This is a genomic window from Sunxiuqinia sp. sy24 (assembly GCF_052677165.1).
The window spans coordinates 1-57,671 of record NZ_JBQYLH010000024.1 but is presented as its reverse complement, the minus strand read 5'-3'; the positions used below and the strand labels follow the sequence as shown (position 1 = coordinate 57,671).

At 42.9% G+C, this 57,671-nt stretch carries 42 protein-coding genes, 1 tRNA gene and 1 riboswitch (1 of these 44 running past the window's edge); of the genes, 17 read left to right on the top strand and 26 right to left on the bottom strand.

Translation table 11 applies throughout. The features are described 5' to 3' along the window. From ACUNWA_RS17645 to ACUNWA_RS17635, 3 genes are all read left to right on the top strand, one after another. On the top strand, nucleotides 1-651 hold part of the coding region annotated (locus tag ACUNWA_RS17645) for an HYR domain-containing protein (RefSeq protein WP_445593245.1) (this coding region is incomplete at its 5' end). The annotated region extends 598 nt beyond the left edge of the window; 651 of 1,249 annotated nt are visible. Nucleotides 652-1,165: 514 nt separating this feature from the next. Then, a complete protein-coding gene (locus ACUNWA_RS17640; RefSeq protein ID WP_445593244.1) occupies nucleotides 1,166-1,288 on the top strand; it encodes a DUF4861 family protein in 123 nt (40 codons plus the stop codon). A 506-nt stretch (nucleotides 1,289-1,794) separates the two neighbouring features. Continuing rightward, complete coding sequence (locus tag ACUNWA_RS17635) at nucleotides 1,795-2,304, top strand: glutamine amidotransferase-related protein (protein ID WP_445593246.1); 510 nt, start codon at nucleotides 1,795-1,797, stop codon at nucleotides 2,302-2,304. 3 nt (nucleotides 2,305-2,307) lie between these two features. On the opposite strand, the gene ACUNWA_RS17630 is transcribed toward ACUNWA_RS17635, so the two are convergent. From ACUNWA_RS17630 to sucC, 6 genes are all read right to left on the bottom strand, one after another. Next, the gene (locus tag ACUNWA_RS17630) at nucleotides 2,308-2,886 is read right to left on the bottom strand and encodes a chemotaxis protein CheB (RefSeq protein WP_445593243.1); all 579 of its coding nucleotides are present in this window, start codon (nucleotides 2,884-2,886) and stop codon (nucleotides 2,308-2,310) included. Beyond that, nucleotides 2,879-3,724 (bottom strand): CheR family methyltransferase, encoded by an 846-nt coding sequence (locus ACUNWA_RS17625; RefSeq protein WP_445593242.1) that lies wholly within the window; start codon nucleotides 3,722-3,724, stop codon nucleotides 2,879-2,881. Before ACUNWA_RS17625 ends, ACUNWA_RS17630 begins: the two co-directional genes overlap by 8 nt. Then, nucleotides 3,708-5,330 carry a response regulator gene (locus ACUNWA_RS17620; RefSeq protein ID WP_445593241.1) on the bottom strand — a complete coding sequence of 541 codons (1,623 nt, stop codon included), beginning with the start codon at nucleotides 5,328-5,330 and terminating at the stop codon, nucleotides 3,708-3,710. Before ACUNWA_RS17620 ends, ACUNWA_RS17625 begins: the two co-directional genes overlap by 17 nt. 85 nt (nucleotides 5,331-5,415) lie before the next feature. Next, nucleotides 5,416-9,213, bottom strand: coding sequence for a response regulator (locus ACUNWA_RS17615; protein WP_445593240.1), 3,798 nt, complete (start codon nucleotides 9,211-9,213; stop codon nucleotides 5,416-5,418). A 459-nt stretch (nucleotides 9,214-9,672) separates the two neighbouring features. Continuing rightward, nucleotides 9,673-10,554, bottom strand: a complete 882-nt coding sequence (sucD, locus tag ACUNWA_RS17610; RefSeq protein ID WP_445593239.1) for a succinate--CoA ligase subunit alpha — start codon at nucleotides 10,552-10,554, stop codon at nucleotides 9,673-9,675. 11 nt (nucleotides 10,555-10,565) lie between these two features. After that, on the bottom strand, nucleotides 10,566-11,708 hold the full coding sequence (gene sucC, locus ACUNWA_RS17605; RefSeq protein ID WP_445593238.1) for an ADP-forming succinate--CoA ligase subunit beta: 1,143 nt from the start codon (nucleotides 11,706-11,708) through the stop codon (nucleotides 10,566-10,568). Between the two features lie 469 nt (nucleotides 11,709-12,177). On the opposite strand from sucC, the gene ACUNWA_RS17600 reads away from it, so the two are divergent. The 4 genes from ACUNWA_RS17600 (at nucleotide 12,178) to ACUNWA_RS17585 (ending at nucleotide 15,151) form a co-directional block, all read left to right on the top strand. Next, on the top strand, nucleotides 12,178-12,798 hold the full coding sequence (locus ACUNWA_RS17600) for an SIS domain-containing protein (protein ID WP_445593237.1): 621 nt from the start codon (nucleotides 12,178-12,180) through the stop codon (nucleotides 12,796-12,798). Nucleotides 12,799-12,801: 3 nt separating this feature from the next. After that, on the top strand, nucleotides 12,802-13,344 hold the full coding sequence (locus tag ACUNWA_RS17595) for a hydrolase (RefSeq protein ID WP_445593236.1): 543 nt from the start codon (nucleotides 12,802-12,804) through the stop codon (nucleotides 13,342-13,344). 123 nt (nucleotides 13,345-13,467) lie between these two features. Then, nucleotides 13,468-14,595: a glycosyltransferase family 4 protein gene (locus tag ACUNWA_RS17590; RefSeq protein ID WP_445593235.1), complete on the top strand. Its 1,128-nt coding sequence runs from the start codon at nucleotides 13,468-13,470 to the stop codon at nucleotides 14,593-14,595. After that, a complete protein-coding gene (locus ACUNWA_RS17585; RefSeq protein WP_445593234.1) occupies nucleotides 14,588-15,151 on the top strand; it encodes an L-threonylcarbamoyladenylate synthase in 564 nt (187 codons plus the stop codon). The genes ACUNWA_RS17590 and ACUNWA_RS17585 overlap by 8 nt, the downstream gene beginning before the upstream one ends. A gap of 49 nt (nucleotides 15,152-15,200) precedes the next feature. On the opposite strand, the gene ACUNWA_RS17580 is transcribed toward ACUNWA_RS17585, so the two are convergent. Next, complete coding sequence (locus ACUNWA_RS17580) at nucleotides 15,201-15,338, bottom strand: hypothetical protein (protein WP_445593233.1); 138 nt, start codon at nucleotides 15,336-15,338, stop codon at nucleotides 15,201-15,203. A 180-nt stretch (nucleotides 15,339-15,518) separates the two neighbouring features. Between ACUNWA_RS17580 and ACUNWA_RS17575 the strand changes: the two genes are divergently transcribed. The 3 genes from ACUNWA_RS17575 to ACUNWA_RS17565 all read left to right on the top strand — a co-directional run bounded on the left by ACUNWA_RS17575 (nucleotide 15,519) and on the right by ACUNWA_RS17565 (nucleotide 20,475). Further along, entirely contained in the window at nucleotides 15,519-17,912 is a 2,394-nt protein-coding gene (locus ACUNWA_RS17575) for a family 20 glycosylhydrolase (RefSeq protein ID WP_445593232.1), read from the top strand. Nucleotides 17,913-18,338: 426 nt separating this feature from the next. Then, entirely contained in the window at nucleotides 18,339-19,214 is an 876-nt protein-coding gene (locus ACUNWA_RS17570; protein WP_445593231.1) for an AraC family transcriptional regulator, read from the top strand. A 109-nt stretch (nucleotides 19,215-19,323) separates the two neighbouring features. Further along, the gene (locus ACUNWA_RS17565; protein ID WP_445593230.1) at nucleotides 19,324-20,475 is read left to right on the top strand and encodes an iron-containing alcohol dehydrogenase; all 1,152 of its coding nucleotides are present in this window, start codon (nucleotides 19,324-19,326) and stop codon (nucleotides 20,473-20,475) included. Nucleotides 20,476-20,619: 144 nt separating this feature from the next. On the opposite strand, the gene ACUNWA_RS17560 is transcribed toward ACUNWA_RS17565, so the two are convergent. From ACUNWA_RS17560 to ACUNWA_RS17550, 3 genes are all read right to left on the bottom strand, one after another. Then, nucleotides 20,620-22,938, bottom strand: a complete 2,319-nt coding sequence (locus tag ACUNWA_RS17560; RefSeq protein ID WP_445593229.1) for a glycoside hydrolase family 95 protein — start codon at nucleotides 22,936-22,938, stop codon at nucleotides 20,620-20,622. 528 nt (nucleotides 22,939-23,466) lie between these two features. Further along, entirely contained in the window at nucleotides 23,467-27,345 is a 3,879-nt protein-coding gene (locus ACUNWA_RS17555) for a translocation/assembly module TamB domain-containing protein (RefSeq protein WP_445593228.1), read from the bottom strand. Nucleotides 27,346-27,362: 17 nt separating this feature from the next. Next, on the bottom strand, nucleotides 27,363-29,195 hold the full coding sequence (locus tag ACUNWA_RS17550; RefSeq protein WP_445593227.1) for a BamA/OMP85 family outer membrane protein: 1,833 nt from the start codon (nucleotides 29,193-29,195) through the stop codon (nucleotides 27,363-27,365). Nucleotides 29,196-29,635: 440 nt separating this feature from the next. Here ACUNWA_RS17550 and ACUNWA_RS17545 point away from each other — a divergent pair, with 440 nt between their 5' ends. Continuing rightward, nucleotides 29,636-30,736, top strand: a complete 1,101-nt coding sequence (locus tag ACUNWA_RS17545; RefSeq protein ID WP_445593226.1) for an AI-2E family transporter — start codon at nucleotides 29,636-29,638, stop codon at nucleotides 30,734-30,736. 1 nt (nucleotide 30,737) lies between these two features. Beyond that, nucleotides 30,738-31,658 (top strand): YihY/virulence factor BrkB family protein, encoded by a 921-nt coding sequence (locus ACUNWA_RS17540; protein WP_445593225.1) that lies wholly within the window; start codon nucleotides 30,738-30,740, stop codon nucleotides 31,656-31,658. Nucleotides 31,659-31,827: 169 nt separating this feature from the next. On the opposite strand, the gene ACUNWA_RS17535 is transcribed toward ACUNWA_RS17540, so the two are convergent. Further along, nucleotides 31,828-32,034 (bottom strand): transglycosylase, encoded by a 207-nt coding sequence (locus tag ACUNWA_RS17535; protein WP_445593224.1) that lies wholly within the window; start codon nucleotides 32,032-32,034, stop codon nucleotides 31,828-31,830. 286 nt (nucleotides 32,035-32,320) lie between these two features. On the opposite strand from ACUNWA_RS17535, the gene ACUNWA_RS17530 reads away from it, so the two are divergent. Next, complete coding sequence (locus ACUNWA_RS17530) at nucleotides 32,321-33,871, top strand: GH3 family domain-containing protein (protein WP_445593223.1); 1,551 nt, start codon at nucleotides 32,321-32,323, stop codon at nucleotides 33,869-33,871. 217 nt (nucleotides 33,872-34,088) lie between these two features. Here the strand turns inward: ACUNWA_RS17530 and ACUNWA_RS17525 are convergent, their stop codons facing one another. Further along, nucleotides 34,089-34,433, bottom strand: coding sequence for a translation initiation factor (locus tag ACUNWA_RS17525; protein ID WP_445593222.1), 345 nt, complete (start codon nucleotides 34,431-34,433; stop codon nucleotides 34,089-34,091). Nucleotides 34,434-34,572: 139 nt separating this feature from the next. On the opposite strand from ACUNWA_RS17525, the gene ACUNWA_RS17520 reads away from it, so the two are divergent. Further along, nucleotides 34,573-35,109: a hypothetical protein gene (locus tag ACUNWA_RS17520; RefSeq protein WP_445593221.1), complete on the top strand. Its 537-nt coding sequence runs from the start codon at nucleotides 34,573-34,575 to the stop codon at nucleotides 35,107-35,109. A 69-nt stretch (nucleotides 35,110-35,178) separates the two neighbouring features. Here the strand turns inward: ACUNWA_RS17520 and ACUNWA_RS17515 are convergent, their stop codons facing one another. Continuing rightward, nucleotides 35,179-37,587 (bottom strand): TonB-dependent receptor, encoded by a 2,409-nt coding sequence (locus ACUNWA_RS17515; RefSeq protein WP_445593220.1) that lies wholly within the window; start codon nucleotides 37,585-37,587, stop codon nucleotides 35,179-35,181. A gap of 43 nt (nucleotides 37,588-37,630) precedes the next feature. Beyond that, a riboswitch (TPP riboswitch) is annotated at nucleotides 37,631-37,727 on the bottom strand. A gap of 247 nt (nucleotides 37,728-37,974) precedes the next feature. Between ACUNWA_RS17515 and ACUNWA_RS17510 the strand changes: the two genes are divergently transcribed. Further along, nucleotides 37,975-38,409 carry an Hsp20/alpha crystallin family protein gene (locus ACUNWA_RS17510; RefSeq protein WP_445593219.1) on the top strand — a complete coding sequence of 145 codons (435 nt, stop codon included), beginning with the start codon at nucleotides 37,975-37,977 and terminating at the stop codon, nucleotides 38,407-38,409. Nucleotides 38,410-38,466: 57 nt separating this feature from the next. Here the strand turns inward: ACUNWA_RS17510 and ACUNWA_RS17505 are convergent, their stop codons facing one another. The 7 genes from ACUNWA_RS17505 to ACUNWA_RS17475 all read right to left on the bottom strand — a co-directional run bounded on the left by ACUNWA_RS17505 (nucleotide 38,467) and on the right by ACUNWA_RS17475 (nucleotide 45,303). Continuing rightward, entirely contained in the window at nucleotides 38,467-39,123 is a 657-nt protein-coding gene (locus ACUNWA_RS17505) for a hypothetical protein (RefSeq protein WP_445593218.1), read from the bottom strand. A gap of 53 nt (nucleotides 39,124-39,176) precedes the next feature. Continuing rightward, on the bottom strand, nucleotides 39,177-40,142 hold the full coding sequence (locus ACUNWA_RS17500; RefSeq protein WP_445593217.1) for a zinc transporter ZntB: 966 nt from the start codon (nucleotides 40,140-40,142) through the stop codon (nucleotides 39,177-39,179). Between the two features lie 70 nt (nucleotides 40,143-40,212). After that, nucleotides 40,213-41,241, bottom strand: a complete 1,029-nt coding sequence (locus ACUNWA_RS17495; RefSeq protein WP_445593216.1) for a glycosyltransferase family 2 protein — start codon at nucleotides 41,239-41,241, stop codon at nucleotides 40,213-40,215. 13 nt (nucleotides 41,242-41,254) lie between these two features. Further along, on the bottom strand, nucleotides 41,255-41,728 hold the full coding sequence (locus tag ACUNWA_RS17490) for a hypothetical protein (protein ID WP_445593215.1): 474 nt from the start codon (nucleotides 41,726-41,728) through the stop codon (nucleotides 41,255-41,257). A 59-nt stretch (nucleotides 41,729-41,787) separates the two neighbouring features. Further along, nucleotides 41,788-42,579: an inositol monophosphatase family protein gene (locus tag ACUNWA_RS17485; RefSeq protein ID WP_445593214.1), complete on the bottom strand. Its 792-nt coding sequence runs from the start codon at nucleotides 42,577-42,579 to the stop codon at nucleotides 41,788-41,790. Nucleotides 42,580-42,604: 25 nt separating this feature from the next. Beyond that, nucleotides 42,605-43,906, bottom strand: a complete 1,302-nt coding sequence (mtaB, locus tag ACUNWA_RS17480) for a tRNA (N(6)-L-threonylcarbamoyladenosine(37)-C(2))-methylthiotransferase MtaB (RefSeq protein WP_445593213.1) — start codon at nucleotides 43,904-43,906, stop codon at nucleotides 42,605-42,607. A gap of 59 nt (nucleotides 43,907-43,965) precedes the next feature. Further along, on the bottom strand, nucleotides 43,966-45,303 hold the full coding sequence (locus ACUNWA_RS17475) for a PhoH family protein (protein WP_445593212.1): 1,338 nt from the start codon (nucleotides 45,301-45,303) through the stop codon (nucleotides 43,966-43,968). Between the two features lie 125 nt (nucleotides 45,304-45,428). Here ACUNWA_RS17475 and ACUNWA_RS17470 point away from each other — a divergent pair, with 125 nt between their 5' ends. Together ACUNWA_RS17470 and ACUNWA_RS17465 are read left to right on the top strand one after the other, a co-directional pair. After that, nucleotides 45,429-46,730, top strand: a complete 1,302-nt coding sequence (locus tag ACUNWA_RS17470) for a bifunctional folylpolyglutamate synthase/dihydrofolate synthase (RefSeq protein WP_445593211.1) — start codon at nucleotides 45,429-45,431, stop codon at nucleotides 46,728-46,730. Between the two features lie 88 nt (nucleotides 46,731-46,818). Then, nucleotides 46,819-46,893 (top strand) — tRNA-Val (locus ACUNWA_RS17465). Nucleotides 46,894-47,121: 228 nt separating this feature from the next. Here ACUNWA_RS17465 and ACUNWA_RS17460 read toward each other — a convergent pair. The 6 genes from ACUNWA_RS17460 to ACUNWA_RS17435 all read right to left on the bottom strand — a co-directional run bounded on the left by ACUNWA_RS17460 (nucleotide 47,122) and on the right by ACUNWA_RS17435 (nucleotide 57,474). Further along, a complete protein-coding gene (locus ACUNWA_RS17460; protein ID WP_445593210.1) occupies nucleotides 47,122-48,351 on the bottom strand; it encodes a DUF4998 domain-containing protein in 1,230 nt (409 codons plus the stop codon). Nucleotides 48,352-48,541: 190 nt separating this feature from the next. Then, on the bottom strand, nucleotides 48,542-49,909 hold the full coding sequence (locus ACUNWA_RS17455) for a DUF5126 domain-containing protein (RefSeq protein WP_445593209.1): 1,368 nt from the start codon (nucleotides 49,907-49,909) through the stop codon (nucleotides 48,542-48,544). A 94-nt stretch (nucleotides 49,910-50,003) separates the two neighbouring features. Then, the gene (locus ACUNWA_RS17450; RefSeq protein ID WP_445593208.1) at nucleotides 50,004-52,019 is read right to left on the bottom strand and encodes a RagB/SusD family nutrient uptake outer membrane protein; all 2,016 of its coding nucleotides are present in this window, start codon (nucleotides 52,017-52,019) and stop codon (nucleotides 50,004-50,006) included. 111 nt (nucleotides 52,020-52,130) lie between these two features. Beyond that, nucleotides 52,131-55,598: a TonB-dependent receptor gene (locus tag ACUNWA_RS17445; protein ID WP_445593207.1), complete on the bottom strand. Its 3,468-nt coding sequence runs from the start codon at nucleotides 55,596-55,598 to the stop codon at nucleotides 52,131-52,133. A gap of 230 nt (nucleotides 55,599-55,828) precedes the next feature. Continuing rightward, nucleotides 55,829-56,854: a FecR family protein gene (locus ACUNWA_RS17440; RefSeq protein WP_445593206.1), complete on the bottom strand. Its 1,026-nt coding sequence runs from the start codon at nucleotides 56,852-56,854 to the stop codon at nucleotides 55,829-55,831. A 59-nt stretch (nucleotides 56,855-56,913) separates the two neighbouring features. Further along, the gene (locus ACUNWA_RS17435; protein WP_445593205.1) at nucleotides 56,914-57,474 is read right to left on the bottom strand and encodes an RNA polymerase sigma-70 factor; all 561 of its coding nucleotides are present in this window, start codon (nucleotides 57,472-57,474) and stop codon (nucleotides 56,914-56,916) included. Nucleotides 57,475-57,671: the final 197 nt, after the last annotated feature.

The window sequence follows — 57,671 nt, the reverse complement described above, 5'->3', positions numbered from 1 at the left end:
GGATTGACTGCTTTCAATACCATAAGTCTGGATGTTAAACTTTATGATAGCAATTGTAACAGAGTGTCCGACGGGGTTTCAGCTTTAGAATCTGGTGGTGTCGTAACCATCAATGTGACCGGAGCTGCGGCTGGTGATTATGTACTGTATGTGAAGTACGATCCGAAGACGATCGTTGGTCAAACATTAGCGAACTGGACAAGTAGCTCGTCATGTGAATATGTGTTCACAACTGAAATTGATGGAAGCTACGCAATTGGCAGTTATGGTACGCTTGAACTTCGTTCTTGCAATAGTCCTGCAAGGTATACCATTGTGGATTGCCAAGCTCCTTCTATTGGATCTGTAGCAATTCAGGAATCAGAGTCTCTCACCACATTGAGCCTGAAGTCTACCAATTTGAAAGTCTACCCTAATCCATTCAGCGAGACGGTAACTTTCGAATTTACAACCCACAGCAACGCGCATGCTACTTTAGAAATCACCAATTTACTTGGCCAAAAGGTAGCAACATTGCTCGATGGCCCGGTTGAAGGAGGCGTGCAGAACAGGCTTGAATACACTCCTGTAAATGAAACACCCGAAATGTTAATTTACAGGTTGATTATCAACGAAAGCGTTCAAACAGGTCGCCTAATTTACCAAAAATAGAAAAGTAATGCACTGAAAACTTGTTTGAACACATGCTAATACGACCTGCTTTAAACCAGGTAGATTTGGGTAACATTAGTTAGACCAACCCAAAATGAAGGGGCTGAATTCGAATGGAATCAGCCCCTTCTATTTTTTTAGTGTCTGATTATAAGGTAGAAATCAAACTCCACCAAAAAGCTTATCCTTTTTCAAATAATGCAGCCCGGTTTCAAAGTCAACAAATTCCCTTCTTCATTCTCTTTTCAATAACTGCAAATCACGATCTTCTCATCTGTATGTAATTTCATCGGTGATATTTCTATTCTTGTTATTCGAAACAATAATCAGCAATTCGTTATGAAAGCATTATTCGCCTTATTTTTTATCGCACGAATTGGGTTGCAGGCAACTGTATAGAACAAAACAACTGCTAGTTTATATTGGGAAAATCAGCCCAGGAAAGTGACCACGATTGAGTCTGAGACTGGTGATTTATACCAAAACGTTGGCTATCACGGGCCAGTAGTAGAAAATGAATGGCTGGGCAGCCGATCAGTATAACGCCGGACAAACGGTTGGACTCGGAGGCGTTCGCTTATGGGACGGCCAGCAAGTTGTTTTCCTTAACCGGTCAGCAAACGAACCGCACGGGTAAAAAAAGAAGCCAATCAATCGTATATGGAGATGCTTTCAGAGAACGTACCATACAAAGGCTACAGCATTGATGTACTGGTCCGGTAACACTCTATTCAGACCTGTGCGAAGCCAAGGTTGAAACTTTCGCTTTTAACTCTGAATCCGTTCAATTTACCCCCGGCATCAACTATCAAGAAGGCCCCGCCACCAAAGAAGGCGATGACTATCTTACCACTTGGGGCTTGCATCCAGAGGATGTTGCTGCTTTCCAAGTGAACATCAGAGCGGCAATCTTGTATAATCCAAATGACTTCACGCAAACACAAAAGACCGATACGGAATATGCATGGATTCTCAAACCGACCAACTAGCTGTCAACTTGAATTACATCGGCCTGCGAAAAAGAAAAGGATTTTGACAACATGGAAGATTTCATCGATTACCTTGAAAAATTATAGCTTCCAAAATCCTGCTTCGAGCAAAATTTTTTGCATTGATAGCAACCAAACAACGCGTTATAATTGAATAAAAGCACAACGGATTCATTGCCCTCAGCATGTCCCTGTTCAAGGACTTGGCTCGATTGAAAACTGGATCAGAGACCAGGAGTATCAACTGACTTTTACCCGATTTTTCGAGAACGACTACCAACCCTCCCGGCTCAATCCGTTCGATTGGTTTATTGTGATGGGCAGCCCCTTGGGAGTTGATGATGGTACGTATCCCTGGTTTAAAGTCGAAAAGGACTTTCTGAAAGAAGCAATTACTGCTAACAAAGTCGGCCTGAGAATCTGTCTGGGCTCACAACTTATTGCCAGCGCCTTAGGATGCAAAACATTCAGAAACAGGCACAAGAGAATTACGCCCCACTCATTGCAAGGTATGCTGAAAGCAGGCGAAAGTGAATTAATAAAAAATACCTATATTCAAAACAAACAGGAAACTCTGACAGACCAAGATACCATGAAGAACAACAATCTCTTACTCATTCTATCGTTCAACAAACTCGAAGGACGTACATTTGCCAATGACTAAAGGTTAATTGTCGGTACCTTCTGAATAGGCCAGCTCAATAAGCTTATCGGCAATATCTTCAAGGTCGAGCCTGATTTCAGGCTTGGCAATTTTTAAAGCAAACCGAGGCATAATAGGCGAAATAGCATGGCAAGGGTTTTGAATTACGGTTTTACCTCCGAAACTTTTAATAGTCTTCATTCCATTAGCGCCATCCGAATTGGCTCCGGTAAGAATCACGGCGATAAGTTCACGTTTGTAAGCCCAGGCAGCCGATTCGAAAAGAATGTCGATAGAGGGTCGCGAGTAATTCAGCTTTTCGTCTGTTGACAACGAAAACATCAAATCATCCTCAATCAGCAAGTGATAATTGGGCGGAGCAAAATAAACCTGTCCCGGCAAAATAGGCTCATTACTTTCGGCTTCTTTTACATGTAGCGGACAAAGCTCATTCAAAAGCCGAATAAATACATCGTTGTTGTGATCGCCAATATGCAAGACTATAATTACTGGTAAGGGAAAACCCTTCTCCAATCGTGGAAGAATAACCTTCAGGGCCTCGAGTCCGCCATAGGAAGTACCAATAACGATTGCTTTATACATCCAACTTCTTTTTAAAAATCTTTTGTTTGTCATCAAGGGTACTAAACTGATTCTCAACCTTGGAAAATTTCAGACTCTCTTTAGTCCCCAAACATAAATAGCCTGAAGGAACCAGACTTTCAGACAAAAGATTCAACACTTTATCTTGAAGTATTTTATCAAAATAGATCAATACATTACGACACATGACCAGGTTCACTTCAGCAAATACGCCATCAGTCACCAGGTTATGATCGGCAAAAACAATCCGGCTCGAAAGCTCTTTATTAAGCATAACTGAACCATACATTGAATTGTAATAATCGGATAACTTTCCCTTTCCGCCGGAAAGCCGGTAATTGCGTTCGTACAGCTCCATGTCCGTTTTCTGATAAACCCCCTCTTTGGCTATTTCCAGCACTTTGCGGTTAAAATCGGTTGCATAAAACTGACATCGATCCAGCAATCCTTCCTCCTGCAACAAAATAGCAAGCGAATAAACTTCCTCACCTGTTGCACATCCGGCATGCCACACTTTAAAATAAGTGTAGGTTTTAAGTTTCGGAATAATGTTTTCGCGAAACGACCGGTAAAATTCCGGATCGCGAAACATCTCTGTCACATTGATCGATAAATCTTCCAGAAAATCTCTGAAAAAATCCGGATCCCGCAAAACTTTGCTCTGCAATTCAGACACCGTTTCCAAGCGACTTAAGCCCAACCTGTTTAAAACCCGCCGGCGAATATGAGCTTTGCTGTAATTTCGAAAATCATATCCATACTTCTGAAAAATACCCTCCAACAGCAGATTCAACTCAATCGTCAACAAATCAGCATTTGAATCATTGTATGCACTCATGTTCCGGTTGATTCTTTTTAATTTTCGTTTGAATAACTTCCTGCAATACCGTCAAAAGATCTTTTTCAGAAAAAGGCTTACTCAAAAAGTTATTCATCCCGGCCAAAAGACAATCCTTTTGCTCCTCAACCAACGAATTTGCCGTTACGGCTGTAATGTAAACCGGATGTTTAACCAGCTTGTCCTTATCCATCACCCGTATCATTCTTGTTGCCTGAATACCATTAAGTACTGGCATTTGCATATCCATAAGAATTAAATCATAAGCTGAATCCTGGTGCATAGCGACCGCTTCCTCTCCGTTGTTTGCAACATCGCACGCATAGCCTAATTGCCTCAGGGTAAGCTCACAAACCCGTTGATTAATGGCATTATCCTCTGCGAGTAGGATACGCAAATCGTGATGATGATGAATCTGTTGCGTTTTCTTCTCTTCCAATTGTTGGGAGGCCTCTTTTAACGGAAGGCGGAACCAAAACTCAGATCCCTGACCAATTTCACTATTCACATTAATTTCGCCATTCATCAAACACACTAAATTCTGAGAAATAGCCAAGCCCAGTCCTGTTCCTCCATATTTACGCGTAATGGATGTTTCGGATTGGGAAAATTCTTTAAACAACATCAATTTACCTTCCTCCGAAATTCCAATACCGGTATCAATTACCCGAAATAAAACACGAGTCATTGACTCATGCCGATCCACCAGCTCGATATGGATTTCAACTTTCCCTTGATGCGTAAACTTGATGGCGTTGTTGACCAGATTCATCAAAATTTGGTTGATGCGCAACGGATCGCCACAAAGAAATTCCGGAACATCTTCAGCAATTGAATAATTGAACTTGATCCCTTTTTCAATCGCTTTGAACTTCATCAATTGAAAGACGTTTTCAACTAATTCCTGTAATTTGAAATCGATGGTTTCAAACTGAATTTGACCAGATTCTATTTTTGAGAAATCGAGAATATCATTGATGATCATCAATAAGTTTTCACCCGAGTTGGTGACAATATTGAGTAGCTCTTTCTGATCATCGGTTAATTCTGATTTTTGCAGCAATTTCGAAATTCCAATCACCCCGTTAAGTGGCGTGCGTATTTCATGCGACATGTTGGCTAAAAACATGGACTTGGTGCGAGTCGCTTCTTCGGCTTTATCTTTAGCAATTTTCAGATTCAAATTGGCCTGCTCCATTTCGGCTAGCAAATAATCCAGTTTAGCACGCTGTAGGTATAAATCAAGAAAAACCCGGACTTTACCTTTTAAAATGTCCGGAATGATAGGTTTGGGAATAAAGTCCACCGCACCGGTTTCAATTCCTTTAATAATGTGCAAATCGCTTTGATGGATTGCCGAAACAAATATGACCGGAAGGTACTTGGTTTTCTTGCGCTGACGCATCATCTCCAATGTTTCATAGCCATTCATCCCTGGCATCTGCACATCGAGTATCACAAGGGCAAATTCTTCCTTGATACTTAATTTCAATGCCTCTTCACCCGAAAAAGCCCGAAATAACTCAATATCAAAGTCCTCAAGAACAGCCTCCAGGCTAATCAAATTCTCGACCAGATCGTCAACAATCAGTATTTTTGGTTTCATTTATTGCATTTACAATTTTTCTTCAATTCACTACGTCGCTTCAGCTGCAAACCCTTATTCATCATTAGCTTAACCGTTCACCAATTCAATTTTTATAGAGCCATATTTTGAGCATAGAAAATAATTTATTCTCATCCAATGGCTTTGATAAATAATCATTCGCTCCGTTTTTCAACGCATTCTCATGATCTTCTTTCATGGCTTTGGCTGTCAGACAAATGATTGGGATATCTTTTATTCCAGGTGTGCCACGGATGATGCGCATAGCTTCATAACCATCCATAACAGGCATCATGACATCCATTAAAATAAGATCAACCTGTGGGTTTTCGTTCAGTAAATCAAGAGCCGCTTGTCCGTTCTCGGCATCGACTACCTCAATCTCCCGCTCTTCAAGAATTTGCCCCAAAGCAAATACATTTCGGATATCGTCATCAACCACCATTATCTTTTTCCCTTTGAAAAGCGTTTCCTCATTAATTAGGGCCAGATTTACTTTTTTGCCAAGTATTCGTTTCGAAACCTGATGTAAAAACAGGGTGACTTCATCCATCAGTCGTTCGTCGGATTTAATACCTTTCAGAATAATGGTATCCGTGTATGCATTCAATTCCCTAATTTCATTTTGTGACATATCCTTTCCGGTATATACAATCACTTTAGGAATATCAATCTTGCTGTCTTTAAGCTTTTCAAGCAGCTCTTTCCCTGAGTAATCGGGTAATCCCAAATCCAGAATGATACAGTCAAACTTCTCGCGACATAGAATCTCAAAAGCTTCATTTGCCATCTCGGCCTCACGGATTTCAAGATTGAGATCAAACAACATCGTCTTGATAACACTACGCGTCAAAATGTTATCCTCAACAATCAGCATTTTTTTCACAGGCGTCGAGAAATGACTTTCCAGCGTTTTTAGCGCATCGGCAAACTCAATTGTTTCAAGAGTTTTTAGCTCTCCTTGCTCTTCCGATTCGTTGTAATCAATGGGGGTAATCACATGAACCGGCAGTTTCCCAATCATGCGGTGCTCTTTCAACTTTTGATAGTTGGAATCCATGCTGTTTGCAAATTCGACGGCCAGCATAATGGCTTTAGGATGAAATTTCTCGGCCAGAATAATTCCATCCGAAATGTTAGCCGCTGCAATGACATGGAAACCCTTTGTCCGGATTTGTTGCAAGAATTTCTCAGCTTGCGGCTTAGATGGATGAATAACCAGCACCGTCTGCCCGTTCAAGCTATTATTTCGATCATCATCAATAAAAGGAACAAGAACCGGATCGTGTTCAGCGCTTGCAAGCTGATCGTGTGTTTCTCGAGTCGTGTTACCTCTCAGCTCTTTGGTTTGAACGGAGGTCTCCTGCTCCGGAATCACTTCAGTGCCGGAGTTCTTCGGCAAATAAACGTAGAAAGCCGATCCCTTGCCAACCTGACTTTCAAGTTGAATTTCGCCATTCAGCATGTTGATTAATTCGCGGGAGATTGATAAGCCCAAACCCGTTCCTCCAAATTTTCGGGAAATACTGCCATCAGCCTGTTGGAAGGCTTCAAATATAGCTTCCAATTTCTCTGCTGGAATTCCGACTCCGGTATCCGAAACCTTGATACAGCAGGTATTTTCATGCTGAAGTTCGGGAGATCGGAAAACCGTTTCCTGAGGTGTTAACAAAAAGTCGACCGCTACAGTCCCTTGGCTGGTAAACTTAAAGGCATTGGACAACAGATTTTTCAAGACCTGCATTAGTCGATGCCTGTCTGTTTGTATTTGTTGCGGAAAGCCATTTTCAACCCCCACCTCAAAAGCCAATTTTTTATCTTCTGCTGTTGCTTTGAAACTCATCACAACCTCGTCCTTAAGATCGATTGTTTGAACAAAATCCATATCGATCGTCATCTTTCCAGCCTCGATTTTCGATAAATCAAGCACTTCATTGATCAGGTGCAATAAATCGGCCCCACTCTTATGAATGATTTTTGCTGATTGTATTTGATCCTCCGTCAGGTTACCCTTCTTGTTGGCTGACAACAGGCTTGATAAGATCAGTAAGCTGTTCAACGGGGTTCGTAATTCGTGCGACATATTAGCCAAGAACTCTGACTTATATTGACTTGCCAACTGCAACTCTTTTGCTTTGGTTTCCAGTCTATCGTGCGCATCAGTCAATTCGTCATTTTGAGTACTGATACTTTCTTTTTGAATCTCCAATTGACGAGTCCGCTCTTCGAGTTCCTCATTGGCTACCCGCAGCTCTTCCTGTTGAACTTGTAACTTTTTCTCATTCTCAGTCAACACCTCGGTATGCTCAAGCAACTCTTCGTTAGCCACCCGAAGTTCCTCCTGCTGAACCTGAAGCTCACTGGCCTGGTCCTGAGTCTTCTGCAACAGTTCGTTGGTTTTTAGCACATTCTCTGATAAATTGAGGTAGATGGCAAGAATTTCAGACGCTTCGTTCAGGAATTCCAGTTCGAATGTCGTAAACTCCGTCAGCGAGGATAATTCAAGAATCCCAATTAGTTTCTCATTAAAAAGTAGTGGCGTAACAATGATTTGTTTGGGTTTAAACTCTCCCGACGACGAATACGTAACATACGATTCATCCGAAATATCGTTTAAGCTTACCATTTGTTTGGAAGAGGCCACCTGCCCAATAATCCCTTCATCAAGTTTTATCCGGTTTTTCAGTTTACTGGGATCGAAGCCAGAAGAGCTCAACAATTTCAAAAACTTATAATCCGGGTCATACATATGAATACTCCCTAACTGAGAATGTAAAAATTCCATCATAAAAGCAAGAGCTTGTGACGAAATTTCAGTCGGGTTCAGGTTCCCCCGCAGCTTCTCATTGATGGAATTAATACCTGCCGTAAACCACGAATCTTTTTCTGTTCTTTCATGTGATTCTTTAAGTTCACCCACCATTTTATTTAGGGCAATACTTAACTCATCCTGGTCTGATCTCGGCACAATTTGGCTACTATAATCGCCATCAGCAACTTCTTTCGTGTAATTGATTACTTCCCTTAGTCCGTATTGAATTTCCCGGAATGAATTAGCCAGCTCTCCAATCTCATTATCGGTATCAATTGAAAGTTCAGCTGTCAGATTCCCTTTTGCAATGACAGCAAATTTATCAACCATTTCGTGTACAGGGGAGGTAATCGACCGGCTAATCAGTTCAGAAATCAGAAAGACTATAATAATCAGCATAAAGACAATTAAAACAATACCTACGAGTAGCAGGTTATTTGTCACCTTACTTAGGGAAGAAATGGCTCTGGCAAAATCGTCATAATAGACTTTCATCTGCTCTAATTCTTTAGCGATCTTCTCGTCAACTTTAGCGACAGAGCTGCTATTATAGGCTAAAACTTCATTTTTTATTTTCTCTCCTTGCTCATAAACGATATCCGTAATTTGCTGAGCCTCATCCATCTTCTCGAGATCCAGCAATAAGAGTAATTTAATCCGGCTAGCCATCAAAACAGCATTTGACCGATCACCACTATAAGCCTCTCTGTAGCTATTAAAAAGAGTATCAACAAATTCTTCATTGGGTAGTTGAGCTAACTGCTCAATGACAGCGAAGTTCAGTGCCATCTGGTTGGCAGCTTCCATTTTAGCGACTGCCTTATCCCGCCATTCTTCATCATTCGAAATCTGGTAGCGATAAAAATCCTCAATACCTTCATGAAACACATTGTTATGTACTCGCTCCGCATTAATCATCAGATTAAGTGTTTTACCCGTGTTGTAAAAGAAGTTGGATACAAAGCCTAAAACGATCAAACTAAGGATAGAAAAAAGACTTAAAATCCGGAGTTTATTCCGGAGCTTCAGCCCACTGAAGTTAACCATGGTGATTTGGATTATTTTTCCCAAAAATAGGAAATGATTGTTAAGTCAAATCATACTTTATGAAATTGTTTAAGTGAGTTATCAAATGTCAGTTTACTAAAGCGAATACCTAACTGGCAAGCTCAAAAAGCAACAATCCACATAAAACGCTATACATCAAGATATTTACTCTTAGCAAAACAATCAGCTTAAGCAAAAACACACCAAAACCAAGCATGAACTGCCCCCTCTTCTTTTCCCAAAAAATTTAGGGTCAATGATCACGTCATCAGCTTATTTAGTAAAAATAGGCTGCGATCCTACTTCTGTTGTCCTCCTGAAACTATACTTTAAACCTCCAAAGTCTGTTTAAAGTATAGTTTTCATTTCTGGTTATCTGACATCTTCTGGATACCTGGTTACCCTACTTACTTCGCCAACTTAGATACCGGCTATCCACTTTTTAGAAACAAAAGATCCTGCTTTGGAGCGGGATTTTTTGTTTTATGCATTGACCTTAGCCAACTTTTCTTGTAGCAATCCGGGAATCTCTGAGGGCTCTTTGGCTACCGGCACATTGGCTTTGGCAAAAGCCTTAATCTTTTCTTCCGCCGTTCCTGAGCCACTGGAAATTATAGCTCCGGCATGTCCCATTCGCTTTCCGGGCGGCGCCGTTTGTCCGGCAATAAACGACACCACCGGCTTAGTCATGTGCTTGGCGATGTACTCGGCAGCCTGCTCTTCGGCATCGCCACCAATTTCACCAATCAGCACCACAGCTTCGGTTTCCGGATCGTTTTCATACATTTCAAGCAAATCAATATAGTACAATCCAGCGACGGGATCTCCCCCAATGCCAACCACTGTGCTCTGTCCCATATCATTCATGGTCAACATATTCACCACCTCATAGGTTAAAGTACCACTACGCGACATCAATCCAATGTTTCCTTTTTTGAAAATCATCCCCGGCAAAATGCCAATTAGCGCTTCATCGGGTGTAATCAATCCCGGGCAGTTGGGCCCAATCAATTTGGTTCCGTTGCGTTCAATAACGGAAGTCACCCGAATCATATCCTGAATAGGCACCCCTTCAGAAATGGCCACCACCAATTCGACTCCTGCATAAGAAGCTTCCAGAATGGCATCGGCAGCAAAGGGAGCCGGTACAAATATAATCGAGGTATTAGCTCCTGTTTGTTTAACGGCCTCAGCAACGGTGTCAAAAACAGGAATCCCATCAACCACTTGTCCGCCTTTTCCGGGCGAAGTTCCGGCTACAATATTAGTTCCATATGCTTTCATCCGGCCGGCATGAAATTGTCCGTCACGGCCGGTAATTCCCTGCACCAGTAGTTTTGTATCTTTATTTACGAGAATACTCATTGCTTCAATTTTTATGATTCCTGAACTCGACTTAACTCAATAGCCTTCTTGGCTGCTTCGCTCATGGTTTGCACCGTTGGCAATCCTTTTTCTTTCAATAAGGCCAGCCCTTCCTTGGCATTAGTACCTGACAAACGCACCACGATCGGCATCTTCGACCCAATGGTGTCCAGCGCTTCAATCAAGCCACGGGCCACATCATCACAACGGGTAATTCCCCCAAAAATATTAATCATTACTGCCTTTACATTCTTATCCGAAATCAGGATATTCATGGCGTCCACCACTTTTTGCGGGTTAGAGCTTCCGCCAATATCCAAAAAGTTGGCAGGTTCGCCACCATACAGCTTAATCATGTCCATAGTAGCCATGGCCAGTCCGGCACCATTCACCATACAGCCAATGTTTCCATCGAGTTTCACATAGGACAAGCCTTTTTCATGCGCATCAATTTCTTTAAGTTCATCCTCATCGGCTTCGCGCATAGCTTCAATTTCAGGTTGACGATACAGCGCGTTATCATCAAAATTCATTTTACCATCAATCGCCCATATTTTATGATCGGGAGTCAGCACCAAGGGGTTAATTTCTGCAATTGTAGCATCCGTTTCGACAAATAAAGTATACAACTTCTGAAGAATGTCGGCTGCTTTTCGGGCCAATTTAACATCGCCAAACAACTGCATACCAATCGCACGGGCCTGGAAATCCAGCAAGCCAGTCAGTGGATCAATGGGAAACTTATGAATCAGTTCCGGCGTTTTTTTAGCCACTTCTTCAATTTCCACTCCTCCTTCGGCACTCGCCATGAGGGTCACCGACTTGGTATTTCGATCATTAATAAGACCAACGTAAAATTCCTTTTCAATGTCGACCGCATCAGCCAGCAAAATTTTCTCCACAATTAAGCCTTTGATGTCCATCCCCAGAATCTGAGAAGCTGCATCCACCGCCTCCTTTTTGTTGTTAGCCAGTTTCACTCCGCCGGCTTTTCCGCGTCCGCCAACGAGCACCTGCGCTTTTACGACAACCAGGCCGTCTTTCTTTGCCATTGCTTTTTCTACTTCCTCAACCGAATGGCAAAGCACATCGTTCGGTACCGGAAGGTCGTATTTCTTGAAGATTTCCCGGGCTTGATATTCGTGTATCTTCATAAAGTATTTATTAAAAAAGGTTAGAAAATTCTAGTCTGGTTTAAATGTATCAAAATATCCAGAGGCATGGAAGTATTTCACTCATAGTCCCAAGCTATTTTAAAACATATAAACACCCGCATTACTGAATTGTTTGTACCAAATTCCCAAAGCGACACAATCGGTTACTGGCTGCTCAATCCCTACGAAAACAGGACTGAGCCAGGAACCAGAAATGTGACTTATTTCATTCTTATAAATAATTTTTCGGATTAAAATGAAGATTAAAGAACCGGACAAAACACAGAAATACCGGCCTCCATACAAATTGATCGAACAAAAATTTCTCTTCAAAATTGGAGATGATCCTTAAAAGTGTCAGGGTCATTGGCAAAAGCTAAAAATAACTGTAATTTTGGGCGCACAGATTTTACGAGCTCAAAACCATGAGCTTTTCAGATTAATAAACGCCAACGGACAAGATAAAAAAATGAAAGAGGAAGTTATTCAACTTATCAAACAGGAAGCTGAAGCGATTGCAAAAATTCCTGTAACCGACCAATATGAGGAAGCAATCCGGATCATTGAGGAACGCGTTCATCAAAATAAAGGCAAGCTGGTAGCCAGCGGTATGGGCAAAGCAGGACAAATTGCTTTAAACATTGCTACGACCTTTAGTTCGACCGGTACACCGGCTGTTTTTTTGCATCCCAGCGATGCTCAACATGGCGACCTTGGCGTTGTTCAACCCAACGATGTCTTGTTGTTAATTTCCAACTCCGGAAAAACACGCGAAATCGTCGAGCTGGTCAACCTGGCTGATAACCTTTACGAAAACATTCCAATCCTGGTGATTACCGGAAACCCCGACAGCGAATTGGCTCAACTGGCCAATGCCGTTCTTGCCACAGGCAATCCGGATGAAGTATGCACGCTGGGATTGACACCCAGTACTTCCACCACGACCATGACCGTCATTGGCGATATTCTGGTGGTGCTGATGATGAAAAAAATTGGATTTACAAACGAAGATTACGCTAAGCGCCACCACGGTGGCTATTTGGGAGACAAATCCCGCACACAGGCTCGTCTTCTTCAAAATAAGAAATAAACCATGCGCATTACACGAGAAAATACTGTCGGTTTAGTAATCGACATTCAGGAGAAACTGGTACCCGCAATGGCTGAAAAGGAAACCTTAACGGCAAATTGCAAAATTTTGATCGAAGGTTTGCAAACCCTTCAAATTCCATTGCTGGTCACCCAGCAATACACCAAAGGACTGGGAGAAACCATCCCTGAAATCAGCACCCTCATTCCGGATTTTTCTCCGATTGAGAAACGCGATTTCAGCTGCTGCGACGAAATAGCAGTAAGCGAACAACTGAAGGCTCAAGCTGCCAAAAATGTAATCATTTGTGGAATTGAAAGTCATGTGTGCGTATTACAAACGGCCATCGACCTGAAAGAATCGGGCTACACTCCGGTAGTGGTGATGGATTGTGTCTCCTCACGTTCATTGGATGATATGGACTTAGCGGCTGAGCGTTTCCGCTACGAAGGCATTCTCATGACTTCGTATGAATCGATTTTGTTTGAACTAACCCGCTCGGCTGCTGCGGCTGAATTTCGGACGATTTCAAAATTGGTTAAATAAAACCATTCCGAAACAAACTCTAATTAACAGAGCAATAATACATAAGCCGGAGAGATTAACATTTCCGGCTTTTTTAATGCAAAAAAAACACCAACTCACAGGCGATTTTGTATTTTTAGGCACATGGATTACAGACTCAATATTGGCTTCGATGCGAAAAGGGCATTTCTGAATGATGCCGGACTTGGGCACTTCAGCCGAAACACCATCCTTTCCCTATCGGGGTTCTATCCAGAGAACAACTACTTTCTGTTTACTCCCAGCGAAGAGCCGGATCGATTTCTGGCTCCTGAAAACTCAACCATCATTCACCCCACCAATGCTTGGTGGCGAATGGTCAAACCTTGGTGGCGAACGTATAAAATTACCTCGCTCGCCCAAGCGGCTGAGCTGGATATTTACCATGGCCTGAGCAATGAGTTACCCCATGGAATAGAACAAACCGATATTAAACGTGTGGTCACCATACACGACCTCATTTTTATGCGATTTCCGGAATTTTATAAAACGGCCGACCGTAAAATCTACCTGCGAAAGGTGAAACACGCCTGCCAGGCAGCCGACAAAATCATTGCCATCAGTGAGCAAACCAAACAGGATTTGATCCAATTCATTGGGGCAAACCCAGCGAAAATAAAAGTCATCTACCAGGCTATTAACCCAATTTATTTCAAGAAAGCATCAGCGGAAGACTTGCAGGATACCCAAAAGCGATTAGCCCTTCCACCCCATTTCATGCTAACCGTGGGCACACTTGAAGCCCGAAAAAATCTAGGGTCCATACTAAAAGCTATCGACAAACTTAAGAGCAACACCCCACTGGTGGTCATCGGTAAGAAAACAAATTACCTGCACCACCTGAAGCCATTGATTCAGAAGTTGGGTGATCAACTTATTTTTCTTCATGAGGTGGATGATGCCGATCTGAGTAGACTTTACCAGTTGGCCAAATTGACGATCTACCCTTCGGTTTTTGAAGGTTTTGGCTTACCCATTGCCGAAGCGCAAGCCTGCGGCTGTCCGGTGATCACCTCCAATATCAGCAGTATGCCGGAAGCAGGAGGCGATGGCGCACACTATATTCAGCCCAAAAAACCCAAGGAAATCAGCCAGGCCATCCAACAAATCAGCGAAGATGTCAACTACCGTGACATCCTGATTTTAAAAGGCCAGCTAAACGCCGAACGCTTTACGACAAAAGCTTATGCCCAACAATTGATGACCCTTTACAATAAATTACACCATGCATAACGACTTAAAAAAAGCACTTGAAGTGCTACAAAACGGAGGAATTATTCTGTACCCCACCGACACTATTTGGGGAATAGGCTGCGACGCCACCAACGAACAAGCGGTTGCGCGTATCTACCAACTCAAAAAACGGGAAGACTCCAAAAGCATGCTAGTACTCATGGAAAATATTAATTTTTTGAGTCGCTATGTAGAAGAAGTACCCGAAATTGCCTATGATTTAATTGAAGTGAGCGACAAACCGCTGACCATCATCTATCCGGCCGCTAAAAATCTGGCTAAAAACCTGGTGGCTGAAGACGGCAGCATTGGCATACGAGTAACGACCGAAGATTTTACCCGCCAGTTGATTCAGCGTTTCAAAAAACCACTGGTTTCTACTTCAGCAAACATCAGCGGGCAAAGTTCGCCTGCCTTTTTTGATGAGATTAGCCCCGAGATTATCGATGCGGTCGATTATGTGGTGGAATACCGCCAGGATGACCTCACTCCCCAAAGCCCATCAGGCATCATTAAGCTTGGTATTGGCGGCGAGATTCAGATTTTAAGGAAATAGACTACGGACAGCCACTAAGGATTCGAGCCTTTTAAAATGCCTTGAATCCTTAGCCTGCGTCATCAGAACGGCAGAACAGGTAAATAACGACACCCAACCACACTTCGTCTATTCTCCCCAGGTTCAAGTCCGAATATTCCGGGTATCTTCTGCGTTGCTTCTGGGTATCTTCTGGGTATATAAACATTCAAAATACCCTGAATCAACATTGAAAATTCGCAGCATATCCGAAGATGGTCTTATTTTAAGAGCCGTCTACCTCAGCCCTAAGTTCCTTTGCAATTGTGGGTAGATAAAACTTAAGGAGCTCAATAGAATGCCTATCTTTGCCTGCTTACGAAATTTTACCCCAATAATTCATCAAATCATGATCAAACAAATTGCTCTCTATGCTCTGAGCTGTATCTTATTTTCAACAACAGCCTATGCAAACACAGTGTCAAGCACTGATTCAACATCAATTGCCCGACTACAAGAAGTCGCTTCAACCATCAAGGTTAACTCGCCCTCCAAAGGCGACCAGTCTATCGGCACACCGAATGTGCCTTCCGATGTTCAGCTCAAACTGGTTAGCTCCGATTGTCTTCCGGTTGTTGCAGCTGATGGCTCAATTGTTTCGCCCCTGGTCGATACCGAGGTGCATCTTTACTATGTATTAAGTGATCGGAATGGAAATAAAACGGACGTTCCCTCCATTTCGGTTCTTGTTCCGGGACGATACCAGAACACGAAGCAATCGAATCCGAAACCTTTTGTTGTTCCGGCACTTCGCGAATGGCTGGGTCAGGAAGGAGATTTCATTGTATCCGAAAAAATGGAGCTTGCCGTAGATCCGAAGTACAAGTCGGAATTGCAAGAGATAGCCGAAACATTGGCCCGCGATTATTCGGAACTGTTGGGCAAAAAAATGACAATCCGCTATAAACTTCCCAAGAAAGGCAACATCTTTCTTACCCTTAACAATGATGAAAAAACCGTAGGAAATGAAGGCTATGTACTGGAGATTAAGGACTGGATAAGCCTTAAAGCCAACACCAGCAAAGGCTGTTTCTGGGGAACCAGAACACTGCTGCAGCTGATGGAACAGTCTGACCGTATTCCAAAGGGGCTTGCCCGCGACTATCCGAAATACGAACGCCGGGGTTTTATGCTGGATGTAGCCCGCAAATTTTTCACCATCGATTTTCTTCGCGATTACGTCAAATTTATGTCGTACTACAAAATGAATGAATTCCAGATTCACCTGAACGACAACGGATTTAAACAGTTCTTCAACCACGATTGGGACAGCACTTATTCGGCTTTCCGCCTCGAAAGCACCACCTTCCCCGGGCTTACAGCCAAAGATGGTCATTACAGCAAAAATGAATTTATCGACCTCCAATTATTGGCTCAGCAATACGGGGTAAATATTGTTCCCGAGATTGACGCTCCCGCACACACCCTGGCCTTCTACCATTACGATAAGGAATTGGGAAGCAAGGAATATGGCTACGACCACCTCGATCTCGACAATCCCAAGACCTATCAATTTATGGATGCTCTTTTCAAAGAATACCTAGAGGGTCCAAATCCAGTTTTCATTGGAAAAGAAGTTCATATCGGAACCGATGAGTATTCGAATAAAGTAGCTGAGAAGTTCCGTGCCTTTACCGACCGGTACATTCGGTATATCGAATCATTTGGCAAACGAGCCCGTGTTTGGGGAGCTTTAACGCACGCCAAAGGAACCACGCCGGTAAAATCGGAAAATGTCATTATGGATGCCTGGTATAACGGTTACGCCAACCCAGCCGACATGATTGAGCTAGGTTACGACTTGGTTAGCATTCCGGACGGACTGGTTTACATTGTACCGGCTGCCGGCTATTACTACGACTACCTTAACGACCAATATTTATACGAAAACTGGGAGCCGGTTCAAATCGGCAAAGCGGTGTTTCCGTTTGGACACCCTCAGATTTTGGGTGGGAAATTTGCGGTTTGGAACGACCACGTTGGCAATGGCATCTCGGAGAAAGATGTGCATCGCCGCGTGTTGAACTCGATGAAAGTCCTGTCACAAAAAATGTGGATGGGCAATAGCATAGCACTTAGCTTCGATGAATTCCAATCGAAAGCTACCAAGCTGAGCGAAGCTCCCGGAGTCAACGTAGCAGGACGGGTAAAATCGAAAAGCGAGCTGGTGCTGCACTATACGTTCAACAAGACCAAAATTCAAGATCGGTCGGCCAATGAATATCATGCCCAAGCTGGTAAAAAGACAAAAGCCGTTTCCAGTAAGAACAGTCGGGCACTGCTGCTGCCCAAAGGGTCGGTTGTTCAATTACCTGTCGATGAAATCGGATACAATTATACGGTAAGCATCACCATTAAACGAGAAAAAGCACTGCCCGGAACTGTGCTTTTCGAATCGCCCAATGCCAAACTTTGGTTGAGTGATGTAGGAACCGGCAAACTGGCGTTCTCGCGTGATGGTTACACCTTTACCTTTGACTATACCGTCCCGGAGAACGAATGGACCACCATCGTCATTGAAGGCGACCACAAAGGAACATCTCTTTTTGTAAATGAAAAACAACTGGAGCGCCTGGAAGGGAAAAAGCAGGAATTTAACGAAGGGAAAGATAAAATCGCCTGCATTCAAACGCTTGTATTCCCACTCCGTCACTTAGGCTCGAAAACGAATAGCGAAACGTTCATGATTGATGAACTAAAGGTTTTCAATTGTAAGCTATCCGAAAAAGAAACCAAGAACTAATTCATTTGCTTATTGCATGCAGCGAGGGCTTACCGAAAGGTTAAGCCCTCATTTATTTTCGGTCAGTTCTCCACAAATCCCACCATAGGAACCCCTACCCCAGCCCCCCCAAATACAAGCATATTCCCTATTTAAATCCGTGTGTGGTTTGATTCATTTTTGATCCTATTTAACGAGATCCGCCTATCAATATTCATTATACGCTTCGAATGAGGTAATAAGGTTTGCCTTATGAGAAATCCATTTGTACGACTAAGGTTTTCAAAAGAATAAGGTTCTTTTAGTCCTAATCGCTTCTAGCACATGCAAACAATCCTTATCTTCACTTTTAACCTTCCCCAACTCAGTTGGGTGCAACAATTGCTTGAAATCGCTCGTTTTAATGGATGTCTAATCTAACTACTGAGGCTTTAACAATAACTTGCAATGGATACAACCCACACACTTGACGACTATTTTAAAGACGGTGCTCCCTGCTTATTATTCAATGTGGAGGAACTAAGCCATACCCCACCGTACGACAACCATTTGGCTCACCGGCACGAGTATTATGAAATTTACCTTTATCAGAAGGGACAAGGAAAACACACCATTGACTTTACAAGCTACGACTACCGACCCGGCTGTGTGTCGGTCGTATTTCCCCATCAGATTCATCAACTTAAATACACCCCCGACTCCCGGGGGCATGTCATCATGTTTAACGAAGAATTGTTTTGCTCCGAAATGCTTCGCAAAGAATTACGAGCCTATTGTGTTGACTTAAAAACAAGGCTCAACCTCCTGAAACTAAGCGAAGCTCAATTCTCCGAAATTCAAGTCCTTTTCCAACTCATCCAATCGGCTTTCAACGATCTGAATGTTCTGGGTAAAGAACAAATCAGGCATTTAATAAAAGTGATTCTACTTAAACTCATGGACTACAGCAAAACCAAAGAACTGTCGCAACAGGAAACATCAGAGTCTGATTTGTATTATTCATTTTCAAATTTGGTCGACCTTCATTTTAAAGAAAAAAGGTTGGTCAGCGAATTTGCCGACCTGCTGAGTACTACCCCAAAAAAACTAAATGCTATTTCCAAAAAGTATGGCGGAATCACCGCTTTGCAGGTTATTCACGAGCGCATTTTCCAGGAGGCCAAACATTTGTTAGCCTTCTCCGGATTGAGCCATAAGGAAATTGCCTACCAGCTCAAGTTTGACTCGCCATCGGCCCTGAACAAGTTTATTCAGAAAAAAGCAGGATGCAGCCCCTCCGACTTACAGAACCGACTAACCCAAATTTATATCAAACAGCACTAAATATATATCGCCTCCTCCTGACAGTCAGGCTACTTTTGCATTCGAAAAACAAGGGAATTCTTCGCCAACCAGAAGAAGCCCAAACGAATTGATTAAAGTAGAAAGTAAGATGGCAAAATTTATTGTTCCTAAAGAGATTTACCATGGACTTGGAAGTCTCGAAAATGTAAAAGAATTAAAAGGCAAAAAAGCTGTAATTGTAATCGGCGGAAGCTCAGTTAAAAAGAATGGTTCACTACAACGAACCCGGGACTTGTTGAAAGAGGTGAATATCGAATCAGTCGTATTCGAGGGTGTAGAAGCCGACCCTTCCATTGCAACGGTCTTAACAGGTGCTCAATTTTTCACTCAGGAACAGCCTGACGTGATCATCGGCTTGGGTGGATGCTCGGCCATTGATGCCGCCAAAGCCATGTGGGTGTACTACGAATATCCGGACTCGAAGCTGGAAGAACTGGCTCAACCCTTTGCCGTAAAACCGCTGCGTAACAAAGCAATCTTTGTCGCGATTCCAACCACCAGTGGCACCGGTACCGAAATTACTGGACTGGCAGTCATTACCGACACTGAAAAGGGGACCAAGTATCCCATCGTGTCGCATGAATTAACGCCCGATGTCGCCATTGTTGATGGTAAACTTTGCAAGTCAATGCCTGCGCATGTTACAGCCAATACTGGCTTAGACGCACTCAGTCACGCCGTGGAAGCATACGTTTCGAACATAGCTGACCGCTACAACGATGCCTTGGCCAAACATGCCACCGATTTGATCTTCAAATATCTTCCAACGGCAGTTAACGAGCCGGAGAATGAGGAAGCCCGCCAGTCCATGCATGATGCATCAAGTATGGCAGGCATGGCCTTCACCAACGTTTGGCTGGGCATTGTCCACTCCATGTCGCACCAACTGGGAGGTACCTTCGGTATTCCTCACGGCTGTGCCAATGCAATTCTGATGCCCAACGTCATTCGTTTCAACAGCCAGGTAACCGACAAGTACAACGAGTTGGCTGCGCTGTTTGGCAAAACAAACGCGGAAGAGCTGGCGCAGGAAATAGCAGTCTTGCGCAGCAAGGTAGGTACCATCTCAACGATCAAGGAATATGGCATCGACGAAAAAGGATGGGCTGAAAAAATTGACCTCTTGGCCGAAAACGCCCTAAAAGATCCCTGTACCTTATTTAATCCACGTAAACCAAAGCTGGAAGAAATAAAAGCTATTTACCAAGCTTGCTACGAAGGACTAAAGGTTAATTTTTAATCTAATCCACAGCGACTTCAACCAAATAATAGGCTATCCCCAAAAAGGATAGCCTATTTTATGATATCCATTCAAGATCTAATCTTGAAACTTATCCATTCATCGCTGTTCATCTTCTTGCCTCAAAAAATTAATCTTACCGAATCAAATCTCTAACAAATAAGTCTGTCCTTTCTCGGTTTCCATTTCAACCAGCTTTCCTTCGTAGCTGATGCGGGCATTATTCCCATTTTTTGAGAGCAGCGACGCTTCAATTAACTTTCCATTTTCCCATTTCATAGCGATTTCAAAGCCACCCCGGGCGCATAAACCACTTACTTCGCCTTCTTTCCAAGAGGAAGGCAAGGCGGGCAGCAACCGTATTTCATCGGTATGACTTTGCAGCAGCATCTCAGCAATTCCGGCTGTTGCCCCCAGGTTACCGTCAATCTGGAAAATATGAGGCGGATGTAAGTCAAACAGGTTTGGGCTTACTTGTTTTTCAATCAGTCGGGAAATGTGTTTATTACTCTCATCGCCATCAAACAAGCGGGCGTAAAAGTTAATCATCCAGGCCCGACTCCATCCGGTTTGTCCGCCACCGGCCGACAAGCGTTTGACCAAGGTTTTTTGGGCCGCTTCAAACAGCTCAGGCGTATTCTTATTGATCTGGTTCGAAGGGTATAAAGCATACAGATGCGAAATGTGCCGATGCCCAACTTCTACTTCTTCGTAATCTTCATACCATTCCTGAATGGTGCCATCCTTGCCAATTTTGATCGTGGGCAACTTTTGAAGCGCCTCGGTAATTAAAGGGGTCAGCCCGTTTGGCTGATTCAATATTTTTTCGGACTGCAAACAAGCGTTGAAAACATCCCGGATAAGCTGAATATCAATGGCGGCCGCCACCGTATTTCGAAGCTTCTTTCCGGTTTTCGGATCAATATAACTGTTTTCGGGAGAGTAAGACGGAGCCGTTACCAATTCCCCCTGTTCGTTCTCCTGTAAGAAATCGAGAATAAACCGCGCCGCACCACTTAACACGGGGTAAGCCTGGTCTTTTAAGTACACCTGATCATGCGTGAATTCATAATGACGCCAAAGGGTGATTGACATCCAGGCACCAGCCATAGGAAAACAATAGCCATTATTAACTTGTGATGCTTTGGTAGAGCCGCTGGCCGTTGTCCGTCCAAACGGATTGGATACATGATGAGCCATCCAACCATCGGTATCCAGAAATTTCGCTGCAGTTACCTGTCCTTTTTCCGACAAGTTTTGCATGAAACCCGATAAAGGGCGCATGGTTTCGCTTAAGTTACAAACGTGGGCCGGCCAGTAATTCATTTGCAGGTTAATGTTTAAATGAAAGTCAGAGTCCCAGGCAGCCCACATCTCTTTGTTCCATATTCCCTGCAAGTTGGCCGGAAGAACAGCCTTGCCGCCCGAACTGGTCAACAGCAGATAGCGCCCATATTCAAAAAACAATTCCGTAAGATGCTTGTCTTCCTTGGTTTCTTTCAGATTTGCCAAACGAATATCGGTCGGAATGGTATCGCCATCGCCAGGAGCAATATCAAAGCGAACACGATTCATAATTGCCGCATGGCTGGCGATATGTTCTGCTTTCGCCGTTTCGTAATCAATTGCCGAAGCCGTTTCAATCGATTGCTCACAAATCGCCAAAGGATCAATCGTCCGGTCAAAATTCATGAGGTCGGCATTATAGTCGGTTGCGGCAGTAACCAGCACCGTAAACTCATCGGCGTTTTCAACAATCAGGTTATTTCCTGCCGAAGTAAGTTCTCCGGTTTTGTTTTTCACCGATACTATTCCCGCAAACTTAAGATGGTAGCCTCCTTCACCCGAGCCTCCCGGATTATCATCATAGCCATTGGGATCATCAAAAATCTGCCCATCAATAATAAGGGAATTCCCCCTAATATATTGCTCGACATCCGTTTCTCGTTCAAAATTCAGCTCACTCGTTACACGTTCACCATTCAGGCTTTTAAAGTGATAGAAAATTGTATTGTACTTGGTTGAAATGAACGATTCGCGAATAAAACGCTTGCCCTGAATCAGATATTGAACCGTGCTAATGCCCATTTGCAGATTCAGCTCTCGCCTGTAGTCCTGTGTATTCTCGTGATTGTTGAATGATATGAACAAATCACCCAGTGTTTGATAAGACCTGATAGAAGTGGGAGAAATGGCCAAGTGTTGCATACCATACTCCAATGCCTGGTCATATTTGCCAGCCAAATTGAGTTCCTGAAATTTAGCGTAATGGACTTTCGCATCTTCGGGTATCGGATCTTCGGGGCAACCTCCCCAAAGCGTTTCTTCATTCAACTGAAGCTTCTCTCTTTCGGGGGCGCCATGTACCATCGCTCCTAATTTTCCATTCCCTAAGGGTAATGCTTCGAACCAATCAGCAGCAGGCTGTTGATACCACAACACACTGTCCGTGTCTCGTTGCATTTGATTGGTTTTACTGCAAGCTGACAATAAGAGTATGGCCAGTACTTGGGTCAATACTCTAAAAATTAGACTTCTTTTTATCATTTCTTTCTCTTTTTTCGGCAATAAATATCAAAAACGGTAACAATCTGTCGGTTAATTTTGCACCCCAAGTTATCAAAACATATTCCAAAGGCATTTGTATAGAAGCCTCTTCGAAATAATTCATTTTCATTCTAAATAATAAAAGTATGTTTCGGTTCTGTTCTGCCTTACGGACAATTGCCTGACTCCCCCACTTCACGGGCAGTTAAAAAGCACGGCCTACGGGGGTTTTGAAATAGAAAACCTAGAACTATCAACATTTTTCTTAACCGTAAAAAACGCCAAGGAAGCGCGAAGAAGTGAACATATGGATCCGTCAACATAGGGACTTATGTACTCAGGACCTGAGAACTAAAACTCCAAATCCCAAAATCCAAACAGTCAAACGCATAAAGTCGAAGAACTGAAAACAGCCAACTGACAACTGTCACAACCACACCGCAGCTATTCTGCATTAAACTTAAAAATCATATCAAACCCACTGTCGTTCGATGAGTTGTTCAGCTGAAAAAACAAGAAACGAAAAAGCTCATATTCGAGTTTCACCTCGTACTTGGCCATGTCTTTCTGGTTGGTTTCGCCAAACCGCTGCTCGTAACTCACAAATAAATCGTTGGTCAGATACTTGCCCACCACCACGGTTGCATTTTCAAAATTGCCTTCACTTTTCACTTCAATGTAATCTACATTCAGCTTATCGCCCAAAAAGTTGGTTAGTTGCGAAGAGAGGATGGAAGCGGCCGCCTGACCAGCCATATCACCCGCTCCGCTTACATTTTCCTGCTGATCCATGGTCAGCTCATTCATGCTTTTACCAAACAGGATGTATGATAAGGCATCTCCCTCACTTACGCTACTGCCATCAAGACTGAAATTCACACTGGGTTCTTCGGCAGTTCCACTGATCATCACACTTAGCTCCTGTTGAATTCGCTCCGCATTCCGGAAATTATAGTTGGCCGTAATGTTCATTTGCGGCATCAGCTTTTCGCCCCCCTGAAAGCTGATGGTTCCCGACTCAATCATAAAGGTACGACCAAATAAATCGTACTGCCCGCGCACCACGTCAACAGTTCCAAACAGCTCAAAGAATTCTTTATGCTTTATAAACTCTAGATCGCCCGACAGTTCGATGTGCATATCTTCATTCTTGATCCAGGTGTTTTTCGGAATTTTTAGCCGCACTTCCCCCGTCAAATTGTCAAAATAGTCGAAATTCAAGCTGTCGATCGCAATGGACTCAACAAGCGTTACAGACACCGAGTCCTCTCTGGCGTGTTCCATTCGTTCCAGCTCGCGGGCAAGAATCGATTGGGGCAATTCCGGTTCTATCATTTTTCCCATCAGGTTAAAAATGGCCGGCAGGTAAATCTCGCTCTTCGGAATATTCAAATCGCCATCAAATTGCACATCCTCTTTGTTTCCTTCGAGGCTGGCCTTCCCCGAGACCTGCATATTGAACTGCTTGTGATTAACCGGGTTGAATTGATCAAACAGCAGTTGAATGCGCGAATTGCTGACATCGCCCTTGTAAAAGTAGGAGCTAAAGCCAATTTGCCCGGAGCCGGTCAGAAGGCCATCCTCCGACCGAATCAACAAAGTATCCAGTAGCACTTCTTCCTCCTGAAAATCGATCCCAAACTTGATTTCGCGGTAATCGACTCCATACTCCGGCATACGCAACGAAGCTTCCTGTAACTGTAATCCTCCCTTCGGATTGGGCGATTCCACCGTACCACTCACATCAACACGCCCTTCAATATACCCCGAAACCTCCTGACCAAAATCCAGCGTTTGCAATACCGCCAGCGGAAACTTGTCGATACTCAACCAGCCCTCAATAGAATCCTTCGTGCTGAAATCAACCGCCATACTGTCCAGTTTCAGGCTGAAGGGGATGGCTCCCGAAAAAGCAATTTCCCCACTATCCTGCGGGACCAGCTGCACATCCATATCGAGCCGATCTTCCGCATAATCGAAGGTACCACCAAAGTTGGTGAACCGATAACCGTTCAGCACCGCATTTTGCAATCCAAAATCGCCTTGCAGCAGCGGAGCCTCCGAAGTTCCTGTTAGCTTCATCTTAGCCTGAATCTTTCCCGATGCCGGCACATCCTGATCCAACAGTTTCAGCAAGCGGGTTAAGTCAACATTACCGACATCAAGCGTAAAGTCCTCTTCACCCTGCCGGCTGATGAGCCCATGCGCCAAAACATACTGACTCGAATCCGTTGTTCCCGAAGCCAGCTTAAACGCATCAAGCCGGTAGTTGACTGAGTCCATCTCGAAAATAGCCGGAGGGTTTTGTAGTTCCCAATGCTCCTGCTCGAAATCAATCCACCAATCAGCCAAGCTGACGCGAAGTTGATCGCTCAAAGCAAGGCCGGCCTGCAAGCCACTAGTCAGCTTATCGGCTGCCAAACGGCCATCCAGCCAGACGGAATCTGGTGAGGCGTCCACTTGGAAAACCAAAGAATCTACCCTTAGTTGGTCCTGAACCAACTCATAAGCCCGAATACGAGCCTGAACCACTGTATCCAACTTGGCAAGCAGGCCGTGCGCTTCTACCTCCATGCGCTGCATGCTCAGGTTTTGATACAACGTATTATTCAATTCAAGGGTTGACTCCATATTCAGCGAATCCACCGTTCCCCAAAGATGGGCTCCTAGTACTCCGTTAGTCGTCAGGTCCTCCAATGGCAAGTAGTTTCTGAATTCATTCAGCCCATCAAACGAAACGGACAGCGTGAGATCTGACTGGGACTGCAAACTGTAGTTTCCTTTTGCTGTGAGCTGCATTTCCTTCGTTTGCATGCGCAGCGAATCAATCTGTAAATTCTCCTTCTCATAAGCCAGCGCAGCCATCATAGTATCCAACTGTAAAGACTGAAAGGTCGATTGCTGCATATAAAGATTTCCTTCAGCTTGCAGACTCTTTGGATCAAATCCCCGGCCTTCAAGATGGGCAGTAATATTCAGATTCGACTGCAGGCTGTCCCTCCCCGCGAGTTGCGACAGGTCTAGTTCTTCAGCTGTCAATTCAATGGAATAAGCTGGATCGTCCAACAGATTTTCAATATCCGGCTTTAGCTGAAAGCTTCCAAAAGCGCCCTCGCCCCGAGCCATTCCTGTTAACCGACCTCCATACAGATCAAACATCAGTATCAACTCATCAACCGGCCGTCCAACCAAAAGCAAATCCCTGAAGTCACCCTCCAGTCTAGCCTCCGCTGTTTTCAGGTCAGTTCCCCGGCCATCCAGCCGAAGCTTGCCATTCACCAAATAGTTTAAGGAAGGATCGCCCAGCCAATGCGCCAAATCAACTTGCTTCAGTTCGCCTTCCAGTTGATACTGAAGAGGGGCATCGATAGGCTCAACTAAAAAAGGCACCAAGTTTGCTGAGTTCAGCTTTAGATAAATTTGCTGATCCCCATCCGACACCTTAAACGTGGCCGAAACCGCGTCTTCCTCGAGCGAAGCGTCCAACGTAAAAACGGGGCTAGCCGGCAAGTTGAAGCCTGCGAGGAAAAACTCAAACTCCTGAAGCGCCAGCGGCTCACTACTCAGGCTGGCAGTTCCTTTCCGCTTAGGCAACTCGACGTAACGTCCCTTTCCATTCAGCTTGTTACGGGCTGTCTTGATATGAAAATCAGTCAACTGAATAGCCTGGGATGTTCGGCTGAATTGAAATGCCAGTTGCTGCAATTCGAACGCAGGTTGACGAGTTACAAACGCCAACTGACTCAACGTTACCTGCTGCTCTTCAGAAGAAAACTTCAAACTCAAGCGAATATTGAGCTGATCAATCCTGCGGGGAATGATGGTATCTACAGCATTAATCCGGATTCGACCGGTCACCAGATTGAAGCGGCCAATTTCAAGCCCAAAAGTACTCGGACTAGAAGTGGCATCGACGTCCTCCGTTGTGGGTTTAAGCAAGTGCTGTACATTCCAGCTGGAGTCCGCTTCCTGCTGGAAATTAAAATAGGGATGACTAATCCGTATCTGGTGTACCTGAAGCTGCCGACTCAACAAAGGCCATAGGCTGTAGTCCAGCGCTAGTTCATCGATGTACGCCAAGGTGTCCTGATCCTGCTTCAGTAAAACCCTTTTCAACTGTAGGTTGGTGAAATAATTCCCCTCCAGAGCGCCAATGGTCAACTGCCCATTGATGGCTGCCGAAATCTGCTCTCCCGCCTCTCGGGCCAGTTTCTGCTTCACGGGCCTGGTCTGAATCAGCAAACCCGCCAGCAGCAAAACCAGCAGGAGTATCAGGAAGAAATATCCCAGCAGTCGCAAACTATATCTGATCACTTTTTTCATGCTTCAGTTCGTTCAATTTAAAAGGCTTGTCCTACACTGATAAAAAACTGGGGACTTCGCTTTTCATTCCAAACCGGAAATCCCAAGTCCAGCCGCACCGGACCAATAGGCGTATCAATACGCAAACCACCACCAGCCGCATAGGCCAGTTCATTCAATTGGTAAGTGTAACCTTGTCGCCATACATTTCCTCCATCCAAAAAAACGACACCACTAAAGCGCCAGAATATTGGATAACGCAATTCAATATTACCCTCCAAAATACTTTTACCACCCAAAGGCGTTCCGCTGTCACGCTTAGGCCCCAGCTCCGAGCGGTTCCAGCCTCGTACCGAGTTACTTCCGCCTGAGTAAAACCGATCTTCAACCGGAATAAAACCGCTGCTGTCGGCCGAGCTGATTCCTCCTGCCATGAGTCGAGCAGCCAGCACCCAATCGCCCAATTCCTGATAATGACGCACATCACCCCAAAGTCGGGTGTAATTAAAATCGCTGCCAAACACATGTCCATTCACCTTATAGCCCATAGACAGCTTAAAGCCCTGCTCAGGTGAAAATTTGGGTTTGGAGTTATCAAAGATTGTACTCAACAATATCCCGGATTTATTATAAGCAAACTTCTCATTTTCCCGGTCAGGTAACTCCACATCTCCAGCCTCAACCTGTTGCTCTACTTTCTCAAAGTAATAGGTTGCTGTGCTGTTCAGCCTGTTGTTAAAACGGTAAGTAACCGGCACATTGATCCCGTAGGTTCGGGTTTCGTAGCCCGGCTCCGAGTTGCGACTGATAAATGGATTGAGCGAGATGGTGCTCCTTTTCCCGATAAACTGAGGTTGAATCCACTTTAAGCTTACATGGTAAGGCTCAAGGGCCGAATGCTTTGCATACAAGTTGATACGCCGGGCACTTCCAAGGAAGCCAAGGTAATTGAGATTCAGGAAAGTCCGAAACTTATCTTCCGTCCCATAACCAAGCCCCAGGCGAGTGCTCAAGCGGGGAGCTTCCTCAACGAAAAGTCGGACAGGAATGGGGCTCTTTTCTGTGGCGGCATCTTTTTGTGGCAACACCGACACGATGCGAAAGAGCTGCAAAAAATAAAGGTTTTCGCGAGTTTCAGACAAGAGTGATTTATTATACAGCTTACCCTCACTGAAAGCCAACTGCTTGCGGATAAATTCTTCATCAACATGCTTATACCCTTCTATTGTTGTTTCTCCAAAATGACTAACCGGTCCGGGATCGACCGAGTAGGAAATACTGGTCCTTGATTTCTCCGGCTTCAAACGCAGATTATAATCAACTTTAACGTATGCATAGCCCAGATTACGAAAGGCGTTTTCCAGCACCTGTAAATCCTGCTTAATCCATTCATCGCGAAAACGCTTCCCCTCCAGAAGCTTCATCTCGCGAAATACTTTTTTAGTCAATGAATCGAGGTTGACCTCCTGAGCCAAGTTATTTCTCTCAATCACCACGCTATCAACCAACACCGGGTCTCCCTCTTGAATTTGAACAGACACCTTAACCGTTTGCTTATTTTCATTGACCTCCAAAGGGTCTAAAAAAATATGGGCATTCAAGAATCCCTCACTTTGGTAAATACGCCGTAAACGCTCCATATCCAGATCGACCAGGCGCTGACTATACAGAAAAGGAGTTATTTTGGTTACCAGCTTTTCCACGTAAGACACTTCTTTTAAGGCCAGCTGATCGAGCAGAAAATCTTCATCCAATGTTTTATTACCATGAAAGCTCACCTTACGCACCTCATAATTCTCCTGCGCAGCCAAGGGCAAACCGCAGACCCAGAATGCGATGAATAGGCAAACAAGCCGAAAGGATTTTATCATATGCAAATACTTCATTCAAAAAATACGGTTTTCTATCAATGATTCGTTCGTTTCCCAAAAACAAGCTTGTTGCAGAATCGTTTAGTCAGCAACGTTCGTAGCCAATGAAAGGCATTATTCCATCCAACGCACAACAACTTCCTCGTTTTACCTGCCAATTTAAACTAATTCCCTGATCATTAAAAAAGATTCTTATGTTTTGGTTCACGCGATTCCGAATATCCTCAGCCCTTACCAATTTTGTTCCAGTATCTAATTCAATTCAGATTCAACTCTCAAGCCCTGACTGTTCGGGGATAAAACTCCACACCCTTCCCCATAAGCGGGAAGTTACAGGCCAGCATTCAATTGCATAAACAAGCGATTAGGAGCATTTTGGTCAGCAAAAAGTGATTGGCACAATTCTTTCAGGTTAAATTCTTCGTTAGAACAATCGAAGCATGAAAAATCAATCACTGATACGAGCTGCCGCAGGCTTATTTATCCTATCTTTTTTTTTCCTGGTCCTTATTTTGGCCAAAGATATCCTGATTCCCCTAGCCATCAGCACCTTCCTGGCTTACACCATCTATCCGTTGGTTTGGGCCATTGAACGCCGAGGTGTTCACCGTGGGCTGGCTATCATTATGGTCCTTTTGGTCACCCTGTTAATTTTGATGAGTGCGGGTCTGTTTATATCGGCTAAGCTTTCGAACATGACCATCGACTTGACCGAATTGAAAACACAGATGGACGCCAAGATTGATTCGGTACAACATATGCTGGAAGCCAAAGTAGGCATCAACCCGGTCACCATGGATCATTACCTCACCAAGGCCACCGATAGCTTATTTTCCTCTTGGCAATCGGCTATTGGCAGCTTGTTTGCCATGACAACCAACACGCTTTTCATGCTGGGACTACTTCCTTTCTACACGTTCTTTCTCCTGTTTTATCGAACCAAAACAGCTCATTTTATTTTCAGACTTGTTGGCCGAAAGAATAAGGCAAAGGCCTTACATATCATGCGTGAAGTATCTACAATAACGACAAAATACATGAGCGGACTGCTCATTGTGGTCTTAATTTTAGCCATTCTGAATTCTACCGGGCTACTAATCATCGGTATTCCAAACGCGATTGCCTTCGGTATTCTCGCAGCGATATTAAATTTGATTCCCTACATTGGTACCTTTATTGGCGGCTTAATCCCCATTTTGTATGTCTTGCTGACTTCGGCCAATCCGTTTGAAACCATTTTACAAATCTTCATCCTATTCAGTGTTGTTCAGTTTCTGGAAAACAACCTGATTACGCCAAACATTGTGGGCAACAACATCAAAATAAACCCACTAGCCATTATTTTAAGCCTCCTGTTGGCTAACCTGGTATGGGGAGTGGCAGGCATGCTGGTCGTTGTTCCTTGCCTGGCTATTATGAAAATCATCATGCGAAACATCGACAAACTCAAGCCCTTTGCCTTTTTGATCAGCGACCAAGGCGTATCCCAACACGAAATATCTTTTAAACGTATCTGGGAAAAACGAATCAAACGAAAGTGACATGAAACAAATTGTATTGAAAAAATTGAAATCAACCTGGGAAATTTTTCGCAATGCCTTTGTTCATTTCATTGCGAACAACCCGGTCAACCAAGCTGCAACAACAGCTTATTTCGCCATTTTTTCCATGGCCCCTATTTTAATAATCATCATATCTGTGTTTGGATACTTTACCGGCGACGAAACCATGCGCGCCAAACTTTTCGAAGAGTTGAATGTCCTCATCGGGGCAGAAAGTACTCAATTTCTTGAAAATGCCATTCAGAATTACCAGATTACGGAAAACAGCGGAATTGGAGCCATTATTGGAATCCTATTTTTCCTGATTTCGGCCACTACCCTGTTTAGTGTGATGCAAAACTCCATTAACTATATTTGGCGGGTAAAAGTCAGATCGAGCCTGAAACAGGGAGCATTAAAACTGGCAAAAGATCGCATTTTTTCTTTTGGCGTTATTTTAAGCCTGGGTTTTGTCGTATTGGTATCGTTGATTATTGACGCGTCAATCAGCTTTCTCAAAGAATTTTTGCGCACTTACTTCAGTCCTGACTTCGTTTTTCTGGCACAGTTTGCTAATATCGTTCTTTCGCTGGCCGTTATTACCGCTGTCTTTGCCCTCATCTACCGTTTTCTCCCCGATGTAAAAGTTAAGTGGAGTGCAGCCTGGCATGGCGCAATTTTTACTGCTTTCCTGTTCGTCATCGGAAAGTTTATTATCGGCTTAATCATTGGCAGCAGCAATATGGGAGCTGTTTACGGTGCTGCCAGTTCTTTCGTCATCATTTTACTCTGGATTTATTTCGTGTCGCTCATCTTTTACTTTGGTGTTGAACTAACCCATCAGTATTCTCGCTATTATAAGCACGACAACAGGCCGGTAAACTATGCCATTCCGTTCGAGATCAACCCGGTTGAACGCTGATTCTGCCGACACTCGTTTACGGAACACTCCTCCGCATAAAAAAAACCAAGGATACAGCTCGCCTCCCCTGCTTTTTATTGAAAAAGGATGAGTCTGCAAATCCGGGTACCTGCCTCGAATGATCGAAATCAAGATTGATATAACAGCCAGTCGGGTTAGTCAGTACACACTAGGCTTTTTTTCGCGATACTGTCAGTACGAAACCAACAAGCAACACTAACGCACTAACGATAACTGGAGTCCAATTGGCTTTACTTACCGCTACTTCGGCCCCTAAAACACTAAAGCTCTCCGAGTCATTAAAAGCCTGTATTCCAAACACAACAAGCCCAATCATGCCTATTACTAATAAAACGGCTCCAACTAATTTCATCATGATTCAATTTAAGATTAATAGGCTTTACTTATGATAAAACCATGCCACAGTTCCTATATTCGACACCAAACTACAGACCATCAACACTTTCCCTCAGCATACTCATCGAAGCAAAAATTAGAGCCAACCAACAGACCTTTCTGCTTGTTGGTTATGATCTTCCCCAACCTGAGGCAGGCATTCCTCACACAAAATCAAGAAATAGTGCTAAATCCAACCTTGTCAGGAAGTTCATTCTTTGGCTTTCAAATTGCTGGATCATTCCAGAAAACCAATTTTAACAGCAATGGCAATCATCGGAACGATTATAAAAAAGGCGATTAAGCTAGGCTATGCATTCAGCTCAAAAACCGAGTTTCATGAAAAACAACTTCAGGTTTTGCACGAATTAATTGTCAAAGCAAAACACACCAGCTTTGGTAAACATTATCGAATGGAAGACCTGCTTTACGCCACAAACCTGGCGGAAGCATTCGCCTCCCGCATCCCCTTTTTTGATTACCATAAAATGGAAGAAGAATGGTGGTGCCAACTCCAGCAAGGAGAAAAGGATGTTAGCTGGCCAGGTAAACCGGCTTACTTCGCACTTAGCTCAGGAACGACAGGAAAAAGAAGCAAACGACTACCCGTAAGCGAAGACATGCTAAATGCCATTCGACTAGCCGGTATAAAACAGGTGGGGGCTACTGCCAACTTCAATTTACCCGCGTCTTTTTTCGAAAAGGAAATTCTGATGCTGGGCAGCTCCACCCGATTAAATGAACGCAACGGCTACCTGGAAGGCGAAATTAGCGGGATAAGTACCAGCAATATTCCGACCTGGTTCAAAGGCTTTTACCGTCCGGGCGAGGAAATTTCAAAGATTAAAGACTGGGATGAACGTGTGCTGGAAATAGCCAAACGGGCCCGCGACTGGGATATTGGCGCCTTAAGTGGAATCCCTTCGTGGCTGGAGCTTATGATGAAAAAGCTGATTGAGTACCATGGGGTAAATACCATTCACGACATTTGGCCCAACCTGGAGGTTTACACCACCGGAGGCGTGGCCTTCGAGCCTTACGAAAAAAGTTTCAACGCCCTGCTGGCCCATCCCATCACCATCATTGACACCTATTTTGCTTCCGAAGGCTTTATCGCTTTTCAGGAACGCCCCGATACCCGATCGATGAAGCTTTTAGTTGACAATGGAATTTACTTTGAGTTTGTCCCCTTCACTCCTGAAAACATAACCAATAAAGGAACCCTGAGAGATGATGCTCCTGCGTTAAACCTTACTGAAGTGAAAGAAGGTGTAGAATATGTATTGGTCATAAGCACCGTATCGGGATTGTGGCGCTACATGATTGGCGACACCATCGAATTTACCAATACTGACCGGGCAGAAATAAGAATAACCGGACGAACCAAATTCTTTCTCAATGTGGTTGGGTCACAACTCTCGGTCGATAAAATGAACCAAGCTATTCTTGAACTGGAAGAACAGTTTTCGGTCAAGATTCCTGAGTTTACGTTGTCTGCCATTAAAATTGAGGATGAATTTTACCATGTTTGGTACTTGTCTTGCGAAAGCCAAACCGACACCAACGAGCTGGCTGCTACCTTGGATGAAAACTTAAAACAGGCCAATAAGAACTACCGCGTTGCCCGCTCAAAAGCGCTAAAAGGCGTACGGGTACATACCATTCCACAAGCTTGTTTTCATGATTGGAATACCCATCAAAAAGAGAAAGGCGGTCAAGTCAAAATGGAACGGGTAATGGATGAAAACCGTTTCCACAAGTGGGAAAATTTCGTTGAACAATGGCTCTCAACAAACAACTACAAACCAGCCACTTGAAAAAAAAGATACCAAGAGACACCATTTTTTGCTCCTAAAACGAAACAAACAAATTAAAAAACCTTAAAAGAACAAGTAACATGAAAACAAAATTGAGAAATAACCTTGGGTGAAGAACAGGTTAATTGAGTATTTAGTTGGTTTAGTTAGATCCGGTAACAGGCAAGGAGAAGTCTCCCTTGCCTGTTACTTTTTTATACCTTATATACTAATCCTACTAACCGCCAGAACGCTTAACCTTGTAACCTTCTTTCTGAAGCAATTGCATCACCTGATCGCGAAAATCGCCCTGCACCATGATTTCACCATCTTTGGCTGAACCACCTACGCCACATTTCGACTTCAGCAATTTGCCTAAAGCCTTCAAGTCATCATCTTGACCAACAAAACCGGAGACCAAGGTTACGGCCTTTCCTCTGCGGTTTTTCTTATCCAGGCTCACCCGTAAATCCTGCTTTGCCGGCGTTGGTGTTTCCTGCTCCGCCCCATCATCCTTACTATAATCAAAGTCTGGGTTGGTCGAATAAACCACCCCCAAACGTTCTTTCCAATCTTTTGCCATAATCTTTTGCCTTTATTCATTCAAAAGTAACAAGAAAAATTTGATGTCCGCCAACTGCTCTTTTTTCTTTTTATCTTGATTTTTTGAACCTTTAGGAGGTCGCGCGGTTGGTGTAGTAAAGAAATTGGAACGAAAAAAAATGGCGCGATTGTTAGAAGTAAATGACAGAGAGGATATTTTGTCCCAATACCAAAAAACCCCCATTGGGTTATTGCTGGAATACCAGAATTTAAACAAGACTTTTTGTTCGTATAAAAATCCGCAAATGCTCATTGGCATGTGCATGGATAATCGGAAAAACCTGTGGGTTCCGGATAACTTTGCCTACATTATCCGCTCAGGAGGTGCTAACTTGTTTTACCATGAATTTCAGGTCTCTTATGCTATTGGTGTTGGTCGTATTCAACACATTGCCCTCATCGGACACGACAACTGCGAGATGGTTCAACTGGAAGATCGTAAAGATAAATTTATCGAAGGAATGGCTGCCAACGCCGGCTGGGAAAAAGAAACTGCTCAGATGCACTTTGAGAATCTTTCGCCCTTTTTTGAAATTGGAAATTCCATCGATTTTCTGGTTGCTGAAACCCGGCGGCTAAGACGACGTTACCCTAAGGTAACCGTTGCTCCCCTTTTCTACAATGCTAAAACCAACAGCTTGTCGCAAATAGAATAACCCCTGAATCGTTGGCTCGATTCAAGGGTCATTGTTGATCTAAAAACTTAAATAAAATTCGGGCAACGACTAGAATGTCAGAGTCAAACCGGTCATTAAGTTGATTCCGGCCTGTGGGTAATAGTACTCCCAGGTTTTCTCAACCCCTTGCTCATACCAATTACCACCGTAGCCATTGTTTGAGTATTTATCATCCAATAAGTTATTCACCTGAACAAACAAGTTTATTTTACTGAAGAAGGATTCTTTCAGCGTTAAATCTGCACGCAGGTTGTTCACAAGATAAGCATCAATTTTACGATCTTCGCTAGATGTATTGTCAAAATATTGTTTTCCAACATACTTTGTAATCAGGCTGAACTTAAGAACTTGGCCCGGTTTGTAGGCCAGAATGCTGCTCCCCATGGTCTCCGGAGAATAGGCAATATTGGTTGTTCCTAAATACTTGGCCTCTTCACTCTCATTCCACTCTTCATCATAGTAGGTCGAATACTCCACGTAGTCTTTGATTTTATTACTGCTCAAGGTGAAATTAAAATCCCAGTTCAGGTTATTGAAGATTTTCACTCCTCCAACAAACTCAATTCCGGCACGATAACTTTTATCCACATTGGTCATAATGCTATTTCCTACATTGTTTTTCTCACCCGTTGGAACCAACTGGTCGCGGTAATACATGTAGTACAAGTTGACACCAAAAGCAACTTTGGTTGCGCTGTACTTATACCCCAATTCATAATCATATAATGTTTCAGATTTTGGCAATACGATAATATCCTTTTTTATTGCCTCTTTAAAATTAGTTCGAGTGGGTTCACGATGTCCTGTACCAAAGGAGAAATAGGTCTCCTGATTCTGCGCAAGCTCGTAGAACAATCCCATTTTAGGGTTAAAAAAATCATATTCATGCGTTTGATCCAACGTAATTAGATCATCGTCCTGCCCGCTCATCTCATAGTTGATTCTGCGATATTGCAGATCGCCGTAAACATTGAGTTTCTTAGTCAGCTGATAATTCAACTTTCCAAACACATTGAAGTCGGTCTTTTCGCCCACATTGGAATACCACTCATGATCTTTCTCAGTATTCCCGGCGTTGCGCATCCAAATGATCTCACCAAAGTGGTCACCATCATACTTATTCCAAGCTCCTCCAAAACTGGCATCAAGCTTATTTCTGTTATAATTCAACGAAAAAGTTGCACCATAAAAATCATTATCCAACCATTTCCGACGAATCAAATCCGTTTCTTCCAAGGTCTGATCTCCCAGGATCACCTTGTCCAAACCATAATCAGCATACGACTCATCTTCCTTGTATTGCTCATAGTAACCTTCACCCGCAGTATAATGCAAGCCCACATTCAGGTTGGTAAACGGATTTACCTGACTGGAATAAAATACCTGGTAGTGATCCTGAAAATAGTTATCCGTCTGATCTTTATAATATTGTTTATTCCCAAATTCATCGGTATATTCCCCCGCCGGGTTATATCTCCGATCTTCCTCCGGATTTGGATTTCCCCACCAGCTAATTCCAGTACGCTGATCGCCGCTAATGATGTTGGCCTTGATAATGCTCTTTTCGGTATAGTAAGCAGCACTAATAAAGTAAGACTCGTGATCCACAAAAGCATAGTCAACGTAACCATCCGAATTGAGTTTGGAATAGCGCGCATCAACAGTAAACTTGCCATCGATAAGTCCGGTACCAGCTTTTACACTATTTTTATTGGTTCCGAATGAACCGATCAAACTCTGAACCTCAGCATAAGGATCAGCATTAAAGGTTTCGGTCTGAAAATTGATGGTTGCTCCAAAAGCGGCAGCTCCGTTGGTGGAGGTTCCTACCCCACGCTGAATTTGGACATTATCGACCGAGCTGGCAAAATCGGGCATATTTACCCAGAACGTTCCTTGCGATTCCGAATCATTCAGCGGAACACCATTGACTGTTACATTGATTCGGGAGGGATCCGTTCCGCGGATCCGAAGGGCTGAATAGCCAATTCCCGTTCCTGCTTCTGACGAAGTTACCACCGATGGTGACAGTCCCAAAAGATAAGGAATATCCTGCCCTGAAGCCTGACTTTCAATATCCTCACGATTCAAATCGAAAACAGCAACCGGCGTTTTTGCTCCGGCCCTTGTGGCCGAAACAATCACCTCTTCGGCCAGAATATCCAGCGGTGCTAGAGTCACATCCCGGACAATATCCTTGGTCACCTTCAAACTTAGACTTTGAGCCTCGTAGCCCATGTAAGAAACCCGGAGCGTATAATCGCCGGCTTTCACTTTTTTAAACCGATAAGTTCCATCAACATCAGCTGATGTTCCCATATAAGTTCCGGACAACACCAAGCTGGCGCCAACCAATTCTTCTCCCGATTCACTCATCACTTTTCCGGAAATCGAAAACTGTGCGAATGAATGCACAAACAAACACTGCATAAGCAGTATTAATCCTAAACGTTTCATTTTGTGGTAATTTTGGTTAATAATATAACCAATGAGGTAGGAATCAAATTCCTTTCGCCCTCCCTACGCCGGTACTAACCGGATCAGGTTCATTGGGTATGATCTCAGTCCGTTTATTTTGGACACCCCATTGCGTAAATGTTGCCGCAAAGGTAGAAAAGAAAAACAAAACTCTTCACTCTAAATAAGGCATGCTGCTCAATAAAAGAATGAAATCATTTCAGCACCAGGACTTTAAACAATGAAAAAATGACTCCAAAAAAGACATTTTGGCAATAATTCTTATCATAATTCGAAGCTAAGCCTACTAAAATCGGCCTGGAACAGGCTTTGCTGGATAGAAAATGTAGAACTAGAAGTTAAACAAAATTAGAGGAGGATTTAGCCATGTTACCATTAACCAGAAACAAACGAAATGTTCCAAATTTCTTTGACGATTTCTTTGGAAGAAATTTTTGGAATGATGTTTTTGACAAGCCCGAGTGGAACTCAAATCCAGCCGTAAATGTTTATGAAAAAAAAGATGATTTCGAAATTGAAGTCGCTGCACCAGGACTGGATAAAAAAGATTTTCACATTGATCTGAAGGACAATGTCCTGACGGTTTCTTCGGAAAAACAAGAAACCAAAGAAGAGAAGGATGGAGAAAAAATCGTTTTCAGCGAGTTTAATTATTCTTCATTCAGCCGCTCATTCAGGCTCCCCGAAGGTGTTGATGCCAATAAGATTAAGGCCACACACAAAAATGGAGTATTAAAAATCGCACTACCCAAACGGGAAGAACTGAAAAAACAAGTATCCCGCATGATTGACATCACCTAATCTCGAAGGTCTAATTTAGTTAGTAATTCTGAAGCCTCGCTCCACTGCGGGGCTTTTTCATTGCAGTTGATCTGAAAGAATTTCAAAATTGCTATTGCGACATACGAAGCGCAAAGTCTTTAAGTCCGATTTGCCTCGCACACCAATAATTTCATAAACCGGTTTTCCTGGCATTAAAACCAGGTTTGCCAGTTGAAAATTCATGAACTCATCTCTTAGTGTTGAATTTTCTTTCACCCGAAACTCATCAACATCCTCCGCAATTGACATCGTGATTGACTCATGCTCAACTCCATTGTCGTATACATCATCATCACTTTCAAAAATTGCCTGTTCCATCAAGGCTATTGGAAAAAACAAGATCATCAATGGAGAAAAGCGCTGCCTGACTTTTTTAGCCAGCCATTCATTGTGTAGTAACTCCACCTGCTCATCGCCATTAAAAAAGGCAAGTTGTGTTCCATGGATTGGTTGCTTGCTGTTATTGATTAAACGAATACTGACAACATGAATATTCTTTCGGTTGGCCCAACGTGCCCCTCGCTTATTATTCGTTTTTTCAAGAATATTATCAACATAACTAAAGCTCAACTGGCTATCCATCTGCCCCACCGGATACGACCAGTTCTGAACACGGGTAAGCGTTCGATGTTTCACGGCACAAGAGCTGCAACACACCACAAAAAGAATCACCAATAATCTTCGTCCAATCATAAGTACAAACTAAAAGACGCATCTAAGTTAACAAAAAAACAAGATACCAAAGCTCACAAAAACTTCCGTTTTTTAAATAACCAAAACTGGAAACCAACGATTAGAAACAGAATCACCAAAAATCCGAGGAAGGCCAGTGGGTTTTCCGCTTTTGGAATACCTGCCAGGTTCACCCCCAGTAGGCCAGTAAAAAAACCCAGTGGCAGAAAAAAAGCAGCCACAATCGTCAACACATACATGCGCTTATTTAGCTGCTCATTTTGCCGGTTGTAAAGCGTTTCCTGACTTACAGTTCCCATATCGCGAGCGGCATCCAGCATTTCGAGGTAACGAATAAGCTGATCGGTAATTTCACGAAACCGGAGCTGTTGTTTTATCGATATCCAACTAGTCTTCTCCAACTGAATTTTCAGCAAAGCTTCACGTTCAGGCACTAAAAAACGTTTTAGCTGAATAATTTGGCGTCGAACATTATGAATCTCATTGTTGTAATCATTCTCCTCATCATCCAACACCAACTCTTCAATTTCAGCCGATCGATCTTCAATATCCTCCATCACATCGCTCATGCGGAAGATTAAACGCTCGCAAAGAAAAACCAAAAAATGACTGGTGGATTTCGGTGGATTGCCTGCCTCAATCTGTTGAACAACATCATCAACCGACATCATATTGCGCCGCTGACAACTGATAATCCGGTTCTTGGTAACTACCATCCGGATAGCCACCATGTCTTCCGGATCGGCACCTTCGGCCAGATTTACTCCGCGTAGTATCACCAGCAAATCATCATTGGCCATCGAAATTCGAGGACGGGTTTCTTCCTTCAACAGCGCATCAACAAATAATTCATCGGTTCCTTCCAACGAACGAAGCATCCGTGCAGTATCCGGATTATTTAAGTCAAACTGCAACCACTGGTATGCCTGCTCCGGAATAGGCTGATCAAGCTGGTTTTCGGCTACATATTCCGCCCTTTTTGTTCCGGGGAAAATATTAAATCCGTGAAATAATGCCATGATGAAATATTGTTAATTTCAATCAAGATACAAAGGATTTGCGATTAAGCATAAAGTCGATGAAAGGAATTTAGCGGTTCATCTCACGGAATGTCTTTTTGCCTTGCAAGTAAAATTTCCATATGATGCTTTTGCACAGCACTTCATCGTGCCACTTAGGAGTTGCTGCTTTTCTCAAGGCTTTTCGTTTTTCGCGAAGCTGCTTATGCGACGTGTAAAAGGCATAATGCGCTTTCAACACACTGAAAAAACCGCCTCCATTTCCTTCAGACAACAGCTTAAAAGCAGCTACACCATCCAGAATCATACGTATTACAAGTACCTTATAGAATTTACGCCGGGGCAGGTTTTTATACAGCAGCCATAGGCTGTTGCGAAAATTGAGGTACAACTTTTTGGGGTTGTCGTAAGCCAGCGTTCCACCTCCCAGGTGATAGACCCGGCTGTGCGGAGTAAATTGAATTTTGTAGCCTCTGTTTTTCAGGCGCCAACACAAATCAATTTCTTCCATGTGGGCCCAAAAATCAGCGTCGAAGCCACCAGCCTCGTGAAAATAGCGAGCGTTTACAGCCATGCAAGCACCGGTAGCCCAGAAGATATCAGTCACCTGGTCAAACTGCCCTTCATCTTTTTCGACTACGTTCAGAATTCGTCCACGACAAAACGGATAGCCCAGCTTATCGATATACCCACCAGCTGCTCCGGCGTACTCAAATTCATCTTTCCTTTTCCAACTCAACACTTTGGGTTGAACGGCAGCAACTGCCGGATCGTTTTCCATCAGGTCAATCAGCGGTTCTATCCAGCCAGCTGTCACTTCCACATCGGAGTTGAGCAGAATATAATAGTCAGCTTCAACTTGCTGAAGTGCCACATTATAGCCTTTGGCAAAGCCATGGTTCTGCTCCAATCGCAAAAGTTTAACCTGAGGGTAATTTCCCTGAAGAAAACTTAACGAATCATCATCGGAATAGTTATCGGCCACAACGACCGTGACCCCATCAAGCTGACTATACTGAATAACAGAGGGAAGATACTGGCCGAGCAGTTTCCGGCCGTTCCAGTTGAGAATGACAATAGCTACACGCGGTGAATTCATGCCGCAAATATAGTCAGGAAATCAGAATCCGGGAAAGAATACTGATCAGGTTTTCTTTTTCAAGGCTACTCAGCACTTCCTGCACTTTCGCCAATTTATTTTTTTTGCCCGATTCAATGATGGCTTTAATTTCTTTAAACTGTTTGCCGGTCAATTCTTCTTCCATCAACTCCCAGGCTTTTTCAGCAGAAGACTCCTGCTGAGGTAGTCCCAAGCTTTCCAGCTCCATGATGGCGGCCTCCAGAATTTCGTCCGCCTGCATCTTCACCGGATCATCCGTTTTCTCATTGCCAGTGGCATCGCGTAAAGTCCAGCTCGAATAGTCATACTTCAAGGCAGCAATCATCTTGACGATGTTGTGATCGGCACCAAATATGCGTTGTAAAAAAAGCATGGTCTGGTTTTTCCAGGCTTCCAGATCGAAACTTTTCTCAGCGAGCTTATCCTTTTGCTTTTTTAGTAAGGCGATTTCTTTTTCAGCCATCATTACTTTTTTATGCAATTTAGTCTATTGCCCGACTCTGTACAACACCTTGTGTTGAAAAACTATCCCAAAAATTCATTCACCTTCTGAAAAAAGGCCGGGAAATAATTTTCGTTCGATGCCACAATTTCCTTTCCATACAAGAAATCAGGGCCTCCCTTGAAGTCACAAACCTTGCCACCTGCTTCTTTCAGAATGATGATTCCCGCTGCAATATCCCAAACATGTAAAGCGTGCTCGAAAAAACCATCGAACCGACCACAAGCCACGTAAACCATATCGACAGCAGCCGATCCCATGCGGCGCATTCCGCGAGTTTCAATCATAAAAAACTCCAGCAACTTCAGGTAATCACCCAACATTTCGAAGTTATAGTAGGGAAAGCCAGTTGCAAGCAGCACATCTTCGTGCTTTTCGGTTTTAGACACCGAAATGGCTTGCCCGTTAAGCCAGGCACCTCCACCTTTCCAAGCCGAAAAGAGTTCATCCTGGCCAATTTCGTAGACCACCCCAACAATAGGTTCATCCCCATCAATCAGCGCAATAGACACCGAATGCGGAAAAATTCCATGAATAAAGTTCGTGGTTCCATCCAGCGGATCAATCACCCACTTCAACTGTTCGCCCGATTCCGAAGCGGTGCCTTCTTCCGTAATAAATCCGGCCTTAGGAAGCAGTTTTCGAAGTGCACTCACGATCATTTTCTCGGCATTTTTATCCACATAGGTTACCAGGCTGGCTTTATCTTTCAGCTCAATATCGTCGTTCGTAATCTTCAGTCGCTCCTGGCGAATAAACTGCCCAACTTGCTGGGCTATGATTTCAATAGACTGACAAATAGTTTGTAATTTCATGCGTCAATTTTTGATCGAAAGTCATTTAAAGCAGTTCTATTTCAAAATTCCCCATGCTATTTATTTCTGAAAGCTTAACCGATCGCACCTGATTGACCAGTTGAGAATCAAATTGAGTTTCCACCCGAATATAATTATCGGTAAAGCCATGCAGCAGTTCTCCGGTGGTCTCATTTTCGAAAAGCACCGAGCGGGTTTGCCCCCCATTTTTCTCGTAGAAAGCACGTAGTTTTTTCTCCGAAAGCTTGATTAAGCGGCGGGTGCGCTCTTTGCGCTCATCGACCGGAACAACAGGTTTCAGTTCCAATGCTTTGGTTCCCGGTCGCTCCGAATAAGGGAAAGCGTGCAGTTGATTCACATCCAAATCAATCAAGAAGTTATAACTATCCTGAAAGAATGCTTCCGTTTCGCCGTTAGAGCCGGCAATTACATCAACGCCAATAAAAGCATCGGGCAGCACGGAGCGTATTTTAGCCACCCGCTCAGCAAACAGTTCGCGTTTGTACCGTCGTTTCATCAGCTCTAACACTTCATTCGAGCCAGCTTGCAACGGCAAATGGAAATGCGGGGCTATGCGCTTGGAGCCAACCACAAAATCGATGATTTCATCAGTCAACAAATTGGGTTCAACCGATGAAATTCTCAAGCGCTCCAAGCCTTCCACTTCATCCAGTTGCTTCAACAGGTCAATAAAGGATTCATTCGTGCTTTTTCCAAAATCACCAATATTCACCCCTGTTAAAATAATTTCTTTAATGCCGTTGGCTACTGTTTCACGAGCTTTTTCAACGGTATTGATAATGGTATCGTTTCGACTTCGCCCACGCGCAAAAGGAATAGTACAGTAAGTACAAAAATAATCGCAGCCGTCCTGCACTTTCAGAAAGCTTCGAGTGCGGTCGCCCCATGATGCGGCATGGTAATAATCACGATTTTTCTCCTGGGCCTGAAGTAAGCGAAATGGCTCTTCCCGTTTCTGAAAATCATCAAAAAAATCAGTCATCCGAAATTTAGCATTGGTCCCCAAAATGAAGTCGACGCCTGGAATTTCGCCTATCACATCGGCCTGTAACTGCGCATAACAACCGGTGACCACCACCAACGCTTTGGGGTTTCGACGGATAGCCTGCCGAATCATGTTACGACTCTTTTTGTCGCTTTCGGCCGTTACCGAACAGGAGTTAACGACATACACATCTGCCTTCTCCTTAAATCCTACCCGATCAAAACCCTTCACCTCAAAATGACGTGCAATGGTTGATGTTTCTGAAAAATTGAGCTTACAGCCCAAGGTAAAAAACGCCGCTTTTTTGCCTGAAAACTCCATGAAATCCCTTTCGTTAAATAATCGGGCAAAAGTATAAAAATCTTGCGAAATAGCGTGATTTACAACAAATCGCTGGCCAACTCTGCTAAATAGCTTCGTTCGCCCTTAACCAGGTTAACATGCGAAAACAATTCCTGCTTCCTCATTTTATCCGTCATATAAGCCAATCCGTTCGACTTCATATCGAGATAAGGCGAATCGATTTGCTGCATATCGCCGGTAAACACCATTTTCGTCCCTTCTCCGGCACGGGTAATAATGGTTTTGATTTCGTGTGGCGTCAGGTTTTGAGCTTCGTCAACAATAAAAAAGGCGTTGGACAAACTACGTCCCCGAATATAGGCTAAAGGCGTAATCAACAAACGCTCTTCCTTCAGCAACTCCTCAATTTTCTGATACTCCTGGCTACGCGGATTAAACGCGTGTTTAATAACCGACAAGTTATCGAAAAGCGGCTGCATATAAGGGCTAATTTTTTCAGAGGCATCACCAGGCAAATAGCCCAAATCGCGGTTACTCAGCGCGACAATGGGGCGAGCCAGCAGGATTTGTTCATACTGTTTGTTTTGCTCCAGAGCCGCAGCCAAAGCCAGCAGCGTTTTTCCCGTTCCGGCTTTTCCGGTGAGCGATACCAGCTTGACCTCCGGATTCAAAAGAGAATTGATACTGAAGGTTTGCTCCGCATTGCGCGGTTTAATACCGTAAGCCACACGCTTTTCAATTCGAACAAGGCGTTGCGATACGCTATCGTAACGAGCCAGCACGCTCGATTTATTTCCTTTCAGAATAAAATACTCATTAGGAACCGGCTCTTTGTTGATCTCTGAGTCGGCAATGGTCATCGATCCTTCATTATACAAGCGATCGATCAGCAGGTCTTTGTAATTTTCAATTTCGCTGATACTTTTTTCAAACACCTGCGGATCCTTAATCTTATCGTTTTGATAATCTTCGGCCAGAATACCTAAAGACTTGGCCTTCATGCGCAGGTTAATATCTTTTGAAACCAGGATAGCTTGGCGGTTTGGATTTTCATTCTTTACAAATTCGGCAACAGCCAGAATCCGATGATCCGGAATATCCTCCTTAAAAGACTGCTTCATGGCTTCGGTAAATGGCTTACCGGTAGCAATGATCAGTTTCCCAAGACCTTCGCCCAGCTGAATTCCACCATTGAATAACTGTTCACCAACAATTCCATCCAAAATCCGCACAAATTCCCGCGCCTGAAAGTTGATCGGATCATTTCCTCGCTTAAATTTGTCGAGTTCTTCCAGTACCGTTAAGGGAAGGATGATATCATTATCTTTGAACTGGTAAATGCACGTGTGGTCGTGCAAAATGACATTTGTATCGAGTACAAATACTTTGGTGTCGATTTGCTTTTTTGCTGCCATAGTTCCAAGTTTAGCTTTTGCTAAATGTAACGAAAAAAAGCTGACATTTACTTGTTGACAGCCTTAAAACAAAGCAAATCTTATCAACACCCTAAACATATTTTTGACTAAACACATGATTAACAATGATAAGTTATAAACACACCCTCGATTTTTTATATACCCACTTACCTATGTACCAGCGGACTGGGCCGGCAGCCTACAAAAATACGCTGGATAACACATTGGCTTTAGATAAATTCTTTGGCTTCCCGCATCAGCAGTTTAAAACGATTCATATAGCCGGAACCAATGGCAAAGGATCAAGTTCGCATTTGTTGGCATCGGTTTTACAAGAAGCCGGTTACACCGTTGGCCTTTACACCTCGCCCCATTTAATCGACTTTCGCGAGCGAATCAAAATTAATGGGAAAATGATATCGGAAGATCAAGTAGTGGCCTTCATCAATCAATTCCGCCAATCGACGGAGCTACGCCAATTGGAGCCTTCCTTTTTTGAAATCACTGTTGCTATGGCTTTTGATCACTTCCGAAACCAACAAGTTGACGTTGCCATTGTGGAAGTGGGCTTGGGCGGCCGCTTGGATTCAACCAATATTATCCGCCCCGAAGTATCGCTCATTACCAACATTAGCTTCGACCATACGGCACTGCTAGGCAATAGCATTGAGAAAATTGCGACTGAAAAAGCCGGTATTATCAAACCGAATGTACCGATAGTCATTTCTGAAAGCAATGACTCATACAATGCCATATTTGAGTCGGCAGCCCACCAAAAGCAGAGCCCCATTTACTTTGCCGACCAAGAATTCCAAGCCGACTATTGCCTTTTCTTACCTGAAGGAAAACAGCTTTTCAATTTCAAGAAAACCGGAGAACTTACTTTCCCTGACCTAAAAATGGACCTACTGGGAAACTACCAGCGAAAAAATGCGGCCGGAGTACTTAAAATAATTGAACTGCTAACAGCACAAGGATGGATAATTGAAATGTCAGCAATTTATGAAGGTTTCTCTAAAGCAGCCAAAAACACGGGACTAAAAGGTCGGTGGGAAGTGGTTGGGAACAATCCGTTGATGGTTTGCGATACGGCACACAACGAAGCCGGATTAAAAGCAGTGGTTTCGCAAATCGAAGCCACCCCTTGGAAGAACTTACATGTTGTGTTGGGCATGGTGAACGACAAAAATCTGGACTTGGTTTTATCCATTCTGCCCCAAAAAGCAACTTATTTTTTCACCCAGGCAAAAATTCCCAGAGCACTCCCGGCAGCAGACTTAGCAAGCCAAGCAGCAGCCTTTGGACTGCATGGCCAAGTGATTCCATCTGTTCCTGAAGCAGTTGCAAAAGCACAGTCTATTGCCAATGCCCAAGACCTGATCTTTATCGGGGGCAGCACATTTGTGGTGGCTGATTATTTTTCTTGATTTTTTTATTTTTTTATTTTGGAAGGGCAAAAAAAGACTCTATATTTGCAACGCCTTTCTGAAAGGAGGGTAAGTTCAGAAAACATTCGGGCGATTAGCTCAGTTGGTTCAGAGCATCTGGTTTACACCCAGAGGGTCGGGGGTTCGAATCCCTCATCGCCCACAAAAAGAGAAATATCTTCACGATGTTTCTCTTTTTTTTATGCCCAATTTTTTGAGGGCAGAACGGATCAGAAGGGGTCACCCGTAAAAAAGAATATAAAGCAAAGATGATAATAATTTTTACTCCACCGGAAATTTATACTGATCCCAAAAGAGGCTGTCTCCTTAGTGATAGGAAACAGCCTCTTCTTTAGACTATGATTTTGAGATGCAAATTTTAAATTACTAATTAATCGACGATTCGCTCTGCATCAACCTTTATTTCAGATACTCGAATACCTCCATTTCCAGTATTATGAGAATCAGGCATGGTTAGCATTAGTAACCTAAATTCAGAAGGCGCTGTTAACTCAAGAGTCTGTGAGCTTTCTACACTTTCAAAAGTAAGCGTGCCAACTTTTGTCCAGTTGTTTTCATGCGGAACCTTCCAATAACTGACTGCTGTTCTATCCGTTCCTTTATCGGTGTTTGGGACATATTGCATATCATTGCTCACCCAAACATCAACGGTTTTCAAAAAGGCCACAGCGTCGTTGTTTATGGTAATTGAATTCATCATAAAATCATCTTTGTAGTCAATCACATAATAGTGAGCCAGAGTTGGGTCACTGTTGTTATTATGGAAACTTTGATGATCGCTATAGCTCCATCCTGTATGCCACATGTTTGTCCATGAGTTATGGTTCACAAACCCATCGAAGGCAAATTTGGCTTCCAGGTCTGCATTTTCAGCCTGACAATAATCAACAATTTGAGCCGGAGGATATGGGATAACAGTCTCTGAATATTTGATAGTCGTCAGCGTATCAAGGTCTGTTTCATTCAAATGATACCTGGTTTTATTACGAACAATTCCACCTACTTTATGATTTACCAACGGATAACTGCTTTCCGTAACATAAACCTCCTCCGTAAAATTTCCATCAATTTGCTCGTAACTAATATAATTTCCAACAGAACCAATTTTGCGCTCTATGATTATTTCACTAACATCTGGACTAAAGTTAATACCGTCATTCAATAAGGTTGACTCATAGATTGCCCCGTATACAAAAGCCCCTTTGTTACTTTTCAACGACTTGTTACCAAACACATCAATGTTTTGTGCCTCAATCAACAAGTTCCCCTGAATACCATCTCCTGAAACGTCAATGATGGTATAATAGCAATCCAAATCCGAATCGTAGTTACTCTCATTGTATTTTACCTGAACGGAATCCTGCTTTTCACTTGTTACGTTCCACGATAACAGACAGTAATCACGATTTACATCTTCTGCTGGATAAATGTTTACCCGTATCCGATAGTATCCTGATTGAAAGTCAAGTTCATTCACTTTGCCGGCATAAATAATGGGGCCATTTTCTGTATGCTCATCCAGAAAGTTACTTGCATCATCGCAAGCCACTATGCTAAAAAGAACAAACAAACTAACTATTCCTCTTTTTATATATTTCATTCGTTTATGATTTTAATCTTTAAGTTAACTCATGAAACTTGTAATCATCATGGTCAGATGTTCGTTTCATTTGTTTGAAATTTATTATTTGTTGTGGGCATAAGATGGAATTCAAAAACGATTTTTAGTCCTCTCAATCACTCTGATTTTCATCCTCTTGCCCTTATTGTCATACTAAATCAGTTGAAATCTATTCATAGTATTTCTTTCCAATCTGCCCCCAAAGGAATATCTCATTCCAGGCATAGACCATTTGGTCTGGCCCTGCATAGCTTTCCAGCATTTCAATACGCAAGTAGCGGAAATTAGCAGACGGATCAGCCTCCGGATTCACATTGTCATCCTGAATTGAAAACTCCATGCCTTTTGCGGCCTCAAGTTCATCAGGTGTTGGGTTATTGCTGTCTACAGCATCCGGAGCAACATACTCTCCTACCAGTGTCCACCCTTCGGGAAATTTAGTTTGTCGATTTGCATTCTCATCATTCGTTCCCCAGAACCGGAAACGTTTGACACCACCCCCGATGTATGGCTGACGCCAATGTATTTTCATCCGGCTTAAGCTTACATCAATATTTAAATCATAAGTAGCGAATACGGATTGTGCAAATTCATTTGTAGACTCATCTCCATCATTCAAATTTTTGGTGAATTTAGCAACCCAAAACGCGTTTGCTGTTGAACCATCAAACAGGGTGTGTGGCCCATAATAGGAACCATAATACAAACCATCTTTCTGAATACCTGTTACAGGATCAATGCCGTTAATCTCGTAATCCTGAGTTACTCCACTGGTGTATTGATAATCAAACCAGGACAAGGCTTTAATCTGCTTGTAGTCAACAACATCTTCTCGAAATGGAGTCCAAAGACCAACTAAGGTATCCGAGCGATTACCCCATTTGTCACTTACCACAAAACCAAATTTTTGCTCGTAATCGGGGTATTGACGCACATAGGCATAAGTCCTGTTGGCTGTAGTATCCCGCGTGTATATTCGCTTCGTTGGATCCTCTGAAAACTTGGTATCCCCTTTAACTTGTAGAGTGTCGTCTGTTAAAACATGAATCACCAACAAATCTCCTGAAACATTTTCCCAGTCGATTTTCACACCTCCAAAAGCAGCCTGAGCAGTCATTGTTTCTCGGGCCAGTTCTACCGGAGAAATTAACGGCGAACCTTTGGCTATAGTCACTTCTGACTCATTGCCACTATTATCCACGCACACGAGCTCGACTTCCCTTTCATCGGTTCCTGTAAAGCCCTCAGCCGTAATGGAAGAGGAGTAGCGTGACACTGTAAAATCCACTTTTTCTTGCCGATCGTTTATATACGATGCAACAACCTGTGCAATATCGTCATCGCCTTTGGGAAGAGAAAAATGAATCTCCAATGCCCCTGACTTGGGAACCACCTCGTTCACTGTTATTTTCCCCGGAGCAATTTCATCGGTCTGAATTTTATCCAGGCCTTGATAAGATTCAGCACATGCAGCTATTATTAAGGCACATACTAATCCCCACGAAAATATCCTTATATTTTTATTGATTCTTTTCATTTTAATTTAATTGCTAATTACTAATCTACTCGATAAAAAATTACATAAACTACATTGATGTTCTTTTTCATCACTATGTATAATTCACCCCTTGCTACCAGCCCGGATTTTGAACCAGGTTGGGATTCTGTAATAAGGTATTCGTTTTAATAGGCATGAGGTAGTCTTTCATGGAGAATCGCGGTTGAGCCAGCACAGTCACACTATAAAACTCTTCTTTCGTCTTACCATTTGTATTCCATCCCGTAACTGGCCGATTCAATAAATCTTCAGCCATAAGCCATCTTCTTACATCGTAATAGTAAGCACCTTCGAAAGCCAATTCATTGATTCGTTCCTGCCGAATAATATCTCTTAGTCCTTCCTGGCTGGCTGGCTTATTTTTGTATTCTGCCGTGGCATAATTACGCCAGCTTTCCACTACGCCTTCCATCCCTACGCGAGCTCTGATCTCATCCAGGTAAGCGTAAGCATTTTTCCCTTGTGAGTCGGTTTTGGTTGGTCCGCCAACTTCATTCAGACATTCGGCCAGCAACAGGTACAAATCAGCCAATCGAATGATCGGGAAAGAATACAATTCCTCAATCAAGTCAATGCGTGTTGCGGCATAAGTGGTTGATAAGTGGCTTAACTTTTTGACCAAGTACCCTGATGGAGGGAAACTTCCATACCCTCCATAGTTTTTCGGTCCACAGCCTTTTCCATTTTGAAAGTTCGGATAAGATGGATCATCTAAGCTTTTCTCTCGTCCTTCCCAAATTCCACCATCAAAACCTACCGAAGCATAAAAACGTAGCGACCGATTGAAATGGAGAACAGCCGATTTTTCACCTTCTTTAATCAGGTATCTGGCATTTTCATCCGTAGCAATTTGAGTTTGATACCGATTTAAATACCAGCCGTTGTTAGCCCAATCCTGATCTTCTTCAATAGGAATGCCGTTAGCCGAATAAAAACGCTCAACTACATCTAACACAGGGCCATGTCTTTGTCCCAACTCAGAGCCGGAAGCACCATTCGCATTATTCCATTCGCTGTTGCTTAACATGGTTGAATACATCTGTATCCGTTTAGTATTTTCATTGGTTGCCCATATAATTTCAGGGTTCCACGATTCAGTAATCGCCTGTCTAAGACTGATCATCGCCTTTGTGGTATCACTTATATTGGCAGAACTAACTCCTTTAATCGCATTGTTGCCGCCATCTGTTGATACAAATATCATGGCGCCATCAGCTTCGGCATGCCGACAAGCTGAATCGCAAGCGGCCAAGGCATTTTCCCACAATGCCTGACTATCTTCGGCGGGAAAAAGTTCGGTGCCTCGATTGTCTGTAATCCCAGCGTAGTAGTTGTTATTATTGAAGATCGGGCTGGCAGCCAACACCAAAGTTTTAGCCTTAATGCTCCAGGCAATTGTTTTGGTAATCCGGCCATATTCCGTAGCATTGTCCAATTCAAATAGCGTTGGCAAAAACGGAATCGCCTCATCCAATGTATTTACTATGTAAGCCACAACCTCATCAACCGGAGCGCGGTATACATTTACCTTATCCCCTTTATCCGAAATAGGGGTTACTTCATCCATGATTGGGATTGGTCCGTAAAGCTGGAAAAGATAGAAATGAAAGTAGGCCTTTAAAGCTTTTACTTCTGCGATCCAACGCTCCCGAGTAATTTCATCTAAATCTTTTGGACCACCGTTTTCTACAGGTATATTTTCCAGAAAAACATTACAGTGCCTGATGCCATCCCACAATGCTCGGGGAGCTCCATTGCTTCCGTCCCAAAAATTCATATACGGATTGGAAACAATATTCCCCTGAAAATGCGACCTCATGGGAGCGGGTTGTCCTGCAGACATCGATTCTCCTAGATCATCCGGCGAGTATAAAATATCGCCTCCGCCAGTTAAACCAAGTGTATTTAATGGATTGGCTACCGGAGGAAGATAACTATAGCAGGTAAACAAATACTTTTCACTATTGTAAGCATCGATAAAAGCGTCTTCCAGAACCGGTTTGTCATCTGGTAAAATGTCCAGAAATTTATTACACCCGGTAATCGAGAACAGGAATAATAACGCTAGGATATATTCTATTTTTTTCATTCGTTTATATTTTTTATTTTCAACGGTAACCCATGGAACTCGCACCATATAATCATCCTTCTTTGTGATAATTTTTACCATGCTCGTTTCATTTTATATTGTTACTCTTGATTAAAAATTAAGCTGTAGACCTAAGTTGAATACTCGTTGCAATGGATAACGAAGTCCGTTACCTCGCATTTCAGGATCCCACAATTTGAAATCAGAAAAAGTCAACAAGTTGGTTCCACTCGCGTAGATTCTGGTATTAATGCCTTTAACTTCCGGAAACTTGTAACCAAGCTCTACTGACTTCAGACGTAAATAGCTTGCCGTACGCATCCAGTAGTTGCTGTTTACAAAGTTGTTGTTATTTCCGATGGAAGAAACATTATTCCCTTCCTGATTGACAACTCTGTCGGGCGACAGACGCGGCCAGGCAGCATAAGGATTCCGGTTGGTCTCAGTCCAAACATCTTCAGCAATAAAGTTCAACATGGCCCGGTTCCCTTTTCTTCCTCCTGAATACACCTCTAAAAATGGGGCCATTTCACGGGCATTTAAGAAAAAAGAATAACGGGAAGAACCTTGAAAAAACATGGATATATCGAAGGTTTTATAGCCAAACGAACCACCAAAACCGTACTGAATTTCCGGTGTAGACGGATAGCCCATTGGAACTATGTCAAATTCGTTTATAATACCATCATCGTTAATATCGCGGTATTTAATATCACCGGCCTGATAACCACCTCCGGCACTGCTTACCTGCTGCAAGGGAGAATTTTTAACTTCCTCGTCGTCAATAAACAAACGTTCAGCCACGTAGCCTAAAGTCTGACCGACCTTCTGGCCTACTTTTGATTTCCAGGGAGCAATACCCGAGTAGTCCAACTCATCGTATTTAGTTATCTCTGCAGTACCATAGGTGAAATTCCCCCTGACGATATACCACATCGAGTTGTTAAGACTCCTGTTATAATCCAAAGTCAAGTCAACTCCCTTACCTACAGCTTCCCCATAGTTTGTTCTTACATCGGCTGTTAACCCAACCGTTGAAGGAATATCAGGCCTGAATTGAACAATATTGGTACGGCGCTCGTGATAGTATTCCGCCTGAAAAGTAAGGTCATTATCGAACAAACCTAATTCAATCGCAAAGTTTGTCTTATAAGATATTTCCCAGGTAATATTGCGGTTGGCATATCGCGAGATTGCGATTGTAGGCCGACTAAAGGTGTTATAAGGGTTGCTTCCAAAATATCCGGCCGAATAAGCATTCAGATCCACATTGGAAGTAAAGAAAAACCGATCTTTATTTGACACAATAACGTCATTTCCTACCAACCCATAAGTGGCTCTTAATTTTAATTTAGGAATCATTCTTTTCAATCCAGCCCAGAAATTTTCATCCGAGATTTGCCATCCGGCCCCAATAGAAGGGAAAAACCCCCAGCGGTGATCTTTGTCAAAACGCTCCGACCCATTTAGCCCGAAGTTAAATTCAGCAAAATATTTGTTGGCAAAACTGTATGTAAAACGTCCTGCAAAAGCCAGGTTTCTGGATGGCAATGAAGAGTCCAGGTTTTCAGGGCTTCCGCTCAGGCTCTCCTTAAACGAACCTACTAGTAGTCCGCCAACATCGTGTTTGTCTTCAAATGTCCGGTTGTAAAGCACAGCACCTTCTCCATAAGAACGGGTAGATACCGATTTTCCTCCTGAACTATAATCAATATAATCGGATCCTCCTTCCGGATTAAGGACAGCTAACTCATAGGGGAACGTAGTGTTGGTTGGATCGTATGTTCCCTGAATGTACTGATAGTAAAAAGGCTTGTAGTCTCGTTGGATGTTAAAGCCGGAATAGCGGGTTACGCTCCCAATAAAACGAGCTTTCAATCCTTTTGTCAGCATATTTAAATCCTGGTGCAATTCAAGTTGAGCAAGGAAGGTGCTTTTTCTCACATCTTCGTATCCGCGCATAATATCGGCATATGGATTGATGTAATCCGGTGTACCAATGCCGAATTCATTACCTGAATAGTTCCCAAACAAAATGCGGTCGACATACTGGGTGGCCTCATCAGTAGCATAGAAGGCTGGGTATAGTACAGGGTTGGCCATCAATGTTTTGTTGTATGTGTTTGATCCTCCACTTCCAAATTCTCCAATTGGACCGGTGTAGTCCTCAAAATTTCCATTTACTCTAACCTTCGCTTCCAGTGTCTTCGTTAAATTTAAGTTTACATTGGAACGAACTGAGTACCTCTTCATATCAATATTGGAATTGAATGGATTCACTTTATCCACTTGAAGAATACCGTTGTCTTGTGAGAAACTTCCAGCTAAATAATACCTGGCCGCATTTCCTCCTCCGGAAAGGTTGATATTTGCCCGGCTGTTAATGGCATGGTTCTGTGTCAACATATCTCTCCAATCCACGGCCGGGTAAACATATTTATTCCGGTTAGGGTCTTTTGTAATGTCAATCTTACTCTGAGAGTAGGTGAGTTGATCATGACGCGTTAAGCTGGCAATGTTTGTATACTCCATAAAAGAAACAGGATCAGCAATGTCAACTTCAGTTGTCGGAGTTGATAGTGACGTTTCGTATCGGAAAGATACTTTAACGGCCCCCTTCTCTCCCTCCTTGGTGGTTACCAAAACCACACCATTGGCACCTCTTGCTCCATACAAAGCGGTTGCTGCAGCATCCTTCAGAATAGAGAAACTTGCTAAGTCATCCGGACTTAATTTGGCTAAGTCGTTTGATGTCATTTCAATGTTATCAATTAAGATAAGGGGGGAAGTAATTCCACTACCAAAAGATGTTACACTGCGAACAAAGAATTGCGCATTGTCTTCACCAGGAGCACCTGTGGTTTGATAGGAAACCAATCCAGCCATTTTCCCTGAGAGTGCAGTGGTTAAGTTACTTGACGGAACTTTTAACTCCTTTGTATTGATTGTTGTAATAGAGGAAGTTACGCTCTCTTTCTTTTGTTTTCCAAAGGCAACAACCACGGTTTCTTCCAATAGTTCAGTACTTGCCGAAAGCCTTACATTAATGACCTTAACTTTATCAACTTTAATGGTTTGAGAATCGTATCCGATAAATGAAAATGTTAATTCGTCGCCTTCATTTACTGTCAATTCGTAAATTCCATCACCATTTGTTATTGTTCCGTTTGTTGTTCCGGCAATAACGACATTGACTCCTGGAATGGGAGAGTCATTAAAAGCGTCGGTAATCTGGCCTGTAATTCTTAAGCTTTTGGGTTGTTGTTGACTAAGAGGTTTGTTCCCTTGTTTTAGGGCGATGACACCATTTGTTATTTGATAGGCGATATTACTATCGTTAAATAACAGGGTTAAGATATCATCAATCTCTTTTCTCTTGACATCAATTGAAACATGTTGTTTCATATCAATTAGTTTGCTGTCATAGGCAAATACATACTCCGATTCCTGCTCAATCACCTTTATCACTTCCAGGATGGTCGTGTTTTTAAGATTCAGGGAGAACTCAGTTTCTTGAGCGAATATACTTGATGCACTTACCTGGCCAACCAGCAATAACGCAAACATTGTCATCTTCATCAGAAGGAATAATTTTGACTTCCACAAATTATGACATGTGAAAGCCATCAGTACATAGTTTTTTTTCATAGTTTTGTTAAAGATTAGAATACTCTACTTTTAATCTAGCATTTCACGTTTCGACCCGGAAATGCAAAAAATGAGGGGATGTGTCCAGCATCTCCTTTTTTCATTAAAATCGTTAGTTTTAGTTTCACATAGGCATCTTTTTGAAGTGATTAAAGAAAATTTTAGTTCGATTTGATTATAATGTGCTTTTTAGCTTTTGCATTTGTGTTTTTTACCTGATAGGATATAGAAGTCGTATATTTCAAGATATCAAGTATCTCTTCAATCGTTTTATCTTTAAAGCTTCCATTTATTTTACTGTCAATGTTTTTGGCTTCGGAAAAATCAATAAGAACATCATATTTTCTAATAAGTTTTCGAATGACATCCTCCATTGAGTCGTCGTTAAAAGTCAAGACACCATTTCTCCAACCTCCATAGCTATCAGCGTCCGCTTTTATCAGCTCGAGGAGTTGACCGTTGGTTGCTATTCTGGCTAGCTGGCTGGGACTCATTTTTAACTTATTGCTTGGGGAGTCGTGATTATCAAAACTTATCAATTCAATACTCCCTTCTTTTAGAAAAATTTCAGTTTTTGAGTCTTCCGAATAATTACTCACGTTGAAGATTGTTCCAAGAACTCGGATGTCAATCTTACCCAGATCAACTATAAATGGATGGTCCTTATCCTTTGCAACTTCAAACAAGGCTTCACCATCCAATGTAACTTCCCTTGTATCCAAATTATCAAAACTAAGTGGGTAAGAAATTTGTGAGCCTGCATTCAGAAAGACGAAACTACCATCTGGTAAATCAACTGTCATTGTTTCTCCAAGTGGACAGCTGATCGTATTTATGGCAGTCTGCTGGTTGATTTCATTCCGAAACAAATCGACTCCCCAATACAAGGACGCAAATAAGATTGGAAGAACGAATATTGCAGCAACTTTACGGAGGGTGCGGTATAAGTTGTGCCTGGATTGTGTTTGAGCGGCTATTTTTTGCTGAATTCGGGAATGTGCGGTAGTGAGGTCATACTTATGTTTGCTTTGAGCTGATTCCCATAAGCTTTTAATACGCTCATACTCTTTATTGTTTTCAGGATTCTGTTGTAGCCAGTCGTTAAAGAGCTTTTGCTCTTCCGTATTAGCCTCTTCTGACAGAATCTTAGCCAAAAGTAGATGTCCTATATCTTCAAAATTATCCATACTTAGTCGGTTTATACTCTTATAAAACGACTAAGTATTTAATTTCCGTGACAGGGTGCCTAATAAAGGTGATAAAAAAATGAGAAAAGAATGACCAGATGATGCTTGAGCTCATCACGCAAAAACTTTAAGGCTCTGCGTATTTGGGTGTCGACCGTATTTTCAGAAATATCCAATTGAGTAGCAATTTCTTTATATTTTAATCCATCGAAGCGACTGAGGCAAAAGATTTCTCTGCGTTTCTGTGGTAGTTTCTGTATGGCGAGCTCAATGTGTTGTGTGAGCTCAAAATCTTCAAGTGAGTCATGAAAATGTTCATTGTGATCAGTGGCTTGGGAGAATTGATATTTTTCTTTAACGGCTTGATGTTTTAAAAAATCCAAACAACTGTTGTAAACTGACCGGAAAATATAAGCTTTATTAAATTTTGATGGATCTATATCGGTACGGCTTGTCCATATATTCACAAAAATATCCTGTATTAAATCCTCAGATGCTGCATAGTCTTTAATAAAAGAATATGCATAATTGCACAATCCTTCGTAATTTTTGTAAAATAGTAAATCAAATGCTGACGAGTCACCATTTCTTATCTTAAGGGCTAGGCTTTCAAAATCCATTAAAAATAATTAGTTGGGATAGAAAAGTGAGCAGTTAATTATTGGCTGCAAATTAAATATTTTTATCCATAATGATTAGTATTTTGTATGAATTTTGCAAAGTGACTCGGAGTTAGTCAAGGATCAGTATAAATTTCTGGTGGAGTAAAAATTATTATCATCTTTGCTTTATATTCTTTTTTACCGATCAATGAACT

Coding starts and splice junctions, on each gene's coding strand:
- ACUNWA_RS17565 (WP_445593230.1), top strand. CDS start 19,324: ATGGCAAAATTTATTGTTCCTAAAGAGATTTACCATGGACTTGGAAGT.
- ACUNWA_RS17470 (WP_445593211.1), top strand. CDS start 45,429: ATGATAAGTTATAAACACACCCTCGATTTTTTATATACCCACTTACCT.
- ACUNWA_RS17550 (WP_445593227.1), bottom strand. CDS start 29,195: ATGATAAAATCCTTTCGGCTTGTTTGCCTATTCATCGCATTCTGGGTC.
- ACUNWA_RS17570 (WP_445593231.1), top strand. CDS start 18,339: ATGGATACAACCCACACACTTGACGACTATTTTAAAGACGGTGCTCCC.
- ACUNWA_RS17445 (WP_445593207.1), bottom strand. CDS start 55,598: ATGAAGATGACAATGTTTGCGTTATTGCTGGTTGGCCAGGTAAGTGCA.
- ACUNWA_RS17440 (WP_445593206.1), bottom strand. CDS start 56,854: ATGGATAATTTTGAAGATATAGGACATCTACTTTTGGCTAAGATTCTG.
- ACUNWA_RS17500 (WP_445593217.1), bottom strand. CDS start 40,142: ATGGCATTATTTCACGGATTTAATATTTTCCCCGGAACAAAAAGGGCG.
- ACUNWA_RS17485 (WP_445593214.1), bottom strand. CDS start 42,579: ATGAAATTACAAACTATTTGTCAGTCTATTGAAATCATAGCCCAGCAA.
- ACUNWA_RS17435 (WP_445593205.1), bottom strand. CDS start 57,474: ATGGATTTTGAAAGCCTAGCCCTTAAGATAAGAAATGGTGACTCGTCA.
- sucC (WP_445593238.1), bottom strand. CDS start 11,708: ATGAAGATACACGAATATCAAGCCCGGGAAATCTTCAAGAAATACGAC.
- ACUNWA_RS17495 (WP_445593216.1), bottom strand. CDS start 41,241: ATGAATTCACCGCGTGTAGCTATTGTCATTCTCAACTGGAACGGCCGG.
- ACUNWA_RS17595 (WP_445593236.1), top strand. CDS start 12,802: ATGCGCATTACACGAGAAAATACTGTCGGTTTAGTAATCGACATTCAG.
- ACUNWA_RS17545 (WP_445593226.1), top strand. CDS start 29,636: ATGAAAAATCAATCACTGATACGAGCTGCCGCAGGCTTATTTATCCTA.
- ACUNWA_RS17535 (WP_445593224.1), bottom strand. CDS start 32,034: ATGATGAAATTAGTTGGAGCCGTTTTATTAGTAATAGGCATGATTGGG.
- ACUNWA_RS17505 (WP_445593218.1), bottom strand. CDS start 39,123: ATGATTGGACGAAGATTATTGGTGATTCTTTTTGTGGTGTGTTGCAGC.
- ACUNWA_RS17590 (WP_445593235.1), top strand. CDS start 13,468: ATGGATTACAGACTCAATATTGGCTTCGATGCGAAAAGGGCATTTCTG.
- mtaB (WP_445593213.1), bottom strand. CDS start 43,906: ATGGAGTTTTCAGGCAAAAAAGCGGCGTTTTTTACCTTGGGCTGTAAG.
- ACUNWA_RS17515 (WP_445593220.1), bottom strand. CDS start 37,587: ATGAAACGTTTAGGATTAATACTGCTTATGCAGTGTTTGTTTGTGCAT.
- ACUNWA_RS17510 (WP_445593219.1), top strand. CDS start 37,975: ATGTTACCATTAACCAGAAACAAACGAAATGTTCCAAATTTCTTTGAC.
- ACUNWA_RS17450 (WP_445593208.1), bottom strand. CDS start 52,019: ATGAAAAAAATAGAATATATCCTAGCGTTATTATTCCTGTTCTCGATT.
- ACUNWA_RS17585 (WP_445593234.1), top strand. CDS start 14,588: ATGCATAACGACTTAAAAAAAGCACTTGAAGTGCTACAAAACGGAGGA.
- ACUNWA_RS17600 (WP_445593237.1), top strand. CDS start 12,178: ATGAAAGAGGAAGTTATTCAACTTATCAAACAGGAAGCTGAAGCGATT.
- ACUNWA_RS17560 (WP_445593229.1), bottom strand. CDS start 22,938: ATGCAACGAGACACGGACAGTGTGTTGTGGTATCAACAGCCTGCTGCT.
- ACUNWA_RS17640 (WP_445593244.1), top strand. CDS start 1,166: ATGAATGGCTGGGCAGCCGATCAGTATAACGCCGGACAAACGGTTGGA.
- ACUNWA_RS17630 (WP_445593243.1), bottom strand. CDS start 2,886: ATGTATAAAGCAATCGTTATTGGTACTTCCTATGGCGGACTCGAGGCC.
- ACUNWA_RS17555 (WP_445593228.1), bottom strand. CDS start 27,345: ATGAAAAAAGTGATCAGATATAGTTTGCGACTGCTGGGATATTTCTTC.
- ACUNWA_RS17475 (WP_445593212.1), bottom strand. CDS start 45,303: ATGGCAGCAAAAAAGCAAATCGACACCAAAGTATTTGTACTCGATACA.
- ACUNWA_RS17625 (WP_445593242.1), bottom strand. CDS start 3,724: ATGAGTGCATACAATGATTCAAATGCTGATTTGTTGACGATTGAGTTG.
- ACUNWA_RS17620 (WP_445593241.1), bottom strand. CDS start 5,330: ATGAAACCAAAAATACTGATTGTTGACGATCTGGTCGAGAATTTGATT.
- ACUNWA_RS17520 (WP_445593221.1), top strand. CDS start 34,573: ATGGCGCGATTGTTAGAAGTAAATGACAGAGAGGATATTTTGTCCCAA.
- ACUNWA_RS17460 (WP_445593210.1), bottom strand. CDS start 48,351: ATGAAATATATAAAAAGAGGAATAGTTAGTTTGTTTGTTCTTTTTAGC.
- ACUNWA_RS17580 (WP_445593233.1), bottom strand. CDS start 15,338: ATGTTTATATACCCAGAAGATACCCAGAAGCAACGCAGAAGATACCCG.
- ACUNWA_RS17490 (WP_445593215.1), bottom strand. CDS start 41,728: ATGATGGCTGAAAAAGAAATCGCCTTACTAAAAAAGCAAAAGGATAAG.
- ACUNWA_RS17530 (WP_445593223.1), top strand. CDS start 32,321: ATGGCAATCATCGGAACGATTATAAAAAAGGCGATTAAGCTAGGCTAT.
- sucD (WP_445593239.1), bottom strand. CDS start 10,554: ATGAGTATTCTCGTAAATAAAGATACAAAACTACTGGTGCAGGGAATT.
- ACUNWA_RS17575 (WP_445593232.1), top strand. CDS start 15,519: ATGATCAAACAAATTGCTCTCTATGCTCTGAGCTGTATCTTATTTTCA.
- ACUNWA_RS17525 (WP_445593222.1), bottom strand. CDS start 34,433: ATGGCAAAAGATTGGAAAGAACGTTTGGGGGTGGTTTATTCGACCAAC.
- ACUNWA_RS17540 (WP_445593225.1), top strand. CDS start 30,738: ATGAAACAAATTGTATTGAAAAAATTGAAATCAACCTGGGAAATTTTT.
- ACUNWA_RS17455 (WP_445593209.1), bottom strand. CDS start 49,909: ATGAAAAGAATCAATAAAAATATAAGGATATTTTCGTGGGGATTAGTA.